The 57,671-nt window shown below is 69.8% G+C and carries 35 protein-coding genes (1 of these 35 running past the window's edge); 16 read left to right on the forward strand and 19 right to left on the reverse strand.

The genetic code is table 11. The annotated features are described in order from the left end of the window. Positions 1–3: 3 nt before the first annotated feature. Positions 4–1,167, reverse strand: coding sequence for a steroid 3-ketoacyl-CoA thiolase (locus tag BR31_RS0112755; protein WP_027501314.1), 1,164 nt, complete (start codon positions 1,165–1,167; stop codon positions 4–6). A gap of 166 nt (positions 1,168–1,333) precedes the next feature. Between BR31_RS0112755 and BR31_RS0112760 the strand changes: the two genes are divergently transcribed. The 5 genes from BR31_RS0112760 to BR31_RS0112780 all read left to right on the forward strand — a co-directional run bounded on the left by BR31_RS0112760 (position 1,334) and on the right by BR31_RS0112780 (position 7,120). Beyond that, positions 1,334–1,699, forward strand: a complete 366-nt coding sequence (locus BR31_RS0112760; RefSeq protein WP_027501315.1) for an ArsR/SmtB family transcription factor — start codon at positions 1,334–1,336, stop codon at positions 1,697–1,699. 328 nt (positions 1,700–2,027) lie between these two features. Next, positions 2,028–3,896, forward strand: coding sequence for a phosphoenolpyruvate carboxykinase (GTP) (locus tag BR31_RS28425; RefSeq protein ID WP_051637376.1), 1,869 nt, complete (start codon positions 2,028–2,030; stop codon positions 3,894–3,896). A 318-nt stretch (positions 3,897–4,214) separates the two neighbouring features. Beyond that, positions 4,215–5,957 (forward strand): SulP family inorganic anion transporter, encoded by a 1,743-nt coding sequence (locus tag BR31_RS0112770; protein ID WP_027501316.1) that lies wholly within the window; start codon positions 4,215–4,217, stop codon positions 5,955–5,957. Beyond that, a complete protein-coding gene (locus BR31_RS0112775; RefSeq protein WP_027501317.1) occupies positions 5,954–6,349 on the forward strand; it encodes a DUF5313 family protein in 396 nt (131 codons plus the stop codon). Before BR31_RS0112770 ends, BR31_RS0112775 begins: the two co-directional genes overlap by 4 nt. A gap of 240 nt (positions 6,350–6,589) precedes the next feature. Continuing rightward, on the forward strand, positions 6,590–7,120 hold the full coding sequence (locus BR31_RS0112780; protein ID WP_027501318.1) for a flavodoxin domain-containing protein: 531 nt from the start codon (positions 6,590–6,592) through the stop codon (positions 7,118–7,120). A gap of 38 nt (positions 7,121–7,158) precedes the next feature. Here BR31_RS0112780 and BR31_RS0112785 read toward each other — a convergent pair whose 3' ends face one another. Beyond that, positions 7,159–33,915: a non-ribosomal peptide synthetase gene (locus tag BR31_RS0112785; RefSeq protein WP_027501319.1), complete on the reverse strand. Its 26,757-nt coding sequence runs from the start codon at positions 33,913–33,915 to the stop codon at positions 7,159–7,161. 151 nt (positions 33,916–34,066) lie between these two features. After that, positions 34,067–34,588 (reverse strand): hypothetical protein, encoded by a 522-nt coding sequence (locus tag BR31_RS28430; RefSeq protein ID WP_051637361.1) that lies wholly within the window; start codon positions 34,586–34,588, stop codon positions 34,067–34,069. Between the two features lie 129 nt (positions 34,589–34,717). On the opposite strand from BR31_RS28430, the gene BR31_RS28435 reads away from it, so the two are divergent. After that, a complete protein-coding gene (locus tag BR31_RS28435) occupies positions 34,718–35,545 on the forward strand; it encodes an alpha/beta fold hydrolase (RefSeq protein WP_051637362.1) in 828 nt (275 codons plus the stop codon). Positions 35,546–35,614: 69 nt separating this feature from the next. On the opposite strand, the gene BR31_RS0112800 is transcribed toward BR31_RS28435, so the two are convergent. The 9 genes from BR31_RS0112800 to BR31_RS0112840 form a co-directional block, all read right to left on the reverse strand. Then, positions 35,615–38,005, reverse strand: a complete 2,391-nt coding sequence (locus BR31_RS0112800) for an ATP-binding cassette domain-containing protein (RefSeq protein WP_027501320.1) — start codon at positions 38,003–38,005, stop codon at positions 35,615–35,617. Positions 38,006–38,066: 61 nt separating this feature from the next. Beyond that, positions 38,067–38,696: a VOC family protein gene (locus BR31_RS0112805; RefSeq protein ID WP_197023607.1), complete on the reverse strand. Its 630-nt coding sequence runs from the start codon at positions 38,694–38,696 to the stop codon at positions 38,067–38,069. Between the two features lies 1 nt (position 38,697). Then, a complete protein-coding gene (locus tag BR31_RS0112810; RefSeq protein WP_037176547.1) occupies positions 38,698–39,108 on the reverse strand; it encodes a VOC family protein in 411 nt (136 codons plus the stop codon). A 5-nt stretch (positions 39,109–39,113) separates the two neighbouring features. Next, complete coding sequence (locus tag BR31_RS0112815) at positions 39,114–39,560, reverse strand: helix-turn-helix transcriptional regulator (protein ID WP_027501323.1); 447 nt, start codon at positions 39,558–39,560, stop codon at positions 39,114–39,116. A 100-nt stretch (positions 39,561–39,660) separates the two neighbouring features. Then, entirely contained in the window at positions 39,661–39,879 is a 219-nt protein-coding gene (locus tag BR31_RS0112820) for a hypothetical protein (protein ID WP_156042468.1), read from the reverse strand. A 365-nt stretch (positions 39,880–40,244) separates the two neighbouring features. Further along, positions 40,245–40,538, reverse strand: coding sequence for a putative quinol monooxygenase (locus tag BR31_RS28440; RefSeq protein WP_051637363.1), 294 nt, complete (start codon positions 40,536–40,538; stop codon positions 40,245–40,247). Between the two features lie 31 nt (positions 40,539–40,569). Further along, on the reverse strand, positions 40,570–41,427 hold the full coding sequence (locus BR31_RS30610) for a helix-turn-helix domain-containing protein (RefSeq protein ID WP_027501325.1): 858 nt from the start codon (positions 41,425–41,427) through the stop codon (positions 40,570–40,572). Next, a complete protein-coding gene (locus BR31_RS0112835; RefSeq protein ID WP_027501326.1) occupies positions 41,424–41,768 on the reverse strand; it encodes a DUF3703 domain-containing protein in 345 nt (114 codons plus the stop codon). Before BR31_RS0112835 ends, BR31_RS30610 begins: the two co-directional genes overlap by 4 nt. Before the next feature lie 51 nt (positions 41,769–41,819). Beyond that, positions 41,820–42,149: an ArsR/SmtB family transcription factor gene (locus BR31_RS0112840; protein WP_027501327.1), complete on the reverse strand. Its 330-nt coding sequence runs from the start codon at positions 42,147–42,149 to the stop codon at positions 41,820–41,822. A 112-nt stretch (positions 42,150–42,261) separates the two neighbouring features. On the opposite strand from BR31_RS0112840, the gene BR31_RS0112845 reads away from it, so the two are divergent. The 3 genes from BR31_RS0112845 to BR31_RS0112855 are packed head-to-tail and all read left to right on the forward strand — an operon-like array spanning position 42,262 to position 45,013. Beyond that, positions 42,262–43,386: a multicopper oxidase domain-containing protein gene (locus BR31_RS0112845; protein WP_442970211.1), complete on the forward strand. Its 1,125-nt coding sequence runs from the start codon at positions 42,262–42,264 to the stop codon at positions 43,384–43,386. Positions 43,387–43,439: 53 nt separating this feature from the next. After that, on the forward strand, positions 43,440–44,600 hold the full coding sequence (locus BR31_RS0112850) for a ZIP family metal transporter (RefSeq protein ID WP_051637377.1): 1,161 nt from the start codon (positions 43,440–43,442) through the stop codon (positions 44,598–44,600). Then, complete coding sequence (locus BR31_RS0112855) at positions 44,597–45,013, forward strand: Rieske (2Fe-2S) protein (protein ID WP_027501330.1); 417 nt, start codon at positions 44,597–44,599, stop codon at positions 45,011–45,013. The genes BR31_RS0112850 and BR31_RS0112855 overlap by 4 nt, the downstream gene beginning before the upstream one ends. A 10-nt stretch (positions 45,014–45,023) precedes the next feature. On the opposite strand, the gene BR31_RS28450 is transcribed toward BR31_RS0112855, so the two are convergent. Next, positions 45,024–45,389: a DUF6292 family protein gene (locus BR31_RS28450; protein WP_051637364.1), complete on the reverse strand. Its 366-nt coding sequence runs from the start codon at positions 45,387–45,389 to the stop codon at positions 45,024–45,026. 152 nt (positions 45,390–45,541) lie between these two features. Between BR31_RS28450 and ku the strand changes: the two genes are divergently transcribed. From ku to surE, 4 genes are read left to right on the forward strand one after another with little or no spacing between them, the layout of a single operon-like run. Further along, entirely contained in the window at positions 45,542–46,393 is an 852-nt protein-coding gene (ku, locus tag BR31_RS28455; protein WP_037176507.1) for a non-homologous end joining protein Ku, read from the forward strand. 58 nt (positions 46,394–46,451) lie between these two features. Further along, positions 46,452–46,838 carry a hypothetical protein gene (locus BR31_RS28460; RefSeq protein WP_051637365.1) on the forward strand — a complete coding sequence of 129 codons (387 nt, stop codon included), beginning with the start codon at positions 46,452–46,454 and terminating at the stop codon, positions 46,836–46,838. 37 nt (positions 46,839–46,875) lie between these two features. Then, entirely contained in the window at positions 46,876–47,832 is a 957-nt protein-coding gene (locus BR31_RS0112875) for a PfkB family carbohydrate kinase (RefSeq protein WP_027501331.1), read from the forward strand. After that, positions 47,829–48,671 (forward strand): 5'/3'-nucleotidase SurE, encoded by an 843-nt coding sequence (surE, locus tag BR31_RS28465; RefSeq protein ID WP_081830449.1) that lies wholly within the window; start codon positions 47,829–47,831, stop codon positions 48,669–48,671. Before BR31_RS0112875 ends, surE begins: the two co-directional genes overlap by 4 nt. A gap of 5 nt (positions 48,672–48,676) precedes the next feature. Here the strand turns inward: surE and BR31_RS32220 are convergent, their stop codons facing one another. Then, positions 48,677–49,018 (reverse strand): transglycosylase family protein, encoded by a 342-nt coding sequence (locus tag BR31_RS32220; RefSeq protein WP_037176510.1) that lies wholly within the window; start codon positions 49,016–49,018, stop codon positions 48,677–48,679. Between the two features lie 440 nt (positions 49,019–49,458). Here BR31_RS32220 and BR31_RS28470 point away from each other — a divergent pair, with 440 nt between their 5' ends. Further along, positions 49,459–49,842, forward strand: a complete 384-nt coding sequence (locus BR31_RS28470) for a DUF309 domain-containing protein (protein ID WP_051637366.1) — start codon at positions 49,459–49,461, stop codon at positions 49,840–49,842. A 23-nt stretch (positions 49,843–49,865) separates the two neighbouring features. Here BR31_RS28470 and BR31_RS28475 read toward each other — a convergent pair whose 3' ends face one another. Together BR31_RS28475 and BR31_RS0112900 are read right to left on the reverse strand one after the other, a co-directional pair. After that, positions 49,866–51,152, reverse strand: a complete 1,287-nt coding sequence (locus BR31_RS28475; RefSeq protein ID WP_156042469.1) for an MFS transporter — start codon at positions 51,150–51,152, stop codon at positions 49,866–49,868. An 81-nt stretch (positions 51,153–51,233) separates the two neighbouring features. Continuing rightward, positions 51,234–52,553, reverse strand: coding sequence for an NAD(P)/FAD-dependent oxidoreductase (locus BR31_RS0112900; RefSeq protein WP_027501333.1), 1,320 nt, complete (start codon positions 52,551–52,553; stop codon positions 51,234–51,236). A 137-nt stretch (positions 52,554–52,690) separates the two neighbouring features. Between BR31_RS0112900 and BR31_RS0112905 the strand changes: the two genes are divergently transcribed. Beyond that, positions 52,691–53,587, forward strand: coding sequence for a LysR family transcriptional regulator (locus BR31_RS0112905; RefSeq protein WP_027501334.1), 897 nt, complete (start codon positions 52,691–52,693; stop codon positions 53,585–53,587). A 143-nt stretch (positions 53,588–53,730) separates the two neighbouring features. On the opposite strand, the gene BR31_RS28480 is transcribed toward BR31_RS0112905, so the two are convergent. From BR31_RS28480 to BR31_RS0112920, 3 genes are all read right to left on the reverse strand, one after another. Continuing rightward, positions 53,731–54,072: a WhiB family transcriptional regulator gene (locus tag BR31_RS28480; protein WP_037176512.1), complete on the reverse strand. Its 342-nt coding sequence runs from the start codon at positions 54,070–54,072 to the stop codon at positions 53,731–53,733. Between the two features lie 121 nt (positions 54,073–54,193). Next, the gene (locus tag BR31_RS0112915) at positions 54,194–54,439 is read right to left on the reverse strand and encodes a hypothetical protein (protein ID WP_156042470.1); all 246 of its coding nucleotides are present in this window, start codon (positions 54,437–54,439) and stop codon (positions 54,194–54,196) included. Positions 54,440–54,633: 194 nt separating this feature from the next. Further along, on the reverse strand, positions 54,634–56,694 hold the full coding sequence (locus tag BR31_RS0112920; RefSeq protein WP_027501336.1) for a phage holin family protein: 2,061 nt from the start codon (positions 56,692–56,694) through the stop codon (positions 54,634–54,636). 105 nt (positions 56,695–56,799) lie between these two features. Between BR31_RS0112920 and BR31_RS0112925 the strand changes: the two genes are divergently transcribed. Continuing rightward, positions 56,800–57,671 carry the 5' portion of a flavin-containing monooxygenase gene (locus BR31_RS0112925; RefSeq protein ID WP_027501337.1) on the forward strand. The gene runs 619 nt beyond the window's last position, so 872 of the gene's 1,491 nt are visible here — the first part of the coding sequence; its start codon is at positions 56,800–56,802; its stop codon lies beyond the right edge, outside the window.

A 57,671-nucleotide genomic window follows, 5' to 3' on the forward strand; every position in this document is an offset into this window, starting at 1 on the left:
GGATCAGATCCGCTCGATGATGGTGCCGGTGGCGAGCGCGCCGCCCGCGCACATCGAGATCAGCGCGGTCGAGGCGTCGCGGCGCTCGAGCTCGTGCAGGGCGGTGGTGATCAGGCGCGAACCGGTGCTGCCGACGGGATGGCCGAGCGCGAGCGCGCCGCCGTTGACGTTGACCTTGTCCATGTCCGGTCCGTGCACCTGGGCCCAGGACAGCGCGACGGAGGCGAAGGCCTCGTTGACCTCGAACAGGTCGAGGTCGCCGATCTTCATGCCGGCCTTCTCGAGCACCTTGGCGGTCGCCTGGACCGGGCCGTCGAGGTGGAACTCGGGCTCGGCGCCGACCAGCACCTGGGAGACGATCCGGGCGCGGGGCTTGAGGCCGAGGGCCTTGGCACGGTCGGAGTCCATCAGCAGCACCGCGGCGGCGCCGTCGGAGATCTGCGACGAGGTGCCCGCGGTGTGGATGCCGCCCTCGATGACCGGCTTGAGCTTGGCGAGGGACTCCGCGGTGGTGTCGCGCAGGCCCTGGTCGCGGGAGACGACCGTGGTCTCGGAGGTCGGCAGCTTGTCCTCGCCGATGACCGGCGCGGTCACGGGCAGCACCTCGCGGTCGAAGCGGCCCTCGGCCCACGCCTGCTTGGCCAGCGCCTGCGACCGGACGCCGAGCGCCTCGATGTCCTCGCGGGTCAGGCCGCGACGCTTCGCGATCCGCTCCGCCGCCTCGAACTGGGCGGGCAGGTCGATGTCCCACGACGCCGGGCGCCGCGGGCCGGCCTCGGTGCCGACGTTGGCGCCGAGCGGGACCTGGCTCATCTGCTCGACGCCGCAGGCGATGCCGACGTCGATGGCACCGGTCGCGATGAGTCCGGCGATCAGATGGTTGGCCTGCTGCGCGGAGCCGCACTGGCAGTCGATGGTGGTGGCGCCGACCTGCCACGGCAGACCCGCCGCCAGCCAGGCGGTGCGGGTGACGTTGTTGGACTGCGCGCCGGCCTGGGTGACGCAGCCGCCGATGACCTGCTCGACGATGGCGGGGTCGACGCCCGCCCGCTCGAGGATTCCGACCTGGACCGCACCGAGGGTCTCCGCCGCATGCAGGCCGGACAGCCATCCGCCTCGCTTGCCGATCGGGGTACGGACTGCCTCGACGATAACTGGTGTGCCCACGGTGAATGACCTCTCAGACAGAACGACAATAGCTAGAACACGTTCTTCATATCAGTAGAGGTCATCAAATTGCTAAGATTCGCAAGTAGAACTCGGGGTGTGGGATGATCCCGGTGAGCCACGATGTCGTGGGCGATCCGTTCCGGCAGAAACGACAGGAGGCGCCATGGTTGCCAGCTCGCGCCAACCCCTCTATCGGATGAAGGCGGACTTCTTCAAGACGCTGGGGCATCCGGCGCGTATCCGGGTCCTGGAGCTGTTGAGCGAGCGTGAGCACGCTGTCTCGGAGATGCTGCCTGAGGTGGGGATCGAGCCCGCGAACTTGTCTCAGCAGCTGTCGATCCTGCGTCGGGCCGGGCTGGTCACGGCCAGGCGGGAGGGCCTGTCGGTCTCCTACGCGTTGACCTCACCGCAGATCGCGGATCTGTTGACGATCGCCCGCGGGATCCTCACCGGCGTCGTTGCGGGCCAAGCCGAGCTGCTCGAAGATCTGCCGGAGTCCGCAGCCCTGATCGGAGACTCTGCCGGCTGACGGGCCGAGCATCGGCGAGTGGCTTTCGCGCTATCAACTGATTGCATAATTTCTTAAATACATACTTGCACGAATGGATGACGAGGGTGACTGACCAGGGCGACAGGCGTGGACCCGCCGGCGGTGCGCCCCGGATGGGCAGATGCTGCCCGGACCGGACGACGGTCTGTCACCCGCGCGATGGCCCTCGAGGCCGGGCGCGTCTTCGCCCATCTCTCCGACAACAGCCAGCGCCAATAGCACTGCACACAGCCGCACCGCACTCGACGACTTTCACGAGGAGAACACCGTGACCACACCCGCAACCGGCATCGGGGCCGCCCCGACGATGCACGAGGAGATCGTGTCCTGGGTCGCGGAGGTTGCCGAACTCACCAGCCCCGACATCGTGGTCTGGTGTGACGGATCCGCCGGGGAATGGGATCGCCTGACCACGCAGTTGGTCGACAAGGGGACCTTCGTCCGGCTCGAAGGCAAGCCGAACTCCTTCTGGTGTGTCTCCGACCCCGAGGATGTCGCCCGTGTCGAGGATCGGACGTTCATCTGTTCCCGTTTCGAGTCCGATGCCGGGCCGACAAACAACTGGATGGATCCCGTCGACATGAAGACGGTGATGACCGAGCAGTACCGCGGTGCGATGTCCGGTCGCACGATGTACGTCATCGCGTTCTGCATGGGACCGCTCGATGCGGCCGAACCGAAGTTCGGTGTCCAGGTCACCGACTCGGAGTATGTCGCCGCGTCCATGCAGATCATGACTCGCTCCGGGACCTCGGTGTGGGACAAGCTCACTGCCGGAACCGAATTCGTCAAGTGCCTGCACTCGGTCGGGGCCCCGCTCTACCCGGGCCAGGCCGACTCCACCTGGCCATGCGATCACACCAAGTACATCTCCCACTTCCCGGAAGAGCGGATGATCTGGAGCTACGGCTCCGGATACGGCGGCAATGCCCTACTCGGCAAGAAGTGCTACTCGCTACGCATCGCATCGAAGATGGCCAAGGACGAGGGCTGGCTCGCCGAGCACATGCTCATCCTCAAACTGACCTCTCCCGAGCGGAAAGTGCACTACATCGCCGCGGCGTTCCCCTCTTCGTGCGGCAAGACGAACCTCGCGATGCTCGAACCCACCCTCGGCGGATGGACCGCCGAAACCGTCGGCGACGACATCGCATGGATGCGATTCGGGGACGACGGCCGCCTCTACGCGGTCAACCCCGAAGCGGGCTTCTTCGGGGTCGCACCCGGCACCGGCATGCACACGAACCCTCACGCGATGTCCACCATCGAGCGGGGCAACTCGATCTTCACCAACGTCGCGCTCACCGATGACGGCGACGTCTGGTGGGAAGGCATGACCGATCAGCCGCCGGCCCACCTTACCGACTGGCGGCGGCGGGACTGGACCCCGAACTCGGGCGAGCGTGCGGCGCACCCGAATTCGCGTTACTGCACCCCGATCGCACAGTGCCCCACGGTCGCGCCCGAATGGAACGACCCCGCCGGGGTGCCCATCTCGGCGATCTTCTTCGGTGGCCGCCGGGCCACCACCATTCCCCTGGTCGCGGAATCGTTGAGTTGGCAGCATGGCGTGTTCCTCGCCTCGACCCTGTCCTCGGAGACCACAGCCGCGGCGACTGGGCGGGTCGGCGTCGTGCGGCGTGACCCGATGGCGATGCTGCCGTTCCTCGGCTACCACGTCGGTGACTACTTCGCCCATTGGCTCGATGTCGGAGCCAAGGCCGATCCGGCCAAACTGCCGAAGATCTTCTATGTCAACTGGTTCCGCCGTGGTGACAACGACGAGTTCCTCTGGCCGGGATTCGGGGAGAACTCGCGGATCCTCAAATGGGCACTGTCACGGATCGAGGGCGAGGGGGCGGCGGAGTCGACTCCGATCGGGTACGTGCCCACGATCGACGCACTCGATCTTATGGGCCTGGAGTTCGATCACACCAAGATCGCAGCCGCCCTGAAGGTCAACGCCGCCGAGTGGATTGCCGAAACCCAATTGATCGACGAGTGGTACGCCACCATCGGCGGCAACACCCTGCCCGACGTCCTGCGCGAGGAACTCGGCGCCCTCAAGCTCCGTCTCAGCGCGCCCGGCCTAGCCGAGCCCCTGGTCGGTCAGGCCACGCCCGCACGGGATAGGGACTTCCGTCGGGTGCGGGTTCGCACCCGACGGAAAGACTGATGGCTGCCGCGAGCAGGACCCACAATCTAGACGCGGAGCGCATCACGTCGATCTACCCGCGCTCCGCGTCTTCCCTGGCCCGGTCCGAGGAGAGGGATCGCCCCTCGGACCGGGCCACTTCCACCGACCTGACCTTCCTCTCCGCAGGCCCGGCCGGTGGAACAGAACGGCTTGCCGGTGCTGACCACGACCAGTACCTCCACCCCGCAGCGCGGACAGGAGCTGTCGCCTCCCCGCAGTGTTGACGTCCGGCACAAGAACCCACAGTCCGCGCACCGCAATACCTGCCCACGAAGTCGGCTGCATCGAGGAACCTGAATGACCACACCGCGAGACCAGGACGGCAAAGCGGCGGCGCCAGAAGGCGGCCGACTCGCCACCGCCGTGCGATCGGCCAATGAACTGCTGCCACGCTGGAGCGAATGGCAGCCCGCCCTCCGAGCCCCCGGCGCGGATCTGCTCTCCGGGCTCGTCGTCGCACTGGTCGCGCTGCCGTTGGCGTTGGGTTTCGGGATCAGCTCGGGCCTCGGCGCCGCCGCGGGCCTGACGACGGCCGTCATCGCCGGCGCCGTGGCGGCGGTATTCGGCGGTTCCCGCTTTCAGGTGTCCGGACCGACAGGGGCGATGACCGTGGTCCTGGTGCCAATCGTCGGCCAGTACGGGCCGACGGGGGTGCTCGCGGTCGGACTGATCGCCGGCATCCTGCTGATGTGCCTGGCGTTCGCGGGTGTCGGGCGGGCGGTGCGATACATGCCCGCGTCGGTGATCGAAGGGTTCACAGCCGGAATCGCGGTCGTCATCGCGTTGCAGCAGATCCCGGCCGCCCTGGGCATCTCCGGTGCCCAGGGCGAAAAGGTATGGCAGACCGCGTTCGACGCTGTGCACCGATTCGTCGAGAGCCCATCTGTCCTCGCGCCCGCGGCCGCACTGATCGTCGCGGCGTCGATCTTGATCGGCGGCCGGTACCTACCGAAGATCCCATTCTCGCTCGTGGCGGTCGCCGTGGCCACGATCGTCGCCCAACTCTTCGACCTCGACCTCGCGCAGATCGGTGCCATTCCCTCCGGATTCGCCGCCCCGACGCTGAACTTCCTACATCTCGGCGACCTGACATCACTGGCTGCGCCAGCCCTTGCGGTCGCGGCGCTCGCCGCGCTCGAATCACTGCTGTCGGCGACGGCGGCGGACTCGATGGCCATCGGCACCCGTCACAACCCCGACCGGGAACTTTTCGGACAAGGCCTGGCGAACATCGCCGCCCCTCTGTTCGGGGGTGTCCCCGCCACCGGCGCCATCGCGCGGACTGCAGTCAATGTCCGCTCCGGAGCGCGCACGCGGCTCGCCGCCCTCACCCATGCGCTAGTCCTCGCTGCGATCGTGTACCTGGCATCCGGCCTCGTCGCCGCGATCCCCCTCGCCGCCGTCGCCGGCGTCCTCCTCGCCACCACATTCCGGATGGTCGAGACCGCCTCCATCCTTGCCATTGCCCGAGCCACCCGCGCCGACACACTCGTGATGATCGCGACCTTCCTCGTCACCGTCGTCTGCGACCTCGTGACGGCAGTGGCCGTCGGTGTCGGATTCGCCGCGATCCTCGCACTGCGGGCAGTCGCCAGATCGGCGCGGATCGAGCAGGTCCCGCTCGACGAGGCAGGTGACCACCTCGCCGAGGAACATGAGCTCCTACGCGGACACATCGTCGCCTACCGCATCGAAGGCGCCCTGTTCTTCGCCGCTGCGCACCGGTTCCTACTCGAACTGGCCGAGGTCTCGGACGTGAAGGTGGTAGTTCTCCGGATGTCGCGCATCACCGCACTCGATGCCACCGGCGCCATCGTCCTCAAGGACGCCATCACCAAGCTCGAGCACCAACACATCACAGTCCTGATCTCCGGCGCCAAACCCGAGCACCTGCGCCCCCTCGAATCGCTCGGGGTGTTCACCACCAATGACAGCAAGCGGCGCCACATGTTCGCGACCACGCCCGAGGCGATCGACTACGCCCGCACGATCGTCGTCTTCGATTCCCAACACTCGACCGCACCGAAGGACGCCCGATGACCAACGACATACCCAGCGCCATCGCACCCACCCGTGGCCAGCGCCTCACCTACGTCCTCGGCAAGACCCTGCCCGAGAGCTTGTCTCCCTGGGTCGTGCGCGACATCACCGGGCCAGGCGCAACCCGCCGATACGTCACCCGCTGCCTGATCCCACTCATCCCGATCCTGGTCGGACTGCTCCTGATCCCCGGGCCGTGGATCATCCGCATCGGCATGACACTGCTGCTGTTCCTGCCTTTCGTCTACTTCCTCTTCGCACTCAAGAACATCTACCAGCGCCACCGGCTCGTCAGCCACGGACTCGACCCCGAACTGCTCCACGCCCACAAGCAGGCACGACTCGACAAGGAGCGCCACGAGTACGAGATCCGCCACCGATCCTCCCCGTAGGGATGTGTCGCACGCCAGGTGCCCGATGGCTTGCTGTTCTGCCATCGTCCTCGTCGTGTCCCGCGTCCAGTTGCTCTCGGATGCTCAGTGGTTGGAGGGGTTACCACGCGCGACTGGCAGGAAGGAGTGTCCTTCCGATGGTGGAACTCTTATCGGGGAAGCGCTCGACGCGCCAGGAGTTGCTTGACCCGATTCGTCCTCGGGTGGATCGTAAGACCGAGCCGACGACAGGAGAACGACATGAGGGTTCTCGTTGCCTACGCGAGCCGGCACGGCGCCACCGAGGGCATCGCCGAGCGGATCGCCGACACCATCCGCGCTGACGGGCATGCCGTAGATGCGTTGAAGATCCCCGCACCGGCCGCGGATCCGAACGAGTACGACGCGGTCGTCATCGGTAGCTCGGTTTATCTGGGGCATTGGGAGAAGTCCGCGAGCGCGTACGTGCACGAGCACCGCGACGTACTCGTGGGTAAGCCGGTGTGGTTGTTCAGTAGCGGCCCCTTGGGCGACGAAGACCTCGACGAGCAGGGCCGCGACAAACGCGTCGCCGCGGAGCCGTCGGATCTGCCCGAACTGGTCGAGGCCGTCGACCCCCGCGAGCACCACGTGTTCTTCGGGGGCCTCGACCCCAAGCAGCTCGGCGTGGGGACGAAATTGATGCGCACGCTCCCCGCGGGTCGAAAGCTGCTCCCGGCCGGGGACTTTCGCAATTGGGCTGAAATCGACGAATGGTCCCACGGCATCGCTCACATGCTGGGCGCCCCGTGAGGGAGGTTGTGTCGATGTTCCTGCGTGCGCACTGACGTTCAACGTCCGAGGTGGGCGGCGAGCGTGGGGCCGATCACCGCGAGCGACGACGGTTCGATCATCTCGTTGTGCCCGCAGTCGACGGGGCACTCCTCGATGCGACCCGTGACGAGAGGCCGCCACTCCTGCGCCGACCGGTCGGCTCCCCCCTCCTGACCGCGCTGCGCCGGGAACACCAGCAGGTCGCCGTCGAACACACGTGGCACGAAGCGGTGCACCAGCAGCCGCGAGTTCGCGTACCCGTCGTTGATCCGCTCGAGGTGCGCAGCGGTGATCCCAGTACTGCCGAGGAACTCGCCCAGCATGCGTGCCGCGGAATCGTAGGTCAGATCCCGATGCTCCTCGGGCGCACCGATGTCCAGCCCGAGACCACGCAGCAGCTCCGCGATCTCGAGCCGTCCGAGCAGGGGGTCTGAGCCGTCATCCGGGTAACTGTCCATGACCGCCAGGGTCGAGACGGTCTCCCCCCGACTCTGTAGTTCGACGGCCATCGCGTGCGCGAGGACGCCCCCGAGCGACCAACCGAGCAGGTCGTACGGTCCCTCGGGGGCGATCGCGCGCATCTCGTCGACATACCGCCGCGCGAGCTCCTCGATCGATCCGTACCCCGGACCGCCGGTGATCGCGGGTAGCTGCAGGCCGAACACGGGTCGATCGGCGGGCAGGTATCGGACCAGACCGGTGTATCCCCACGACAAACCGATTCCGGGATGGACACAGAACATCGGGCGGCCGGTTCCGCTGGCGCGCAGCGGGATCACGACCCGGAGCGCGTCTTCCGCGCCGGCGGCGACCGGGGCACCGATCCGGCCGGCCATCCCGGCCGGTGTCGGATCCAGGAAGAGCATCTGAAGTGAGACGTCCCGTCCGAGCCGCTCACGGAGTTCGGTGACCACGCGGGTCGCCGACAGCGAGTTGCCACCGCGATCGAAGAAGCTGTCGTCGGCGCCGACCCGTTCCACCCCCAGCACCGAGGCGAAGGCGCCTGCGACCGCCGACTCCACCGGGCCGGCAGGCTCTCGGAACGCGGCCGAGGTGAAGGTCGGCATCGGCAGCGCGTCCCGGTCGAGTTTGCCCGTCGGGGTGGACGGGATCCGGTCGAGCACCGTGACCGAGGCCGGCACCATGTGGCTCGGAAGTCGCTGTGCCGCAGCGCGCCGGAGCTCGTCGGGCGCGAGCTGCTCGTCGCCGCTCGCGCGCACATACGAGCACAGCAGCGTGTCGCCCGCAGGCCCGGTGCGCGCGAGCGTCACCGCGAACCCGACGCCCGGCTGTGCGGTGAGCACGGCGTCGATCTCGGCGGGTTCGATGCGGAAGCCGCGGATCTTGACCTGGAAGTCGCTGCGCCCGACGTACTCGAGCGTGCCGTCGGTCCGTCGACGGACCAGGTCGCCGGTGCGGTAGATCCTCTCGCCGGGCCTGCCGAACGGGTCGGCGACGAAGCGGTCGGCGGTCAGCGCGGGCCGACGGTGGTAGCCACGGGCGAGGGCCGACCCCGCGACGTACAGCTCCCCCACCACACCGGGTGCCACCGGGTGCAGGCGCGCGTCGAGCACCAGCTCGGCCACGCCGCGGATCGGTCCGCCGAACGTGATCGGGGCACCCGCGGCCATCGGGTCGCTGATGTTCGACATGATCGTGGTCTCGGTGGGGCCGTATGCGTTGAGCATCGTGCGGCCCGGTGCCCACCGCGCCACCAGGTCCTTGGTGCATGGTTCACCGGCGACGACGAGGACCCGGAGCGCGTCGAGCCCGCCGGAATCCACCGACTCCAGCGCGGTCGGCGTGATGAATCCGTGTGTGACGCGCCCGGTTTCGAGGGCCGCGGCCAGCTCCGCGCCCCCGCGTACGTGCGGCGGGACGATCACCATGGTCGCGCCCGCGCTCAGCGCCATCACCATCTCGAACACCGATGCGTCGAAGCTCGGGGACGCGAAGTGCAGGGTGCGGGCAGCCGGGGTGACGTCGAGGCGGGTGCGTTCCTCGGCGGCGAGGTTCGCCAGGCCCCGGTGGGTGAGCACGACGCCCTTCGGAACGCCGGTCGACCCGGAGGTGTAGATCAGGTACGCGGGGTGGTCGACGCGTACGGGGCCGATTCGCTCGGCATCGACGATCGCGGCGTCCGACATCACCGCGACCACCCCCGTCGTGTCGGGATCGTCGAGCACCACCCAGTCGACGTCGTCGGGCAGGCGATTCCGCGCTGCGTTGACGGTCACCCCCAGCACCGCGCCGGAATCGCCCAACATGTGTTCGATCCGCTCGGCCGGGTTACCCGGGTCGACCGGCAGGAACGCCGCCCCGGTCTTCGCGACCGCCCACACCGCGAGCACCGACCCGAGCGACCGCGGCAGGGCGAGGGCGACGTAGCCCTCCGGACCGGCACCGCGTCCGATCAGCATCCGCGCCAGCCGGTTCGACCGCCGATCCAGCTCCCCGTACGAGATCAGGGTGCCGTCGCAGGCGACCGCGATCGCATCGGGATCGTGCCCGGCCCGGGCCAGCAGCTCGGGGAACAACAGCTCCTTGGCGTCGGGGCCGCCGTGCGCCGGGGCGAGGTCGCGCAGTTCGTCGTCGCGCAGGATCGCGATGTCGCCGACCGCGCCGTGCGGATCGGCGAGCGCGCTTTCGAGGACCAGGAGGAACCGTTCGGCGACACCGCGCACCGTCAGGGCGTCGAACAGGTCCGTCGCGTACTCGATGCTCCCGGCGATGCCGGCAGGCGCGCCCGAGTCGTCGAACTGTTCGGCGAGCACGAACTCGAGATCCTCCTTCACCACACCGGATGGCGTGGCGAGGCCCTCGACCGTCAGGCCCGGCAGGTCGAGGCGGGCCCGCGTGTCGTTCTGGAACTCCAACGCCACCTGGAAGATCGGCGAGTACGCCGTCGAGCGCGGCGGGTCGAGCGCCTCGACCACCCGCTCGAACGGGAGGTCGGCATGTGCGAAGGCGCCGAGGTCCACCTCCCGTACGGCGGCCAGAAGATCCGCGAACGACTGGGCGGGATCGATCCGGGTGCGCAGCGCCAGCGTTCCGACGAACATGCCGACCAGGTCGTCGAGCGCCGGTTCTCCCCGGCCCGCGACCGGCGTGCCGATCACGATGTCATCGGTGTCGCCCAGATGGCTCAGCAGCACCGCGAGCGCGGCGTGCACGGTCATGAACACGCTCGTCCCGTGCCTCCGGGCGAACTCCTCGAGCCTGCGGTGCAGCTGCGGTTCGATCGCGAAACCCGTTCGCGCCCCGCGGAACGACTGCTGGGACGGGCGCGGTCGATCCGTCGGCAGGCCCAGCAGATCCGGTGCCCCCGCCAGGGTCGACGTCCAGTGGTCGAGCTGCCGCGCGGCCACCGACCCCGGGTCGTCTGCGTCGCCGAGCAGCCGGTGCTGCCACAGGGTGTAGTCGACGTACTGGACCGCGAGCGGCGACCACTCGGGCGCGCGGCCCGCCGTCCGCGCCGCGTACGCGCGGACCAGGTCCCGGGACAGCGGACCCATCGAGAGACCGTCGACCGAGATGTGGTGCGCCACCAGTACCAGGACATGCTCCTCGGCGCCGAGCTCGAACAGCACACCGCGGATCGGTACGCGCGCGGTGACGTCGAACCCTGCCGACACCACGGCGTGGATCCGCCGGGCGAGCTCGTCCTCGCCGGCGACCGGCACCGGCCGCAGGAGGGGCGTCGCCTCGGCCGCCGGGCGAATCTGCTGTACCGGGCCGTCTGGTCCGGTCGGGAAGACGGTCCGCAGCGACTCGTGCCGGTCGACCACGTCGGCCAGTGCGGTGTCGAGGGCCGGGGCGTCGATGGCACCCGAAAGGCGCACCACCAGCGGGACGTTGTACGCGGGCGACGCGGGGTCGAACTGGTTGATGAACCACATCCGCTGCTGCGCCGCGGACAGCGGGATCTCGTCCGGGCGTTCGGTCGCCTCGAGCGCGGGACGACCGGACGGCCCCGCCTCCGCATGCTCGATGCGCTCGGCGAGTGCCGCCGCGGTCGGCGCCGCGAAGAGCGCGCGGACCCCCAGGTCGACGCCGAGGGTCTCCCGGAGCCGGGCGACAACCCGCGTTGCGGACAGCGAGTTGCCGCCGAGTTCGAAGAAGTCGTCGCCGGTCCCGACGCGGTCCACCCCGAGCACGGTCGCGAACACCTCGGTGACCGCCTCCTCCACGGGGTTGGTCGGCGCCAGGAACGCCGTCGGGGTGTGGCCGAACCCGGGGTCGGGCAGCGCGCGCCGGTCGAGCTTCCCGGTTGGGCCGAGCGGGATCTCGTCGAGCACGACGATCGATGCAGGCACCATGAAGTCGGGGACCCGCGCGGACAAGCGGGACCGGAGGTCGTCGACGGCGATGCCGCGGCCGTCGACCGGGGCCACATAGGACACCAGCACGGTGTCGCCGCCCGGCCCGGGGCGGCCGAGGGTGGCCGCGAACCGGACATCGGGATGCGCGGTGAGTACGGCGTCGATCTCGCCGAGTTCGATGCGGAAGCCCCTGACCTTCACCTGGAAGTCGCTGCGCCCGCGGTACTCGAGCTTCCCGTCCGCGGTCCACGCCCCGACGTCGCCGGTGCGGTACATCCGCTCGCCGGGCGCGCCGAACGGGTCGGCAACGAATCGTCCGGCGGTCGTGCCTGCCCGCCGGTGGTAGCCGCGGGCCAGGCCGGGACCGGCGATGTAGATCTCCCCCTCGACGCCGACAGGCACCGGCTGCAGTCGTGCGTCGAGCACCATCTCGGCGACGCCGCGGATCGGCCCGCCGAGGGGAATCGGCGCGACTCCCGGCACGCAGTCCTCGATGTTCACCACGATCGTGGTCTCCGTCGGCCCGTACCCGTTGACCATGCGCCGCTTCGGCATCCAGTCCGCGATCAGTTCCGGCGACCACGCCTCGCCGCCGACCATCACGCACTGCAGGTCGTCGAGCCCGGTCGGGTCGATCGAGGCGAGGGCGGCAGGCGTGATGAAGGCGTGGGTGACGCGCTGCTCCTTGAGCACCGCGGCCAGATCTGCGCCGCCGTAGACGGTGCGGGGCACGATCACCATGGTCGCGCCTGCGGCGAAGCACAGCAGGTACTCGAGCAGCGAGACGTCGAAACTGGGTGACGAGAAGTGCAACGTCCGGGAGTCCGCGGTCACCGCGCATCGATCCCGTTGCTCGTCGGCGTAGTTCCCCAGGCCCCGATGGGTCAGGGTGACCGCCTTGGGCAGGCCGGTGGAACCGGACGTGTAGATCAGGTAGGCCGGATGGTCGATCCGCAGTGCCGCCGTGCGCTCGGCGTCGGTCACAGCGGCCGCAGGTCGGGAGGCACAGTTCGCGGCGAATCCGGGGTCGTCGAGCGTCAGCCACGGCACCGCGTCGGGTAGCCGGTGCCGGTGCGCCGCGACGGTCAGCCCGACGCAGGCACCGGAGTCGGCGAGCATGTGTTCGACCCGCTCCTCGGGATAGTCCGGGTCCACCGGGACGAAGGCGGCCCCGGTCTTGGCCACGGCCCACATCGCGAGCACCGACTCGACCGAGCGTGGTATACCCAGCGCCACGGAGGTTTCCGGCCCCGCACCCCGATCGATCAGTGCGCGCGCCAGGCGATTGGACCGGGCGTCGAGGTCCGCGTAGGTGACCTCGAGTCCGCCGGCGACCAGCGCGACAGCCTTCGGATCGTGCGCGGCCGCCTCCGCCAGGATTTCCGGGAGCATCCGGGCGGCGCTGCGCTGGCCGCCCCGCACCGGCGCCAGCATCCGGCGTTCGTCGGTGGTCAGCAGGTCGAGTCCGGCCAGGCGCCGTTCCGGATCCTCAACGATCGCGCGCAGGACGTGTAGCAGCCGGCGGGCGGCAGCGTCGACCGCCCTCGGGTCGAGGAGGTCCGGGTGGAACTTCATCGTCAGGCGCAGTCGGTCGGTCGCGGACGCGACCACGCTCAGCGGGTAGTGGGCGGCGTCGCGGACCTCGACGCCCTGCAGTCGCATTCCCGCGATGTCGGCGTCCGCGGACGGGGCGCTGCGCACGGGATAGGACTCGAACACGGTGAGCGTGTCGAAGCCCGCGGCCGGTCCCGCGGCGCGCTGGACGTCGGTGAGCCCGACGTGGTGGTGATCGAGCAGCGCCGCCTGCTCCGCCTGCACCCGATCCAGCAACGCACCAAGGGTTTCCGCGGCATCGAGCCGGACCCGGACCGGCACGGTGTTGATGAACAGTCCGATCATCGATTCGATGCCCGGCACGTGCGGGGGTCGGCCGGACACGGTGGCGCCGAACACCACGTCGTCGCGCCCGGTGAGAAGGCCGAGGACGATCGCCCATCCGACCGAGACGACGGTGTTGAGCGTCAGCCCGCGCTCGTGCGCGAGGGCACGCAGGCGCTCGGTCGCCGGGCCGTCCAGCTCGTATCGCATGTCCCGCGACGCCGCGGACTGCGCTGTCGCGGTTGACCCGTCGCGGACCAGCAGGGTGGGCTCGTCCGTCCCGTCGAAGGCATCGGCCCACGCCCGCAGCGCCGTCGGCCGGTCCTGCGCCGCGAGCCAGTCGAGATAGTCGCGGTGGGGCCGCACCCGCGGAAGCCTGGAGGTGTCGCCGTCGGTCGCATAGAGGACGACGAGCTCCTCGAGCAGCAGCGGCGTCGACCACCCGTCGAGCAGGATGTGGTGGTTGGTCAGGATCAGCCGGTTCGTGCCATCGGGCATGCGCACCAGGCCGATCCGCAGCAGTGGCGGCGATGCCATGTCGAACGGGTGGGTGCGGTCATCGGTCAGGATCTCACCGAGCCGCTCCGATGCAGCCGGTTCGGCGAACCCGCGCAGGTCGGTCTCCGTCCACGGCGCGGCCACCTCGCCGGTGACGATCCGTACGGACTCCCCGTCCGGCGCGCGCACGAACGCCGTGCGCAGATTCGCGTGCCGATCCAGCAGACCCTGGACCGCACGGCGCAGACGCAGCGAGTCCACCTCGCCGCCCAGCGTGAGGATCAGCTGCACCAGGTACGCATCCACCGAGGCGCCTGCGAGCTCGGCATGGAAGAACATGCCGCGCTGCATCGGTGTCAGTGGCCACACGTCGGACAGCGACGGGAACCGGGCCTCGAACCGCTCGACGGCCGTCTGGTCCAGGTGCACCAGAGCGAGATCCGACGGGGTCCGCCCGCCCGCACCCGGCGCGCTCGCCCGCTCGACCACCGCTCGTGCGGCAACGATCCACCCCTGCGCCAGGCGTTCGACGTCCGCGGCATCGAGCACGCGGCGCGGGAAGGCCCACGTCGCCCTGATTCGCGGCCCGTCCGGACCGGCCACCGTCACCGCATTGACGTCGATCGCGAACGCCACCGGCAGGTCTGCCGCGACCGCATCGTGCAGTCCGGATTCCGTGACCGGGAGCCAGCTTCCGTCCCCGCGCGGTTCGGCGCCGCCCAGCCGACCGAGATAGTTGAAGCTGATCTCCGGCTCGGGCAACCCGCGCAGCTCGGCGCCGATCTCGTCGCCGAGGTACCGCAGCAGGCCGTACCCGATCCCGTGGTCGGGTACGGCGCGCAGCTGCTCCTTCACCGACTTCAGCGCCGCACCCGCTGCGGCTCCCCCGTCGCGGGCCTTGTCGATGTCGATGCCGGACAGATCCAGCCGCACCGGGTAGATCGAGGTGAACCACCCCACCGTGCGGGACAGGTCGGCGCCCGGCACTACCTGGGGCTCGCGGCCGTGCCCCTCGAGCGCGACCACGACGTCGTCGGTGCCCTGGCCGCGGTCGCGTCGCCAGGCCGCGAGCGCGAGGGCCAACGCGGCGAGGAGTCCGTCCTCGACGACGCCGTGGAACACCCGCGGCACCGTGGTCGTCAGGCCAAGGGTCACGTCGGCGGGCAGCTCCATCTCGACGCGCTCGAGGGTGCCTGCGACGTCGACCGCCGGGTCGAGTTCTCCCACAGCGCGTCCCACCGATGCCCGGGAGACCGTCGATCGCCACAGGTCCAGCTCGCCGGCGTGGTCCCGCGCCGCCCGGACGAGCCCGTCCGCCCATGTCCGCATCGAGGTGCCGATCGCCGGCAGGTCCGGCTGTGCGCCGTCCGCGGCCTGTGTGCAGGCGAGCGCGAGGTCGGGGATCAGGATCCGCCACGAGACCCCGTCGGTGACGAGGTGGTGGGCGACGACGAGCAACCGTGCCGCGTCTCCCCCGACGAGGTGCACGAACTGGATCATGCTGCCGGACTCCGGATCCAGCCGGTCGGCGGCCGCCTCGAGGACATCTTGGGTCGCGTGGCCCGTTCCGGCGACGCTGTCGATCGGGACCTGTCGCACGATCGTGTCGGCGGGCACCGCCCCCGGCGGTCGCACCTCGAGTCGCCACCCGGACTCGGCGCGGGCGTCCGGGCGGAGCCGGGACCGCAGCATGTCGTGCCGGTCTACGACCGCGCCCACCGCACGGGTGAGGGTGTCGCGGTCGATTCCGGCGGGCATCGCGAGCAGGACCGACTGCGAGTAGCGACGGAAGTCGCCACCACCGTGTGCTCTCGAACGCTCGACCAGCCACCGCATGATCGGGGTGAGTGGGACATCGCCGACGCCGCCGCCCGGTAGTTCGGGCAGCACGACGACGTCGTCGGTGCCGGTGAGGTCGGCGACCTCGGCGAGACCGGCGACGGTGCGCCGCTCGAACACGTCGCGCGGCGTGAACGTCACCCCCGCGGCCTTTGCCCGCGACACCAGCTGGATGGACATGATCGAGTCGCCGCCGAGCCCGAAGAAGGAGTCGTCGGTGCCGACCGTCTCGACACCGAGTAGCTCCGCGAACAGTCTCGCGAGCAGGCGTTCGGTCTCGGTGCGGGGTGCTCGCCCGCCCACGGTCTCTGGCCGCGGTTCGGGGAGTGCGGCGCGATCGAGCTTGCCGTGCGCGGTGATCGGGAACTCCGCGAGGACCGTCGTCACGGACGGCACCAGGTATCCGGGCAGCCGGCGGGCGACGGCCTCGGTGACCGAGGCCGGATCGAGCGCGGCACCGGACTCGGGGACCACGTAGGCCACCAGGCGCGCGGCGCCGTCGGCAGGCCCGGGTCGCGCGAGCACCACCGCGGACGCGACGCCAGGAACCGCGGTCAGCGCCGACTCGACCTCCCCCGGCTCCACCCGGAACCCGCGGATCTGGACCTGGGAGTCGCTGCGCCCCAGGAACTCGAGCTCGCCGTCCGAGGTCCAGCGGGCCCGATCACCGGTACGGTACATCCGCCCGTCGGGTCCGAACGGGTCGGCGACGAAGCGTCCCGCTGTCAGCCCTGCCCGTCCCCGGTATCCCCGTGCCACCTGCGTGCCCGACACATACAGCTCGCCCGCCACCCCGAGCGGCGCGGGGCGCAGGCGCTCGTCGAGCACCCACACCCGCACACCCGGTAGCCCGCGACCGATCACCGATCCGGTGGACCGCGGCCCGGTGACCGCCGCGACGTCGATCATCCGCCAGGTCACGTGCACGCAGGTCTCGGTGATACCGAACATGTTCACCAGAGCGGGCGCGGTGATGCCGTGCCGTTCGACCCAACCCGCAAGGCGGGCAACGTCCAGTGCCTCGCCGCCGAACACCACCCAGCGGAGCGCGAGGGCGCCGTCGTGGGCCGCGGTATCGGCCTGCGCGAACTGGTAGAACGACGACGGCGTCTGGCTCAGCATCGTCACCGACTCGGCCACCAGCAGACGACGCAGCTCGTCAGGGGAACGCGCGGTGTCGTGCCCGACGACGACCAACCGGCCGCCGAACCCCAAGGCGCCCCACAGTTCCCACACCGCGAAGTCGAACGCGAACGAGTGGAACATCGTCCACACATCGGTCGCACCGAAGCCGAGCACAGCGCGGGCTCCGGTCAGCAGCGTCACCGCGTTCCGGTGGGTCACCGCGACGCCCTTGGGTCTGCCGGTCGAACCCGACGTGTAGATCACGTAGGCAACGGAATCCGCGTGGAGCGGGCCCGTGCGATCGGCGTCGGTGACCGGCGCGGCGCTGCGGGAGTCGAGCTGTGCGCGCATGTCCGGGTCGTCGAGTCGCACCACGGGTGCACCGGACACCGGGTCCACCGGCACGCTCGCGTCGACCAGCACGCAGGCCGGTGCCGCGTCGCCGAGCAGGAACTCGATGCGCGCCGCCGGATACGACGGGTCCACCGGCAGGTAGGCCGCACCCGACCGCGCGACCCCGACGAGCGCGCCGACCAGGTCCGCGGAGCGCCCCATCATCACGGCGACCAGCGACTCCGGGCCGATGCCGCGGTCGATCAGCCAGCGCGCCAGCCGGTTCGAACGCGCGTCGAGCTCGCGGTAGGTCGTCTGCGTGTCCGCCGCGACCACGGCGACCGTATCCGGATCGGCGGCGACGGCCGCTGCGAACAGGTCCGGCAGCGTCCCATCCGCCGCTGCCGCCGACACCGGGCCGGACGCGCGCTCTGCGGCCTCCGCGCGCGCGAGGGGCCCGTCGACGTCGATGTCACCGACCGGGCCGGACGGATCGGCCGCGACGGCCGCGAGCACGCGGCCGAACATGTCCGCGAGCGCCGTCGCGGTGGATTCGTCGAACACGTCGGAGGCGAACAGCAGCTCGCCCGTCAGTCCCGCCGCGGCCCCGGCATCGTCGAACCGCTCGCCGATCCCGAACTGGAGGTCGAACTTCGCCTCGCCCATCTCGACGTCGAGAACCTCGGCCGTCAGTCCCGGCAGCCGGACGTGGGGGTGCTCGACGTTGCGGAACTCGAGCATCACCTGGAACAGCGGTGTGTGCGAAGTGGATCGCGCCGAAGCCGACCGCTCCACGAGCTGCTCGAACGGCACGTCGGCGTGCGCGAAGGCGTCCAGGTCCGCATCCCGCGTCCCCGAGAGCACCGCGGCGAAGGAGTCCGCCGGCTCGACCCTGGTGCGGAGCACCAGGGTGTTCACGAACATGCCGACCACATCGTCCAGCTCGGCCTCGCCGCGCCCGGCGACCGGGGTCCCGACCACGACGTCACGGCCGGCTCCCACGCGGGACAGCAGCACCGCGAGCGCGGCGTGCACCACCATGAACACCGTCGAATCGTGCCGGTGGGCGAGTTCGACGAGCCCGCGGTGGATGTCGGGATCGACCGAGAGCGCCACCCGCCCGCCGCGCGTCGAGCGCCGGACCCCGCGCGGGCGGTCGAGCGGCAACCCGGTCACCGGCGGTGCCCCAGCGAGTCGGCCCTCCCACCAGGCGAGTTCGCGGGCGACGAGCGAGTCCTTGTCGTCCCTGGAGCCCAGCATCGAGTGCTGCCACACGGCGAAGTCCGCGAACTGGACGGGCAGCGGCCCCCAGTTCGGTGCACCGCCGCCGGCCCGCGCCGCATACGCCGCCGCGACGTCCCTGGCCAGGGGTCCGATCGAGAATCCGTCGGCCACGATGTGATGGACCACCAGCACGAGGAGGTGGTCGTCCGCCGCGGTGCGCAGCAGCCGCAGCCGTACCGGAACCTCCTGCGCCACGTCGAATCCCTCGTGCACGATCTCGGCGACCCGGGCGGGCACCCGGGCCGCGGCAACCGGTTCCGGTGTCAGGTCGCCGATCACACCGGGCGCGGGCACCGTCACCTGGGACGGCCCGGCGGACGAGGACGGGAAGACCGTCCGCAGCGATTCCTGACGCTCCACCACGTCGACCAGCGCGCGCCGCAGGGCCTGCGCGTCGAGGCTGCCCGAGAGCCGCAGCACCATCGGCACGTTGTACGCGGCCGACGCCGGGTCGAACTGGTTGACGAACCACATGCGTTCCTGGGCCGGCGACAACGGGATGCGGTCGGGCCGGGTGACCGTGCGCAGCTGGTCCCCTGCCGGTGCGGTGGCGCGCACGCACCGGGGCGCGAGCGCCGCCGCGGTGCGGCACTCGAACAGGTCCCGCACCCCGATCCTGCTGCCGCACGCGCGGTTGATGCGGGCCACGGCCCGCGTCGCGCTGAGGGAGTTGCCACCCAGCGTGAAGAAATCGTCGTCGACTCCCACCCGGTCGACGCCGGTCACCTCGGCGAACGCGGTGACCAGACCGGCCTCGGTGGAGTTGCCCGGCTCCCGGAATCGCGGTGTCAGCGAGTCGAAGTCCGGGTCGGGCAGCGCGGCGCGGTCCAGCTTTCCCACCGGCGTCAGCGGTATCGCGTCGAGCACCATCACCGTCGTCGGCACCATGTGCACCGGCAGGAGCAGGCCCGCGTGGTCGGTCAGGGCGGCGACGTCGACGCCGTCCGCGGAGTTCGGTACGACATACGTCACCAGCATCGGGTCGCCTGCTTCCCGTTGCCGCGCGACCGTGACGGCGAACCCGACCGCCGGGTGTGCGGCGAAGACCGCGTCGATCTCCCCGAGCTCGGTGCGCAGTCCCCGCACCTTCACCTGGAAGTCGCTGCGGCCCAGGTAGTCGAGCGTTCCGTCCGGCCACCACCGGACGACGTCACCGGTGCGGTACATCCGGTCGCCCGGCGCACCGCGCGGGGCGGGCACGAATCGCGCCGCGGTCAACGCGGCCCGGCGATGGTATCCGCGGGCCAGCCCCGCTCCCGCGATGTACAGCTCTCCTGGCACACCGGCGGGGACCGGGCGCAGGAAGTCGTCGAGGACGAACACGTCGGTACCGTGCACCGGGATTCCGATCGGCACCTTCGCCCCGGGCACCAGGGGTGCGCTGATCGTCGTCAGGACCGTCGACTCGGTCGGGCCGTATCCGTTGAGCATCGTTCGTCCGGGTGCCCAGTCGGCCACCAGTTCCGGACCGACGGCGTCGCCCGCGACGACCAGCACGTCGAGGGCATCGAGACGATCGGGGTCGACGGTGGCGAGCGCGGCAGGTGTGATGCAGACGTGGGTTATCCGCTCCCGGCGCAGGAGTCCGGCCAGTTCGGCGCCGCCGTACACGCCCGGCGGCGCCACCACCAGCGCCGCGCCCGCGGTGGCGGCCTGCATCAACTCGAGCACCGAGACGTCGAAACTCGGTGAGCAGACGTGCAGGCAGCGCGCCGTCGCCGGAATCACGTAGCGGTCCCGCTGCGCGGTGATCAGGCTCGACAGCCCGCGGTGGGTGACGCTCACGCCCTTCGGCAGTCCCGTCGATCCCGACGTGTAGAGCAGGTACGCCGCGTCGTCGACACGCAGGACGCCCGGCCGCTCGGCCTCGTCGACGGCTCCCGCCGGAAGAGCGGCGAGGTCCGCCGCGCATCCAGGATCGTCGAGCACGAGCCAATGCACGGAGTCCGGCAGATTGCCGCGGTCGGAAGCGAGCGTCAGTCCCACTGCGGCGTCCGAGTCGGTGAGCATGTGCTGGACGCGGGCGCGCGGGTAGGTCGGATCCACCGGTACGAACGCAGCACCGGTCTTCGCCACCGCCCACACGGCCGTCACCGACCGCGCCGACCGCGGCAGGGCGATCACCACCGCCGCGCCAGGCCGGGCCCCCGCACCGATCAGATACCGCGCCAACCGATTCGACTCCGCGTCGAGGTCCCGGTACGACAGCCGCGCGTCTTCCGCGTCCACCGCGACACCGTCGGGCGCGAGCGCGGCCCCGGCGACGAGGATCTCCGGCAGCAGGCGTGGCTGGCTCGCCGGGCCGCCCCGGATCGGCGCGGCGGTCTCGTGCTCGGACATCAGATCGACCCGGGCGACGGGGCGCGCCGTCTCGTGCGTCACGGTCGCGAGCGCGCGCCGCAGCAGATCGGCGATCGAGTCCACCTCGGCCGGGTCGAGCCGGTCCTGCCGGTACTTCAGGAGCAGTCGCAGGCGGTCGCCCACGCTCGCGAGCACGGTCAGCGGGTAATGGGTGGCGTCGAAACCCTCGACGCCCGCCACCCGTAGGCCGGCGATGTCGGTGTCGCGCGCGAGCGCCGAGCGGTCGACGGGGTACGACTCGAATACCGTCAGGGTGTCGAACGTCGCCGCCGGACCCGCCTCTCGTTGAATCTCGGCGAGCCCGATGTGGTGGTGGTCGAGCATCTCCGCCTGCTCCGTCTGCACACGACGGAGCAGCTCGCCGACGCTTTCGCGGGGATCGAGCGAGATCCGTACCGGCACGGTGTTGATGAACAGTCCGATCATCGCCTCGATCCCGGGCACCTGCGGGGGACGCCCCGACACCGTCGCACCGAACACCACATCGGTGCGGCCGGTGAGTGCACCGAGCACCAGCGCCCAGGCGACCTGCACGGTGGTATTGACCGTGACCCCGTGCTTCCGGGCCGCCGTCACCAGCGCCGCGGTCTCCTCGGCGGGCACGGTCAGCGTCGCCTCCCCTGGTTCGGCCTCCGTCACGACGCCGTCATCGCCCGGTACCAGCAGCGTCGGCCCGTCGGCGCCTGCGAGGGCCCGGCGCCACTCCGCGAGCCCGGATGCGTGGTCCTGCGCGGTCAGCCATGTCAGGTAGTCGCGGTAGTCGCCCGCAGGCGCCGACGTCGGCTCCCGGTCGGCGGCGTACAGGGTGAGCAACTCCTCGAGCAGCAGCGGCGTCGACCAGCCGTCGAGCAGGATGTGGTGGTGGGTCAGCAGCAGCCGATGCTCCTCCGGTCCCGTCCTGACCAGTGTGAAGCGCAGTAGCGGTGCGCGGTCCATCACGAACGGCGTCGACCGATCCTCGGCGAGCAGCTCCCGCCAGCGTTCCCGACCTGCCGACCCTTCGAGGCCGGACAGGTCGATCTCACTCCACGGCAACGAAACACGACCCTCGACGACCTGGTTCACCTCGCCCGTGTCGTCCTCGACGAAGGACACCCGCAGGTTCGGGTGGCGATCGAGCAGGGTCCGCGCGGCCCGGCGCATCCGCTCCGACGACGGTCTGCCCTGCAGCTCGACGACGAGCTGGACCGTGTATGAGTCCACCGATCCCTCCGCGAGACGGGCGTGGAACAGCAGTCCCGACTGCAGCGGGGTCAGCGGCCACACGTCGGTCAACCCGGGTCGGCGGGCCTCGAGGGCGTCGATCGCCGCCTGGTCGAGCGGGACGAGATCGAGGTCAGATGGGGTGAGCCCGCCCGCGCCGGGAGTGCGGGCGTAGGCGGCGAGTGCACCAAGCGCCCGGTGCCACAGGTCTGTGAGCCGGTGCACGTCGGCGGCATCCAGAACTCCGGTCGGGAAGGTCCAGGACGACTGCAGGACAGCGCCTTCCGGCCGCGGCACGAACCCGGCCGCGATGTCGACCACGGCCGTCACGGGCATCTGCGGATCGTTGGCGCCGCCGAGTCCGTAACGCTGGGTGGGCAACCACGCTTGCGGATCGTCGCCTGCTCCCGCGGTGCCGGCTATCCGGCCAACGCCGGCGGTGCCGGCTATCCGGCCCAGGTAGTTGAAGACGATCTGGGGCTCGCGCCACCCGCGCACCCGCGCCCCCGGCTCCCCGGCAAGCCCACGGAGCAGCCCGTAGCCGATCCCCCGATCCGGGATCGCCCGCAGCTCCTCCTTCACGAGCTTGACCGCCGCACCTGCCGCCGCTTCCCCGGCGAACGCCTCGCCGAGGTCGATCGACGACAGATCCGGGCGCACCGGCGAGAGCGTCGTGAACCAGCCGACCGTGCGGGTCAGATCCGCGCCGGGCACCGCCTCCTCCTCCCGCCCGTGCCCCTCCACGCCGAGCAGGACGTCGGACCGTTCGATGCCCTTCTCGGCGCGCCAGCGGACCACAGCCATCGCGAGGGCCGTCAGCAGCCCGTCCAGCACGTCGGCACGGAGCGACGAAGGCAGCGCGCCGAGTACGGCCTCGGTGACCTCGGGGGATGCCTCGACGGTCAGCTCCTCGCACGTGCCAACGACATCGCGCACGGGATCCAGCGGTCGCGACCCGAGCGCCGGGTCGTCGCCGTCCAGTATCCGCTCCCACATCGGCAGTTCGGCGACCCGGTGCGGGGCAACATCTTCCAGCGCGAGCGCCCACCGGCGCATCGACGTGCCCACCGGCGCCAACTCGGGCATCCGCCCCTCCGAGGCCTGCGCCCACGCCGACGCCAGGTCCGGCACCAGCACGCGCCACGACACGCCGTCGACGACGGCGTGGTGGACGACAAGCAGCAGCCGCCCGGTGCCGGACGGTCCGTCGAACCAGACGACCTGCACCATCGTGCCTGCGGCCGGATCCAGGCGGTCGGCCGCGGCATCCGCCGCGGCGGCGGCGCGCTCGTCGAACGCCGCGTCGTCCACCGAATCCACCTCGATCCGCGTCAGCACGTCCCGGGCCGTGACGTTGCCGACGGCGGAAACCGTCATCCTCCAGCCACTCTCTGTACCGCCGTCGCGTCCGAGCCGGGCACGGAGCATGTCGTGGGTGTCGAGGACGGTCTGCACAGCCACCTCGAGCGTGGACCGGTCGACTCCGTCGGGCAGCACCAGCAGCACCGATTGGGAGAACCTGTCGACGCGGCCGGCACTGCGATTGAGCATCCACGCGAGAATCGGGGTGAGCGGCACCTCACCGACACCGCCGCCCGGCAACTCCTCGAGTGCCGCGGGCCGGATTGCCGCGCGCGAGTCCGCCACCGTCGCGAGCCCGGCGACGGTCGGGTGATCGAACACGTCACGGGGCGTAAGGGACAGGCCAGCCGCCTTCGCCCGCGCCACCAACTGGATGGACATGATGCTGTCGCCGCCAAGGGCGAAGAACGAGTCCTCCATCCCGACCGTGTCAAGGCCGAGTACCTCCGCGAACAGCAGGCCCAGGTTCTCCTCGGCCGCGCCGGACGGTGCCCGGCCGATCGACACCTCGGCCCCGAGATCGGGCGTGGGCAGTGCCGCCCGGTCCACCTTGCCGTGCACGGTCATCGGCATCTCGGGCAGCACCACGATGTGCGCGGGAACCATGTAGACGGGCAGCCGTGCCGCGAGGGTTTCGTGCAGACGCGCCGTGTCCACCTCCGCCCCCGCGGCAGCAACCACGTACGCGATCAGCAGGTCTCCGCGCTGCCCGACCGCGCGCACGTCGGCCACCGCCTGACCGACGGATCCGGCTGCCGTCAAGGACGATTCGACCTCGCCGAGCTCGATGCGATTGCCGCGCACCTTGACCTGCCGATCGCCGCGACGCAGGCAGACCAGCTGACCGTCTGCGGTCCACCGCACGAGATCCCCCGTGCGGTACATCCGCTCGCCGGGTGGCCCGCCGGGTTCGGCGACGAACCGGCCGGACGTCAGCCCCGGACGTCGGTGGTAGCCGCGGGCCAACGCCGGGCCCGCGAGGTACAGCTCGCCGAGCACCCCGACCGGCACCGGCTGCAGCCTGCGGTCGAGTACTCGCACGCGGAATCCCGGTGCCGGGCCTCCGATCGTGACGGTGTCGCCCGGGGTCAACGGGTCGCTGATGCTCGCCGCGATGGTCGCCTCCGTGGGGCCGTACCCGTTGTGCATCCGCCGTCCAGGGGCCCAGCGGGCCACCAGGTCCGGCGGGACGGCCTCGCCGCCGGCCACCACACACACCAGGTCGTCGAGTCCGGCCGGGTCCATCGCGGAGAGCGCCGTCGGGGTGATGAAGCAGTGGGTCACGTGTTCGGCCGCGAGCAGCTCCCTCAGCTCGTCACCGCCGTACACGGTGGGCGGAGCGATCACCAGAGTCCCTCCCGCACCGAACGCGAGGATGAAGTCGAGGATCGAGGCATCGAAGCTGGGCGACGTGAAGTGCAGTGCCCGGGAGTCGGGCGTGGTCCGGCAGCGCTTGTGCACGTGGTCGGCGAACGGTGCGAGACCGCGGTGAGTGATCGTGACGCCCTTCGGGATTCCCGTCGAGCCGGAGGTGTAGATCAGGTAGGCCGCCTGGTCGAGCCGTAGCCGGGCGGTCCGGTCGGTGTCACGGATCGGCGGGACGGCGGTGCGGTCGCCGGTGAGGCGGTCGGCGTCGATCGTCCACCAGCGCGGCACGTCGGGCAGGACGTCCCGGGACTGCGCGACCGTCAGCCCGAGGACCGCGCCCGAATCGTCGAGCATGAAGGCGATCCGGTCCGCCGGGTGCGCCGGGTCGACCGGGACGAAGGCGGCCCCGGTTTTCGCGACTGCCCACAGGCCGATGATGTACTCGACGCTGCGCGGCATGGCCAGCGCCACCACGGAACCGGGTCCGATACCCACGTCGATCAGGCTGCGGGCGAGCCTGGTCGACGCGCGGTCCAGGTCGCGGTAGGAGATCTCGTGGCCATCGAACCGGATCGCGGGCGCGTGCGGGTCGATCGCCGCGCCTGCCGCGAGCACGGCGGGCAGCGTGCGCGGCGGTGCGCCCGGTTCACCCCGCACGGCCGTGAGCGCGGTGCGCTCCGCACCATCGAGGATGTCGATGTCCGCCACCGGCATGTCCGGGGACCGGGTCACCGTCTCCAGGATCCGCACGAACCTGTCGGCGAAGTTCCGCGCCGTGGCCTCGTCGAACATGTCGGTGGCGTACACCAGACCGGCGGCCATTCCGGCGGCGCCGCCCGTGGCGTCGAACTCCTCGGCCACGGTGAGCTGCAGGTCGAAGATGGCGGCCACGTCGCCGGAATCGATGGCCTCCACCCGAAGGTCCGGCAGCGCGAGATCCGGCCGCGCGATGCTCCGGAACTCGAGCATCACCTGGAACAACGGCGTATGGGCGTGTGAGCGGGGCGGATCCAGCGCCTCCACAACCCGTTCGAACGGGATGTCCGCGTGCGTGAACGCGCCGAGGTCGGTCTCCCTGGCCCGGCGCAGCAGCTCATCGAACGAGCACGCCCCGCCGAGATCGCACCGCAGCACGAGGGTGCCGACGAACATCCCGACCATGTCGTCGAGAGCCGCGGCCCCGCGGCCCGCGATCGGGGTGCCGATCGCGATGTCATCGGTACAGGCGAGCCGGGACAGCAGGGTGGCCAGTGCCGCGTGCACCACCATGAACACGCTCGCATCGCGGCTGTGGGCGAGGGTGATCAGCCTCCGGTGCAGGTCTTCGTCGACCGTGAACGCGACGCGCCCACCGGACTGCGAGCGGACTTCGGGCCGGGGCCTGTCGCTCGGCAGATCCAGTACCTCGTCCAGGCCCGCAAGCGTGGTGGTCCAGTAGTCGAGCTGACGGGCGAGCGGGGACGACGCGTCGTCCTCACTGCCCAGCCATTCGCGCTGCCACAGTGTGTAGTCCGCGTACTGTGCGGTCAACGGCGGCCACTGCGGCGTGTCGCCGCACAGCCGTGCGACATACGCGGCGGCCATGTCCCGCGCCAGCGGGTTCAGCGAGAAGCCGTCCGCGAGGATGTGGTGCAGCACCACGGTGAGCACGTGGTCGGTCTCGTCGGCCCGGAACAGGATCGCCCGCAGCGGAATCTGATCCGCGACGTCGAAGCCCCGCGCAGCCGCGGCCCACATCCGCGCGCGCAGGTCGTCCGCATCACGTACCCGGACGACCTCGAGTCCGGGCTCGGCCAACTCGGCGGGCAGGATCTCCTGGCACGGTCCGTCGTCGGTGAGCGGGTAGACCGTGCGCAGGGATTCGTGTCGGGCGATGACGTCTCCGAGCGCGGCCCGCAGCGCGGGGACGTCGAGGTCGCCCGACAACCGCAGCGAGAACGAGATGTTGTAGGCCGGGGACTGCGTGTCGTACTGGTTGACGAACCACATCCGCTGCTGCGCAGGGGACAGCGGGATCCGTGCCGGCCGGGCCTGCGGGATCAGCGGCGCTCGGTGCACCCCGCTGCCCTCCCCGCCGACCCGCCGGGCGAGCTCGGCGACGGTGGGTCCGTCGAAGACGTCCCGGATGCCGAGCGCGGCGCCGGTCGCGTCGTTGATCCGGGCCACCAGCTGCGCCGACACCAGCGAATTGCCCCCGAGGACGAAGAATCCGTCGGCGACACCCACCCGGTCGACACCGAGCAGGTCGGTGATCACGCCGGCCACGATCTCCTCCACCGGGTTTCGTGGCGCGACGTAGGAACGCTCGGTGGCACCGGGGGCCGGCAGGCTCGCGCGGTCGAGTTTGCCGTGTGCGGTGACCGGGAAACGGTCCAGGATCAGCACCGTCGACGGCACCATGTAGCCAGGAAGGAACTGCGCGACGGACGCCCTCACCTCGTCTGGATCGAGGACCGCACCGCCGTAGGGCACCGCGTACCCCACCAGCCGGATCCCGACGGGTCCCTCGTCCGCGACCACCACCGCGGACGCAACCCCCGGCGCGGCCGCGATCGCGGCCTCCACCTCCCCCAGCTCCACCCGGTAGCCGCGCACCTGCACCTGGTGGTCCCTGCGGCCGGCGTACTCGAGCGTGCCGTCCACCCGCCACCGGCCCAGATCGCCGGTGCGGTACATCCGGGTGCCATCCCCGGACGGGTCGGCGACGAATCGCGCTGCGGTCTCCCCCGCGAGACGTGGATAGCCCCGCGCCAGCTGGGTGCCGGACACGTACAGCTCGCCGACCACACCTGGCGGAACGACGTGGAGCCGCTCATCGAGCACGCGCACCCGCAGCCCCGGTAGTGCGCTGCCGATCGACGCTCGACGACGGGCCCCCGACACCCCGGACAACGGGCCGTGGGTCACGTGCACGCACGTCTCGGTGATTCCGTACATGTTCACCAACTGCGGTGCCGAGTCCCCTCGGCGAGAGAGCCATTCGGTGAGCAGCCCCGGATCCAGCGCCTCCCCACCGAAGATCACGTACCGCAGGTGCAGCACTGCGGCGTCGCCGGCGTCGGCCCGTGTCCTCTCGGCGTGGGCCAGCTGGCGGAAGGCACTCGGGGTCTGGCACAGGACCGTGACCGCCTCGTCCTGCAACAACTGCAGCAGCTCGTGTGGCGAGCGGGCCGTGGTCTGGTCGACCAGCACCACGGTGCCGCCGTGGATCAGCGCACCCCACAACTCCCACACGGCGAAATCAAAGGCGTGCGAATGGAACATCGTCCACACGTCGTCACCGCCGAATCGGAACAACTCTGCCGTGTTGGCGAACAGCGTGGTCACGCTGCGGTGCGAGACCGCCACTCCCTTGGGCCGACCGGTCGACCCGGACGTGTAGATCACGTAGGCGAGCGAGTCCGGGTACAACGGCGCGGTCCGGTCGGCATCGGTCACCGGCGCTGACGACTGCTCGCCGATCGCGGTCGTCACACCGGGATCGTCGAGGTCGACAACCGGAATGCCGGTGCGACGCAGGGCCGAACCGCTCGCGCCGCCGTCGACCAGGACACACGCCGGCGCGGCGTCGGCGAGCACGTAGGCGATGCGATCCTCCGGATAGTCCACGTCCACGGGGACGTATGCGGCGCCTGCGGTGAGGACCGCGAGGAGGGCGACCGGTAGGTCGTCCGAACGCGTCATCGCGACCGCGACCAGTGACGCAGGCCCCACTCCCTGGCCGATCAGCAAGCGGGCCAACCGGTTCGCACGCGCAGCCAGCTCCGAATACCGGATGCGGGCGGTGCCTGCGACGACCGCGCACGCGCCGGGGCCGCGTGCCGCGGCGCTCGCGAACAGCTCCGGCAGTGTGGTCGGCGGCACCAAGCGGCCGGGCCGCTCCCACGCGACGAGTGATCTCTCCTGCTCGTCGGTGATCTCGATGTCGCCAACCACCGCGGTCGGATCGGCAGCCGCAGCGGCCAGGATCCGCACCAACCGGTCACCGATCCCGGCGACCGTGGCGCGGTCGAACAGGTCGGTCGCGAACCGAAGGGCCGCAGACAGTCCGGCGGCGCGACCGGAGTCGTCGAATCGTTCCCGCACGCCCAGCTGGAGGTCGAACTTGGCGACACCCGGATCCACCTCGACCGCCTCGGCGGACAGACCCGGCATCGCCACCGTGGTTGGCTCGCCGTGCTGGAACTCGAGCAGCACCTGCACCAACGGTGCGTGTGCGGGAGATCGGTCCGTGGCGAACTCGTCGACCAGCCGCTCGAACGGCAGATCGGCGTGGGCGATCGCTCCCAGGTCGGTCTCGCGCACCTGCGCGAGCAAATCGGCGAAGGTGGCCTCGGGCCGGACGGCGCTGCGCAGTACGAGCGTGTTGACGAACATGCCGACCAGCTCGTCCAGTTCGGGTTCACCGCGGCCGGCGACCGGTGTCCCCACGACGACGTCGGGCCCCGCGCCGAGCCGGGCGAGCAGCACCGCGAGCGCGGCGTGCAGGACCATGAACAACGTGCAGTCGTACCCGCGCGCGATCCGGAGGAGGTCACGGTGCATCCCGGCGTCGACGTCGAATTCGATCCGGTCGCCGGATGCGGTCGGGCGCGTCGACCGGGGGCGGTCGTGCGGCAGCGAGATCGCCACCGGGAGGTCGGCCAGCCGGTCACCCCAGTACGCCAGTTGCCGGGCGGCCAGCGACCCCGGATCGTCCTCCGCGCCGAGCAGTTCGCGCTGCCACAGGCCGTAGTCGGCGTACTGGACGGGCAGCGGGTCCCACTCGGGCGCGCTCCCGGCCACCCGCGCCGCATACGCCACCGCCACGTCACGGGCCAGCACCTCGGCGGACTGCCCGTCCGCCGAGATGTGGTGCAGTACGACGGCGAGGACGTGTCGGCGCGACCCGGTCCGGAACAGGACGATTCGCAGCGGAACCCGTTCGCGGACATCGAATCCGTCGGCGGCCGTCGCCGCGACCGCCTCCCACACCTGCTCCTGGTCGACGACGACGGGTGTCAGGTCCACTACCGCGTCCGCCGCAGGGACGATCACCTGGTGCGGTCCACGCGCGTCGGAGGGGAACACGGTCCGCAGGGACTCGTGCCGCGCGATCACGTCACCCAGCGCAGCCTGCAACGCCCCGCGGTCGAGCTCGCCCGTCAGTGTCACGGCGAACGGGATGTTGTAGGCGGGCGACGCGGTGTCGAACTGGTTCACCAGCCACATTCGTAGTTGCGCCGGGGACAGCGGCAGCCGGTCCGGGCGGTCCCTGGCAACCAGCGCGGGTCGGTCCTCCGCCCGCCGACCGGGATCCGCGCCCTCGAGAATCCGGTCGACGTGGTGCGCCAGTTCGGCGACGGTCGGTTCCGCGAACAGCTCGCGCACGCTCAGCTGCACGAGCAGGGCGGCATTCACCCGTCCGATCACCCGCGTGGCGACCAGGGAGTCGCCGCCGAGGTCGAAGAAGTTGTCGTCGGCGCCGACCCGCGCGCGACCGAGCAGGTCCGCGAACACCGCCGCGATCGCCTCCTCCGTCGCGGTGCGCGGCGCCCGGTAGTCGGCAGTGGTCCCGCCCTGGTGCGGTTCCGGCAGTGCCCTCCGGTCCAGCTTGCCCGCCGGGGTCAGCGGCACGCGGTCGAGGACGACGATCGTCGCGGGCACCATGTGCGCGGGCAGCGACACGGCGGCGTGAGCGAGGATCTCGGCCTCGTCGATCTCGGCGCCTGCCTCGGGCAGCACGTAGCCGACCAGCACGACGTCGCCGGAGGGACGGGTGTGCCCTGCGGTCGCCGCGAACGCGACACTCGGATGCGCCAGGAGCACACTGTCGATCTCGCCGAGCTCGATCCGGAAGCCGCGGATCTTGATCTGGAAGTCGCTGCGGCCGAGGTACTCGAGTTCGAGCGCTGCCGTGTCGGGTGTCCCGTCGCGCGTTCGAGCAATCCACCGCACCAGGTCGCCGGTCCGGTACATCCGTCCGCCGCGGGCGCTGTACGGGTCCGCCACGAAACGTTCCGCGGTCTGCCCCGGCCGGTGTCGGTAGCCGCGGGCCAGCCCGTCGCCCGTCACGTACAGCTCCCCGACCGCACCAACCGGCACCGGCTGCAGTCGCCGGTCCAGCACCATTTCACCGCACCCGCGGGACGGTCCACCGACCGTGACGGGGGCATCTGGCCGCAGCTCGGCGCTGATGCCGGCGACCACGGTGGCCTCGGTGGGCCCGTACGCGTTGAACATCCGACGGCCCGCTGAGGCCCACTGCCGGACCAGCGCGGGCGGGCACACGTCACCACCGGTGACCACGCACTCGAGATGATCGAGCCCGGTGGGGTCGACGGACGCCAGCGCCGCGGGGGTGACGAATGCGTGTGTGACCCGCTCGCGGCGTAGGACGTCCGCCAGTTCCACGCCGCCGTATACGTCCGGCGGCGCCACGAGCATCGTCGCGCCGGACCCAACCGCCATCAGCAGCTCGAGCACGGACGCGTCGAAGCTGGGCGAGGAGAAGGACAGGGTGCGGGAGTCCGCGGTGATCGCGAACCGTTCGCGTTCCTCCGCGGCGAGGTTCGCCAGCCCACGATGGGTCACCACCACTCCCTTGGGCAGGCCCGTCGACCCGGAGGTGTAGATCAGGTAGGCGACGTCGTCGAGGTGAGCCGGCGGGGTCGCCGCGGCGAGGGAGATCGTGGGGCTGGGCGTCTCGATCAGGTCGTCGAGGACCAACCACGTGGTGGTCTCGGGTACCTGGCCGCGGTGCGCCCGGACGGTCAGACCGAGCGCGGCGCCGGAGTCGGAGAGCATGTACTCGATCCGGTCCGCCGGGTAGTTCGGGTCGACGGGAAGGAACGCGGCCCCGATACGAGCCACCGCCCAGACCGCGGTCACCGCTTCGACCGAACGCGCGATCGCCAGGGCCACAACGGAATCCGGACCGATACCGTGATCGAGTAGACGCCTCGACAACCGGTCGGCGAGTTCGTCGAGTTCGCGGTAGGAGAGCCTGCGCCCGTCGGCGACGAGCGCCTCGTGGTCCGGATCTGCGGCCACCGCGTCGGCGAGGATCCGGGCGAGTGTCCGCGGGGCGACATCGGCCGGACCCACCACCGGGGTCAGTCCGGCGGTCTCCGTAGCGGTCAGGAGGGGTACGTCCCCCACCGGCCGGTCGGGATCCGCGGCGACCCCTGCGAGCAACCGTTCGAACCGATCGATCAAGGAGGTCACGGTCTGCTCGTCGAGCGCGGTGTTGTCGTAGGTCAGTCGCGCGTCGATACCGGCGGGCGCGCCCTGCGCGGTGAAACGTTCGGTGAGGTCGACCGTGAGTTCGGTGGTCTCCGGGGCGATCGCGGCGGACTCGGCGGTGTGGACGTCGATTGTCACCCGCGGACGGGGCGCGCCGAGCGTCTGGATGACCCGCTCGAACGGGATCTCCTGGTGTTCGAAGGCGCGGTGCTCACGTCTGCCCGTCTCGCGCGCCAGGTCGGTGAAGGCGGCGGAGGTGTCGATCGGGGTGCGCAGGGCCACGGTGTTGCAGGTGGGGGCGGTGGCGGGCCGGTCCGGTACCGGAGCGGCGACGACGATGTCGTCGGTGTCGGTGAGCCGGCTCAGGACCGCGGCCAGTGCGGTGTGCAGCATCGTGAACGGCTCGATGCCGAGGCCGTGGGCGAGCGCCGCGGCCGCGGTGTGCAGGTCGCGGTCGAGCACGCGCGTGACCGAGCCCCGTCCGGTCCCGACGGGTCGTGCCGGGCCTGCGCGCGGCAACGCGGCCGAATCTGCCGGCTGTCCGGCCAGCTCCTGCGTCCAGAACGCCAGTTCGTCGTTCTCGCGCAGCGTGCGCGCCCCGATCCGGGCGGACTCGGCATGGATGTCCGCCAGCACGACGGTGGGCTCGGCGGCGAGCAGTGCCTCGACGAGTTCGACGAAGCGCCGGTGATGGGTGCGCAGCTCCGCCTCGCCGTATCTGTTGGGGTTGCCGCGGAAGTCGACGAGGGCCCGGGCGGGCGAGCCGCTCTGGTAGATGTTGATCAGCAGGTCGTACACGGGTCCCGAGGTCACGATGTGGTACTCGCCGACGATCGGCCCGAGGGTGATCTCCTGGCGGAAGAGCATCACGTTGACCATCGGCCCGGACAGTCCCTCCCGCGCGCCGGTCAGCCCGGCGTCGCGCCGGATGTCCTCGACGCTGCACCGCTGGTGGCGCAGGGCGCCCATCAGTTCCAGCTGCACCCGTCGCACCAGGTCGGCGACGGTGTCGTCGGGGTTGACGGTGATCCGGAGCGGCGCGACGTTGACGAGCATGCCACCGGAATGCTGCAGCGACGCGGTGGTGCGCGCGGACACCGGCATGGTCACCAGGACGTCGCGGCTGCCCGTCATTCTCGAGAGGTAGCAGGCGAACCCCGCGATCAGAAGCGCCGCAGGTGTGGCGCCGATCCGGGCGTCCGAGGAATTCAGCCGGTCGAGTGCCGCATCCGTCAGCTGCGCGCTCTCCAGCCGGCTACGGGCCGCTGCCGGGCCGTCCCGGCGCGCGAGCGTGGAACCCGCCTCGATCCCCCGCACGTGCTCGGCCCAGTACTCGCGGTCGGCCTCGAACCGGCTCGACGAGCGGTACTTCTGATCCAGCTCGTAGAGCGCGTGCAGATCGAGGGCCCGGCTCGGTTCCGGTTCGACTCCTGTGGACGCGGCGGTGTAGAGGGCGGCGACTCGGTTCAGCATCGTCATCCCGCTGTAGCCGTCGAGCGCGACGTGGTGGATTCGCGTGTACCAGAGAAAGTCACTGTCGCCGAACTGGAGGATGGTCATCTCCACCAGTCGGTCCCGCGTCAAGTCGATCGGGGTGACGTAGTCGTGGTCGATCCACGCGTGCGCCGCACCGAGCGGGTCCTGCTCCTGCCGGAAGTCGAACAACTCGATCGAGGTGTCGGTCGAGTGATCGACCACCTGGTTCGGCTCCCCGCCGGTGTCCACCAGACGCAGGAACGGCGATTCGAACTCACGAGCCGCGGTCACCGCAGCCGATCGCAACAGGTCGAGGTCGATGTCGCCGTGCAGCTCCACGTACTGCGCAATGAAGATGGGCGCCGCCGGATTGAGTTGCTGACCGAACCACACACCCCGCTGGACCGCCGACAGCGGGAACGCATCCGACGAAGTACCGCGAGCGGCGGTCTGCAGCCGCTCGACGCCTTGATCTAGATCATCCGATGATCGATCTTTCATCATCAACCTCATGCAGAGGGCTGCATCGCTTCGCCGTCGGCGCATCGCCAACTTTCTGTTCAGAGTATCCCTCGGGTCACGCGGCTGAGGTGTCCCCGGCTACACACCCCATTGCGTCACGGTGATGGAATGACCTCGAGGCGTCGTGGCCCTAGGCGCGATTCCTGCGGGCGGCCGCGGCGATCTCGCGGTACTCGTCCCGGTGGGACAGCAGGTGCGCGTCGAGTCGCGCGTAGTCCTCGAGCCCCGGGATGGTGCAGTCGGTCTCGTGGGGGTATCCGTTGCGGCCGAGCCAGGAATTGACCTCGGCCCACGCCCAGGTCTCCCCCGGGATCAGCGTGACGGGCAGGGGGAACGGATCATGTTGGTGCCGCTGCCCTGTCACCCAGAGTGCCACGGCCTGCCTGGTGCAGCGGGCACGCTCGGCGATCATCCGGCGATTCACGAGGTCGGGCTGCGTTCGTTCTGCGGCGACGCCCCGTTCGGCGAGGGCTTCGGCGAGCCTCATGCCCGCCACTGCGCGCCTGTATGCGGAGCCGATCACGGTGACGACATTGAGGTGTCCGTGAACGGTCACCGTGGCGCCGAGATCATCGCGGATCCGTTTCTCCACGGTGGTCGGAAGTAGCGGAGTGATGAACGAGTATCGATAGCTGCTCTCCTCGTGGTCCACGGGGCGAGCGTATCCGCCCTCCATCCCAATGTTGACGAATGTCAACACGCAGGGTCGGAGCGCGGCGGTCGGCGTCTCGTCCGCGGGGTGGAAGTAACCTACTAATCACTTGGTAATTAAGGAGCCCGCATGACCGTCAATCTGTCCCGCATCACGATCTCGCGCGGCCAGCTGTCCTACTTCGAGGCGACGCCCGAGGTGGGTGTGGAGGCCAAGGGGACCGTCGTCATGGTCCCGGGCTTCACCGGCTCCCGGGAGGACTTCCTCCCGATGGCGCCGTTCGTCACCGCAGCGGGCTACCGCCTGATCTCGTACTCGCAGCTCGGCCAGTACGACTCGGACGGGCCGGACGGCAGGGATGCGGTCGGCGAGTACACGATCGCCAAGTTCGCTCTCGACCTCGCCGAGGTGCTCGACCAGGTCGCGCCCGGTGAGAAGGTTCACCTCCTCGGACACAGCTTCGGCGGCCTCGTCACCAGGGCCGCCGTGCTGAACGACCCGAAACGATTCCTGGACTACGTGATCCTCGACTCGCCGCCGAACGGCCGGGACATCGGAACGGGCGTCGACATGGCCCAGATCCCGGAGTTGCTGTGGGCGGGCGGCAACGAGGCGCTGTGGAAGGCCATGTTCGGAGCATTCGAGGAGATCTTCCCGGCGCCGGTCAAGGAGTTCCTCTACAACCGCATCATGGCCACCAGGACCGCGAACATCGCCGGCATCGCCCTCACCATGAGCGCCGAGCCGGACCGAGTCGAGGAACTGGCCGCGACCGGCCTGCCGATCCTCGTCGTCGCGGGCGAGAACGACATCATCCCGCTGGACATGCAGGCCGACGCGGCCTCCCGTCTCGGCGTGCGGTTCGAGGTGATCGCGGGGGCCGCGCACACGCCGAACGAGGAGAAGCCCGAGGAGCTGACGCAGGTGCTCGCCGACTTCTGGGGCGGGGCTGTCTGACGGCGATCGCCGACCCGACACCGCGCGGAGATAGCGTTCGCGCGGTGTCGGGTCGGCGGGCGGCCCCGGTCAGGCGCCGACGTAGGCCGCGAGATGCTCGCCGGTGAGCGTGGAGCGGGCGGCGACGAGGTCGGCGGGAGTGCCCTCGAAGACGATCCGGCCGCCGTCGTGGCCCGCGCCGGGGCCGAGGTCGACGATCCAGTCGGCGTGCGCCATCACCGCCTGGTGGTGTTCGATGACGATGACCGACTTGCCGGAGTCGACGAGCCGGTCCAGCAGGCCGAGCAACTGCTCGACATCGGCGAGGTGCAGGCCGGTGGTCGGCTCGTCGAGGACATAGACCTCGCCCTTCTCGGCCATGGCGGTGGCCAGCTTGAGCCGCTGCCGCTCGCCGCCGGACAGCGTGGTGAGGGGCTGTCCGAGGCTGAGGTAGCCGAGCCCGACGTCGGCGAGCCGCTGCAGGATCTTGTGCGCCGCCGGGATCCGCGCCTCGCCGGCACCGAAGAACTCCTCGGCCTCCGCCACCGGCATGGCAAGCACCTCGGCGATGTTCCTGCCGCCGAGCGTGTACTCGAGCACCGCCGCCTGGAACCGCTTCCCCTCGCACTCCTCGCAGGGGGATTCGACGGTCGCCATGACGCCCAGATCGGTGTAGATGATGCCCGCACCGTTGCAGGTGGGGCAGGCGCCCTCGGAGTTGGAACTGAAGAGCGCCGGCTTCACACCGTTGGCCTTCGCGAACGCCTTGCGGATCGGATCGAGCAGACCGGTGTAGGTCGCGGGGTTGCTGCGCCGGGAGCCCTTGATGGCGCCCTGGTCGATCGACACCACCCCGTCCCGTCGGGACACCGAGCCGTCGATCAGTGAGCTCTTGCCGGAGCCCGCGACGCCTGTGACCACGCAGAGCACCCCGAGCGGGATGTCGACGTCCACGCCCTGGAGGTTGTGCGACGATGCGCCGCGGATCTCCAGCGCACCGGACGAGGAGCGCACCGATTCCTTGACTGCCGCCCGGTCGTCGAGGTGACGGCCGGTCGTGGTGTCACTCCCCCGCAACCCCTCCACGGTGCCCTCGAAGCAGACGGTGCCGCCCGCCGTGCCCGCGCCGGGGCCGAGGTCGACGACATGGTCGGCGATCACGATGGTCTCCGGCTTGTGCTCCACCACGAGCACGGTGTTGCCCTTGTCGCGCAGCTGCAGGAGCAGGGCGTTCATCCGCTCGATGTCGTGCGGGTGCAGGCCGATGGTCGGCTCGTCGAACACATAGGTGACGTCGGTGAGCGACGAGCCGAGGTGGCGGATCATCTTGGTGCGCTGCGCCTCGCCGCCCGACAGCGTGCCCGCCGGTCGGTCCAGCGACAGGTACCCCAGCCCGATGTCCGCGAACGAGTCGAGCAGGTGCCGCAGCGCCGTCAGCAGCGGCGCCACCGACGGTTCGTCGAGGCCCCTGACCCAGTCGGCCAGATCGCTGATCTGCATCGAGCAGGCGTCGGCGATGCTGATGCCCGCGACCTTCGAGGATCGAGCCGCCTCGGTGAGCCGGGTGCCGTCGCACTCGGGGCAGATGGTGAACGTGATCGCGCGCTCGACGAAGGCGCGGATGTGCGGCTGCATCGCGTCGACGTCCTTGGACAGGAACGACTTCTGGATCTTCGGGATCAGGCCCTCGTACGTCACGTTGACGCCCTCGACCTTGATTCGGGTCGGTTCCTTGTAGAGCAGATCGTTCAACTGCTTCTTGGTGAACTTCGCGATCGGCTTGTCGGGGTCGAAGTATCCGCAGCCGCGGAAGATGCGACCGTACCAACCGTCCATGCTGTATCCGGGGATCGTCAGCGCACCCTCGTTGAGCGACTTGCCGTCGTCATACAGCGCGGTCAGGTCGAAGTCGGAGACGTTGCCCCTGCCCTCGCAGCGCAGACACATGCCGCCGGTGATGCTGAAGCTGCGACGCTCCTTCACCTCCCGGCCGCCCTTTTCCATGGTGACCGCGCCAGCGCCGCTGATGGAGGCGACATTGAAGGAGAACGCCTGGGGCGAGCCGATGTGCGGCTGCCCGAGCCGGCTGAAGAGGATGCGCAGCATCGCGTTGGCGTCGGTGGCGGTGCCGACCGTGGAGCGGGGATTCGATCCCATCCGTTCCTGGTCGACGATGATCGCCGTCGTCAGACCCTCCAGTACGTCGACCTCAGGCCGTGCCTGGCTGGGCATGAAACCCTGCACGAAGGAGCTGTAGGTCTCGTTGATCATCCGCTGTGACTCCGCGGCGATCGTGCTGAACACCAGCGAACTCTTGCCCGAGCCGGAGACACCGGTGAACACCGTCAGCCGCCGCTTCGGGAGCTCGACGCTGATGTCCTTGAGGTTGTTCTCGCGCGCGCCGGTCACGCGGATCAGATCGTGGCTGTCGGCGGCGTGCAGCTCGGGCGACTGCGCGGCGGTCCTGGTGGTGGTGCTCATCGTGCCTCTCTCTGTCGGGCCGCCGTCGCGGCCGTGGTCCTTGCGCCCACCCGATCAAGCCTCACGCGGAGGCGGTCTCCCACGCGAACCCGTCCGGGTCGGTGAAGGGGCCGGCATCGCTGCCGAGGATGATTCGGTGCGATCCGTTTCCGTCCGGGGACACCCCTGCGTCCTTCGCGAGGGCACGGCGCCCGTAGAGCGCCAGCTTGATCGTCGACGGCGCGGTGGCGAACTCGACGTACTTGCGGCCGAAGCTCTTTCCCACCTCCAGCCCGCGGTCGACGTAGAACTGCTTGCTCGCCTTGACGTCCTCGACGCCGAGCAACAACACGATGTCATCGATCTGCCGGGTGGCCGGTCCGTCGTTCTTCTTCGACGACGTCGCAACCTTCCAGATCGCGCCGTCCGGGGCCTGCACGACGCCGCCGTAGCCCCAGAACCCCTTCTTGGCCGGCTTCAGTGGGGTGGCGCCGCCGTCGAGCGCGGCCCCGATGAAAGCGTCGACGATGTTCGGCCGGGACACCACGAGCGAGAGTGTGTAGGCGCGGAATCCGGTCGTCGGCGCCTCCGCGGCGCGCACGCCGATGTGTTCGCCGACGCCGAAGGCGGCGTAGAAGGCCTCGGCGGCCGTGGGATCCGGTACTTCGAGGGTGAGGGATTCGATCGTGGTCAGCGGCTTGATGGACGTCATGTCAGCGCACCTCGTTGATTCGGAGGAGGTTTCCTGCGGGGTCTCGCACGGCGCAGTCGCGTATGCCGTACGGCTGATCGATCGGTTCCTGGACGATGTCCGCGCCGTTCGCCACCAGCTTCGCGAAGGTGTCGTCCAGGTCGGGAGTGGCCAGCGTGAGGATCGCGTAGGTTCCCTTTGCCATCATCTCGGTGATCATGCGGCGCTCGTCGTCGGTGACGCCTGGATCGGCGGCGGGCGGGTGCAGGACGAGGGAGGTGTCGGGCTGGTCCGGGTGGCCGACCGTGATCCAGTACATCCCGTTGTAGCCGACCTCCTTGCGGACCTCGAAGCCGAGGGTGTCGCGGTAGAAGGTGATGGCGGCGTCGCGGTCGTTGTGTGGGAGGAAAGCCGAATGAATTCTGATGTCCATGGCACTCACGCTAATTGGGGTGTCACCGCCTGCGCTTCTCGATTCCTGATCGGTCTGGTCACCTGCTTCGCGACGCACGACGGCATCTCCCCTTCGGGTCGCGTCTGGTCCCGGTAGGCGCTCGGCGGCATACCGACCAATTCGGTGAATCGTGTACTGAAGGTGCCCAGTGACGAGCAGCCGACCGCGAAGCAGACCTCGGTGACGCTCAGGTCGCCGAGACGCAACATCGCCATCGCGCGCTCGATGCGCCGGGTCATCAGGTAGGAATACGGCGACTCGCCGTACGCGAGCCGGAACTGACGGCTGAGATGCCCGGCCGACATGTGCGCGTCGCGGGCGAGCGCCTCGACATTCAGCGGCTGCGCGTACTCCCGGTCGATCCGGTCGCGGACACCGCGCAGCCGGGCGAGGTCACGAAGACGCTGTGGCTCGGCGGGTCTGCTGGTCACCTCACGATGGTGGCACGTCGGGCCGGAGTTGCCTAGCACCGCAGGCGTTCGCCCAGCGTCGCGTCCGAGCGCCCCCCTGCGGTCGCCGTGACGGGACGGATCAGGCGACGGTCTCGAGACGGCGTGGGTCGATCGTGCTGTGATCGAGCTGCACAGGGTCCGTGCCGACCAGTCGCCACTCGGCCCGCAGCTCGTACTCGTCGGCCGTGATGTTGCCGGTCAGATAGCGGGCCAGATCCGCGACCTCCTCGCGGCTCACGTCCTCGGACGCGTCGTCGGCCAGCGTCTGCGACAGCACCCACCGATCCGATTCGCTCAACGGCTCCCACAACTCAGGCCAACGCCTCGCGTATGCGCAGGGGCTCCACATCATCGTGACCTCCCTGCCTCGGAGGCGTGGAGCCGGCGGTGTTCCTCGGACACCTCACCTCGCACGACGCGAGCGCCTCGCCGGTCGATCTCGCCGGACAGATACGCGACGCGAGGGGGTCGCTGTTGGTGTTGGTGCATCGTGGAAACCTCACCTTCGTAGCCTTCGCCCCGTGCACGTCACAGTGCCCGCCGGTATGGGTACGCGACAACGGTCGGACTACCTGGATACATGCCTGCTTTTCGTGTGAGTCACATCACATCGGCTGATCCGGGGCGCCCCGTCGGGCGCCCCGGGCCGGGTCGGGCGAGGTATCAGGAGACGAACGAGGAGACGGTCTCCGCGAACTCGACCTGGGGATCGCCGTCCAGTAGTTCGGGGAACCGGGCCAGCAGGCCGCTCACGTACGGCGCCGCGAAGTGCACGTCGCAGGCATCGCGGTCGATGTACTGCTCGGCGACGACGAGGCTCCCGTCCTCGCGCCTGCCGATCGCGTACGCGAGCACCCCCGCCTCGCGGCGGGTGTGCTCGGCCACCTCGTGCAGCGCGGCGATGAGCGCGTCGGCGTGGCCGGGCTTGGGGTTCAGGATCGCGGTGACCATGGTCATGTAGTCGCCTTTCGGTCGGGGTCGTGACAGGTCAACCCTGGCTCGGTATGGCGGCCGACTCATAGTAGAAATGCGACATCCCGCGCCCGAGGACCGCGGCGGGCGTGCGCCCGGTGAACTGGCGGAACTCGCGGATGAAGTGATTCTGGTCGTAGAACCCGCCGTCGAGCGCCGTGGCCAGGTAGCGCGGTTCGTCCTGCAGCAGCAGTGTCCGCGCGGCGTGCTGAATTCGGGTCAGTCGTTGGAACTCCTTGGGACCGACTCCGACGGCAGGCGGGAAGCGTCTCTGCAGCTGCCGCGCGCTCATGCCGGTCTCGGCCGCCAGGTGATCGATGCGCACGGCCCCTCGGCGCCTATAGACGAGGTCTGCCGCGGCGATGACGCCGGCCTCGCCCGCACGCTCGCGCGGGCGGTTGGCGACCAGGGCGCGCAGCGCCCGGTCCATGGCCGCGATGCGCATCGGTCCCGTCGGCGCCGAACGGACCGTGTCGGCCAGCCGCCGTCCGGCGTTCTGCCACGCGTCTTCGGCGGACACCGCCGCGTCGGCCACCTCCTCGACACCCGCAGGTAGCAGTCGCCGCAGCGACCCGGCCCGGAAACGAACCGCGAGAATGGCCGCTCCGCCCGGGGGCGGTGTGAGCGACCAGTGGGTGCGCCGCAGGCAGACCAGGTGCGCGGCGGGCAGCCGGATCGGCGTGACAGGGCCCGAGGAGCGCGCGGTGACCTGGCCGCGCAGATGGATCCACAGTTCGGCGCCGGTGCCCGGCCAGACGTCGGGCAACGACCCGCCCCCCGTGGTTGTGCACCACCAATAGCGCTCGACGTACTCGGCAAGGGCGCCGCTCGGCGGCGCGTGCCCGATGCGCGGCGAGCCCGGCTGGTCGTTCACTCTGATGCGACGATCTCGGCCAGGTCGTCAGGGACGCGCATGGGGGTCGTGAGTCCCACGGATGCGCGCCCGGTGTTCCCCTCCGGGTAGCGCCCGGACAGCGAGCCAGGGGCGGCCACGATGATTCTGACGACCTGGCCGAGTGCCTCGCTCCGGTCCCGCTGGGTCAGCGCGAGTGCGAGCATCGCGGCATGATTTCGGGTGTGCAACCAGGGGTACGGCTGCGAAATGATGTGTGCGCGTTCGAGGTGTCGCCACCGGTCCAGCGTGGTGGGCGCGGTCCGGCCCGCGGTCATCTCGAGGTCGTACAGTGCCCGCGTGGGTGGGGTGATGGCGCACATCGGGGGTCTCCTGTTCACTCGGTGTGGTCAGTCACAGCAATCGCAGCCGCGCTAGCAGCTGTCCTCGATCGCGGCATCGGGGCAGCAGGTCGGATCGACCGCGAGTGCGAGACCGACCAGGTCCTCGAGCGCCCTTGCGATCCGCGGATCCGCCAGTTCATACCGGCTGCGGCGGCCCTCTCGGACCGCGACCACGAGGCCGCAGCCGCGCAGACATGCGAGATGGTTGGACAGGATCTGTCGCGAGACGCCGATCTTGTCGGCGAGATCGGACGGGTATCCGGGCGCATCGCGCAGGCTCAGGAGGATCTGCGACCGCGTCGAGTCCGACAGTGCATATCCGAACCGCGACAGCGCGTCACTGTTCATCAGCGTGTCCATGCGGAAATGATACAGAAAGATCTGTATTCATAACAGCCTGTATCGATCGCCCGCGGAACACAATGAGGAGCGTATGAACACTTAAGTTCGGTATGACAAACTTTGTGATGTGATCAAGCGAAGTATTGCGCGCACAACCCCGGTCGCCCCGATCGAGGGCGGCTCGGTGAGCGCGCCGTCGCGGCGTCAGCTGCTGCTCGGAGGGGCGCTGGCGGGTTCGGCTGGGCTGTTGCTGGGAGCGGGTAGGCAGCAGGAGGCGTCCGCGTCGCCGCATCCCGGCGGCCACGGATCCGGGGTCGCAGGCGGGCATGCGCACGGCACGGCGGTCGCCGGTCACGGGGGCGGAGAGAGTGGGGCCACGTTCCGTCTCGGCCAACAGGTCGACCACGCGGCGAACGGGTTCGACCCGACCGCGGTGTTGCGCGATTTCGACTACGGCACGACCTCGGTATTGCCGGACGGGCGCACGCTGCGCGAGTGGGAGGTGTTCGCCAGCGACGAGGAGATCGAGATCGCGCCGGGGGTGTACTTCCCGGCGTGGACCTTCAACTCGCGGGTGCCCGGGCCAGCGCTGCGGTGCCGGGAGGGAGACCGGCTCCGGGTGCGCTTCACCAACGGGTCCGAGCACCCGCACACGATGCACTTCCACGGCATCCACCCGGCAGAGATGGACGGGATCCCCGGAGTGGGGCGAGGCATCATCGAACCCGGCGCCTCCTTCACCTACGAGTTCGACGCCACCCCGTTCGGGGTGCACCTCTACCACTGTCACGTCAGCCCGCTGGCCGAGCACATCGCGCGCGGCATGTACGGCACCTTCATCATCGATCCCGCGCAGGGGCGCCCGCCCGCCGACGAGATGGTGATGGTCATGCACGGGTACAACACCACCTTCGACGGCGAGGGCAATCAGCTCTACGCCGTGAACGGCATCCCGTTCCACTACATGCACGAGCCGGTGCAGGTGAAACGGGGCGAGCTGGTGCGCATCTACCTGGTCAACGTCCTCGAGTACGACCCGATCAACAGCTTCCACGTGCACGGCAACTTCTTCGACTACTTCCCCACCGGGACGCGGCTCGAGCCGGCCGAGTTCACGGACACGATCGTCCAGGGGCAGGGCCAGCGCGGGATCTGCGAGATGCGCTTCCCGCATCCGGGTCGGTACATGTTCCACGCCCACAAGACCGAGTTCGCCGACCTGGGCTGGATGGGATTCTTCGAGGTGACCGAGTGACGAACACACCACCGCGACCGGCGCCGGACGAGACCGGCGTCGACGGCACCGAGATGACCCGCGCGGGCGCGTGGAGCCGGGGCGCGGGTGTCGTCGCGATCATCGCGGTGGCCCTCGCGGCGCTGGCACTGCTGGCCGGGCAGAGCCTGCCGGAGCGCGCGGGCCCTCCGATCGAGGACATCGCGGTCGAACGGACCGTTCTCGAACCGGGACAGATCGTCCTGACCGTGCGCAATGTCGGGCCGGACCCGGTGACCATCGCACAGGCCTTCGTCAACGATGCCTACGTCAACCTCGCCGGGGCCGAGGAGTCGATCGGACGGCTGCAGTCCGAGACGATCACCTTCGACTACCCGTGGATCACCGGTCAGCCCTACCTGGTCTCGATGCTGACGAACACCGGGCTGGTCATCGAGCACGAGATCCCAGCCGCCGTACCCACTCCGGAACCCGGGATGGCGTTCTTCGGCACGATGGCGCTGCTGGGCACCTACGTGGGGGTCATCCCGGTCCTGCTCGGCATGCTGTTGCTGCCGGTGCTGCGTCGGGCAGGCGCCCGCGCGGTCCGGTTCGTGCTCGCTCTCACGGTCGGCCTGCTCGCCTTCCTCGCCTTCGACGGCGCAGGCGAGGGGTTCGAGCTGGCGGCGGCTGCTGGTGGGGCGTTCGGTGGCGTCACCCTCGTCGTCCTCGGGGCGGCGGTCGCCTTCCTGGCCTTGATGGGAATCGACCGGTTCCTGCGTGCCAGGCAGGCTGGCGCGGGAGCGTCCGGGCTGCGCCTGTCTGCGATGATCGCGGCCGGCATCGGGCTGCACAATCTCGGCGAGGGCCTTGCCATCGGATCCGCCTATGCGGTCGGTGAGCTCGCGCTCGGCGCGTTCCTGGTGATCGGGTTCACCCTGCACAACACCACCGAGGGACTGGCCATCGTCGCCCCGCTGACCGGACGGCGCACTCCCCTGCTTATCCTGCTGGGACTCGGGTTCCTCGCCGGGGCGCCCGCGATCCTCGGGGCCGTCCTCGGCGCGGGGGTCAGCAACGGCGAGGTCTCCGCGCTGTTGCTCGGTGTCGGTGTCGGCGCGATCATCCAGGTGATCGTCCAGATCGCGCCGTCCCTGCGCGGTCCGGATCGAGCGGCCGTCGACCCGGTGGTCCTGGCCGGAATCGGCGCAGGAATCCTGCTGATGTACCTGACCGGATTGGTGGTTCCCGCATGAGCGATGTCGATCAGGCGGTGGCGATGCCCCGTCGGGCCTTCCTGGCCGCAACCTGCGCCACGGGATGCCTTGCCGTCGCCGGCTGCAGCACCGGGGTGGCCGCCGTCGGCAAGGGCACGAGCTCCGAGCCCGCGCGGATCGCAGTTTCCGAGGTCCCGGTCGGTGGCGGGATCGTCCTGGCCGAGCATCAGCTGGTCCTCACCCAGCCCGAACCGGGCGTCTTTCGGGCGTTCGCGGCGGTGTGCACGCACCAGGGCTGCATCGTGTCCGAGGTCAGCGACGGCACCATCAACTGCGCCTGCCACGGCAGCCGCTTCTCGATCGCCGACGGCTCGGTGGTCAGGACTCCGGCCCGCGAGGCCCTGGCCGGCTACGCGGTCACCCGCGCCGGCGACATGCTCACCGTCGAGTGACGTCGGCCGGTCATCGCGGCCCCGGGTGCAGGTAGTCCTCGCACAGCGCCCGCACCGCACTCGGCTGAGGAACCGGACTTCCTGTAGTGCTACCGAGGATGATCATGTCCTCGGTCGAGGAGGTCTCGACGGCGAGCTGCCATCCGCCCGATGGCACCCAGAGCAACGCGACCTCGCGCCCACGGAAGGCATCGGGCTGTCTGGGCACCGCGATGTACGCCTCTGACTCCGGTCCCTCTGCGCAGAACGTGAAGTGCACCTGCTCCAGATCTGCCCCGACCGCGGCGGAAACCGCCTCGATGTAGCGCCGGAACCCGGGTTCGTTGCTCACATCGAAGTCCGCACTGTCGTGCGCCAGTCGTTTCCGGCTGCTCATGACTCGAGTATTCCCCTCCGGGCGGATGCCGAAACCGATTCGGATCCAGACCGTCGCGTGCCGTCCTGCGTGTTTCGGCGGGGCCACGACGGGCAATCCTGGGATCGAGGGCGGGCAGGCGTGGGCGATGACTGTGTGGAGAGGATGACGGTGTGCGCTCCATCTGGAAGGGCACGGTGACGTTCGGGCTCGTCGCGATCCCGGTCAGCCTCTACGCGGCGACCGGGGACAAGGATGTCCCCCTGCACCAGGTGCATGCGGCCGACGGCGGGAGGATCCGTTATCAACGGGTCTGCACCCTCGAGGACGTCGAGGTGCCCTATGAGGAGATCGCGCGAGGCTTCGAGACCGACGACGGCGTCGTGATCCTCACCGATGAGGATTTCGGCGCACTCCCGCTGTCCGGCGCCAAGACCGTCGAGGTGGTGGAGTTCGTGCCACTCGAGTCGATCGATCCGATTTACTTCGACAAGAGCTACTTCCTCGAGCCGCAACAATCTGCCGTCAAGCCGTACGTCACGCTGCGCGATGCGTTGCACAAGTCCGGCCAGGTCGCGGTGTCGAAGATCGCGATCCGGCAGCGCGAATCCCTCGCGGTGCTCCGTGTCTACGGCGACGTCATCATGGTGAACACCATGCGGTGGCCCGACGAGGTCCGCATGCCTGACTTCGCTTTCCTGGAAAAGGATGCGCCGCAGGTGAAGCCGAAGGAAAGGGCGATGGCAGGCTCGCTGATCGAGGCGAAGGTCGCAGGCGACGAGGTGACCGAGCCGCCGACGACGGCTACGGAGACCGACGAGGACGTTTCCTCGCTCATCGACGCCCTGACCGCCAGCGTGGATGCGAGGAAGTCTCGCGGGACGAAGTCGGCCTCGGGCGCCAAGGCGAAGACTTCCAAACGCACACGGGCCGGTGGCGGAAGGTCGCGAGGAGGGTCCGCGAAGGCCGCCACCAAGGGTGGGCGACAGCGGAAGACGCGCTCGACGAAGAAGGCGGCGTCATAGTGAGGCCGTTTCGGCTCCCGCCCAGGCCGCGGGAGCGAGTAAGAGGAGGAGAACCGACATGGACAACGATGTGGTCGTCTGGATCATCGTGATCGCGGTGGTCGTCGTGCTGTTGGCGGCCGCGCTCTGGTTCGCTCGAAGGGCACGGACACAACATCGGCGCACCGAGGCGGCGGAGATCCGCGACCGGGCCGCCGAGCAGTCCCACGAGGTCGGACAGCAGGAGGCACTCGCCGCGGAGACCGCTGCCCGTGCCCGGATGGCGGAGGCCGAAGCCGACGCGAAGCGGGCAGAGTCCGCGCGACTGAAGGAACGCGCCCAGGCGCGAGGGGGCGAAGCCGCGAAGTCGCGCGAGGAACTCGATGCACGGGTCGAACGGGCCGACGCCATCGATCCCGATGCCACGCAGAAGTTCTCGCCACCCGACCGGGACGAAAGATCCTGATCGTCGGGGCGTCCGCGTGGATTCGTGAGGGTCGCCCATGGCTGCCGGTGAAGAAGGCCAGGGCGAGGAACGTCCGGTGTTCGTTTTCGCTCCAGACCCCCTGCTGACGATCACGATCGAGTCCCGTCCCGATGGTGGGGCTGAGCTGCACGTTCATGCGGGCGGCCAGGGCTTCTGGATCGGCCGGATGGCGCTGATCCTTGGGTTCGCCGTGCGGTTGTGCGGCCCGTTCGGTGGCGAAACGGGCGCAATACTGGCCGATCTGATCGCCAGGGAGGGCATCGGTGTCTGTGGCGTGCCGGTCGCCGGTCAGAACGGCGCATACATCCACGATCGTCGCGGTGGGACGAGGGTGGTCGTGACCGAGATCGATCCGACCGGTCTGTCCCGACACGAGGCGGACGACCTGTACGGCACCGCCCTCGGAGAGGGCATGTCGTCGAACGTCGCCGTGCTCGCCGGTAGCCGGTCGGGCAGCGTGGTGCCCGACGAGGTCTACACCCGGCTGGTCGGTGATCTGAGGGCGCTCGGGATTCCGGTGATCGCCGATCTGTCAGGGGCCACCCTGTCCGCCGCGCTGCGCGGCGGGTTGACGGTACTGAAGGTCAGTCACGAGGACCTGATCGAGGGCGGGTTCGCGGCGTCCGGGGACATCGGCTCGCTCGCCGCCGCGATGGAACGACTGTCCGATGAGGGCGCCGAGACCGTCGTCGTGTCCCGTGCGGGCGACGCCGCTCTCGCCCTGACCGGCGGTCAGTTGTGGGAGGTGGCGCCTCCACCCCTGCGAACGGTGGACCACCGGGGCGCGGGAGATTCGATGACCGCCGGAATCGCCGTTGCCCTGGCGGCCGGGGCAGACATGCGCGACGCGCTAACACTCGGTGCCGCAGCGGGCGCACTGAACGTGACCCGGCGGGGTCTCGGGTCCGGGCAGCGAGAGGTGATCACGAGGTTCGCGGCCACCGTCGAGGTCAGGCGGGTCTCCCAACGATGAGAGCGCTGGTCGTGAACGACGACGGTGTCGACAGCGTCGGGATCGAGGTGCTCACCCGCGTCGCGGTCGCCGCGGGACTCGATGTGGTCGTTGCCGCCCCGAATGTCGACCGGAGCGGTTCCAGCGCCGCGCTCACCGCGCTGGAAACGGGCGGGCGGCTGGTGGTGGCCCCGAGACGGTTCGACTCCATCCGCGAGGTCGAGGTGACCGCGGTCGAGGCCTCACCGGCGTTGATCGTGTTCGTCGCGTCGTCCGGCGCGTTCGGACCGCCACCGGATCTGGTGCTCTCCGGTATCAATCACGGTCCCAACACCGGCCATGCGATCCTGCACTCCGGCACGGTCGGTGCTGCGCTCACCGGCGCAGGTCAGGGAGCGCTGGCGATGGCCGTGTCTGTCGACAGTGTCCAACCGGAGCACTGGGAAACGGCCTCCGCGATCGCCCGGCGTGCGATCGATTGGGTGATGACGCGCGGCGAGCCGGGCACCGTGCTCAACGTGAACATGCCCGATGTCCCGCTGTCATCGGTTCGCGGCCTGCGCCCGGCCCGTCTCGCTGCCTTCGGCGCGGTCCAGGCTGAGCTCGATCGCCACGATCGGCACCACATCATGGTGACCTTCAGTCAGGACCGCCGCGACGAATCGGAGAGCACCGACGCGGGTCTCTTGCGTCGAGGCTGGGCCACGGCCACGGCGTTGCGTGTGCCGTTCGAGGCCACGGAGGTCGATCTGGGTGCCTTGAGTTGTGCGGGCGAGGCCCTCGTCGAGGCGGGATCAGGACTGCAATCGGAGCTTCGATCCCCCCGCGGGCCCGCCACCGGGAATGCGGGCCCGCGGTGAAACGGTCAGAGGTACTGGCCGCACACGGGCCACGCGCCGGGACCCTGGCTCGCGAGCACGTTCTCGCCGACGCGGATCTGCTCCTCGCGGGAGGCGTTCGCGGCGTGGCCCTTGCCGCCGTATGCGGCCCAGGTGCTCGGGGTGAACTGCAGGCCGCCGGAGAATCCGTTGCTCGTATCGGTGGCCCAGTTGCCGCTGGCCTCGCACTGGGCGACCGCGTCCCAATTGTGACCTGCCGCGTTGGCGGTACCGCCGGCCAGTCCCATCGGGATGGCGACGAGGGCGCCGGTGGCGGCGATCCAGCCGAGGGTCTTGGTGGCGGTGCTGCGTGCACGGTTGATCGACATGTGATTGGTCCTCTCTGCATCCGAGGCACGGCGGCGGGGTCTCGCCCCGCGGCGGTGTTGGCCTCGTCACTGCCCTGATGTGTTGCGTCGGACCGGATCCCGCTGGGCAGTTCGCGAAGATGGGCGAGCCGGTGGTGGTTCTCGTTTGTGAACCGGAAGCGACGGTAGACGCAGTTCGGGGGGCATCGCACCCCTCGGATGGCGGGCCCGACGTACGGACGCCCGTCCAGATCCGGGGGTCGTCGGCGCCTCCCCCGCAGGTCACGACCGAGATCTAAACATCTCGAAACGTATCCGTTTCGTTACCTGAATGTGACGAAGGTCACTTGCAATGTCCCGCCTGTCGGGTTGCGCAGGACCCTTTCGTGACACTCTGGATCCGGCATATGACGCCGCCGCGGCCCCTGGTCGCCGCGTGCCGGAGGGATTAGATTCGGTACATGGCCGACGTTTCCTGGGGGCCACGGCTCGACCTCGGCGCCGCGATCACCGAATCGCAGCGGCTGATGGATCACGGCGATCCCGCGCGGGCACGGGACCTGCTGGAGGCCGAATCGACGCTCGCGCCGCCGGAGGAGCTGGAGCTCTGGCAGGGCCTGTGGCAGCTGGCGGACGGCCTGGAGCGGGCGCTCCGGGGCGAACCGGCGGCGGCCCTGTCGCTGCGGCGGGGGCGGGACCTGGTCGGGTCGTACGAGGACCGGCCGCCCCACGCGCTCGACATCGCGGGGCTCCTGGCCTGGTCCACCCACCTGATCGACGAGCTCGCGGTCACGACCCGCGATCCCGGCTGGGTCCCGCCGGTGCCGCGGCTGCGGATGCCATGAGGGCGGCGGCGGTCAGCCCGAGGTCATGACGCGGTGCCGGTCCGCATGGGTTCCGGCGTCGCCTGCGTCTGTCTGCGGTTCAGCGCGAGTACGGGGATCAGCGCCAGCGCGATCAGTCCCCCGCCCAACGAGAGGACGGCGAAGCTGCTCGATGCGACCACCATCCCGCTGACGATGCCGCCGCCCGCGCCCGCGAGCGCGATGCACAGGTCGACCGAACCCTGGGTTCGCGCCCGCGTCGCGAGCGGGGTCGAGTCGGTGAGAATGGCTGTGCCACTGATCAGTCCGAAGTTCCAGCCGAGCCCGAGCAGGGCAAGGGCGACGGAGAGCAGCACCACGGAATCGGCGGGTGCGAGGGCCGCGAGGATGCCGGCGGCGAGCAGGGTGACGCCGGCCGCGACCACAACCGGGATCCGCCCGTATCGGTCGGCGAGCATGCCGGTCAGTGGCGACGGCAGGAACATGGCGGCGACGTGGATCGCGATGACCATCCCGGTCTGTCCGAGGCCGTGTCCGTGATCGATCATGTGGATCGGGGTCATGGTCATGATCGCGACCATCACGATCTGCGTCACCACCATCACCGTCGCGCCGACGAGGATGCCCCGGCGCTGCATGTCGCGGTCTGGCTCGAGCGGTGCTTCCTCGCCCATTACGACCGGCTCGGACTGCAGCTGTCGCGCGACGCGCAGCGGATCGGGTCGCAGGAACGCCCAGAGGAAGATGCCCGCGGCGGCGAAGGCGGCCGAGGACAGGATGAAGGGGCCCGCCAGCACGGGGATGCCCCACCCGTCCGCGAGGTCGCCCGTGACCTCCACCAGGTTCGGCCCCGCCACCGCGCCGAAGGTCGTCGCGACCATGATCGTGCTGACCGCCCGGCCCCGATGCGAGGGCTCGGCCAGGTCGGTGCCCGCGTACCGGGCCTGGAGGTTGGTCGCGGTCCCGGATCCGTAGACGAACATGGACACGAACAGCAGCGGGAGGCTGTCGGTGACGGCCGCGAGCACCACCCCGGCACCGCCCGCCGCGCCCGCGAGGTATCCGATGCTCAGTCCGGTCCGGCGGCCGAGCCGGTGCGAGACCCGCCCGACGATCAGCGCCGCGGCCGCGGACCCGAGGGTGAACAGGGCCGAGGACAGGCCGGCGAAGCGGCTCGACCCGAGCATCTCCTTGGTGAGCAGGGCGCCGACGGTGACGCCTGCGGCCAGCCCGGCGCCGCCGAGGATCTGCGAGGCCACCACCACGATCAGTGTGCGGCGCTGCGTGCTCGTCCGGAGATCGCCGAGGCGGGCGGGAGACGTGGTGTCCATCACTGTCTTTCGTCGGTCGGGACGCGCGGGCGCATTCAGCCTATTGCGCCGCGCGTCCGACCCCGACGGTCGCGCCCCCGGTCAGGCGGCGACCGACACCTTGTCATCCTCGTCGTCGGCGTCGACGGCCCCCACGGGCGACGGCTCCTGCGCGTAGTGGAAGTGCGGGCGCCGGTGGCCGAGGAACGAGCCGAACCAGGACATCACCGCGATGTACCGGTTGCGGAACCCGACCAGGTAGACCATGTGCACGGCCAGCCACAGCACCCAGGCGATGAACCCGGTGAGCTCGATGCTCTTGACCTTCGTCACCGCACGGAAGCGGTTGATGATCGCCATCGAGCCCTTGTCGCGGAACTTGAAGGCGGTACCGCGCGGGGTCTTGCCGAGCACGGTCCTGGCGACGTGGCGTCCGCCCTGCATCGCCACCGGGGACTGCCCCGGCAGGTTGTTCAGCGAGGTCATGTCGCCGACGGCGAAGATGTCCGCGCGGCCACCGACCGTCAGATCCGGGTTCACCAGCAGTCGGCCAGCCCGATCCGTGTCGCAGCCGGTGCGCTCGGCGAGCACACCCGCGAAGTCGTTGGCCTGCACGCCAGCGGACCACACGATGGTCTCGGCGGTGCGCCGCACCCCGGCCTCGCTGCCGTGCGCCTTGAAGGTGGCGCCGTGTTCGTCGATGTCGGTGACCAGCGTGTTCAGCACCACCTCGACGCCCGACTTCTCCAGCGAGGCCTTCGTGTACTCGCTGAGCTTGCCGCCGTACGCGGGCATCGCGACACCGGCGCCCTCGACCAGGGTGACGGTGACGTCGTCGGCGGTGATGCCGCGGATCGACTGCTCGAAGTAGCGGCCGGCGAGCTCCTTGATCTGACCGGCGAGCTCGACGCCGGTCGCGCCCGCGCCGATCACGATGAAGCTGAGCAGGTTCTTGGCGCGCTCCGGATCGGTGGTGGTGTGCGCCTCCTCGAAGCAACGCACGATCTGGTCACGCAGCCGCTTCGCGTCGTTGACGGTCTTGAGCGCGTAGGTGACCTTCGCGAACTCGTCGCGGCCGAAGTACGACTGGCGCGCACCCGTTGCGGCGATCAGGAAGTTGTAGCCGAGGGTGTGCCGCTCGCCCGCGGCCTCGTAGACGAGTTCCTTCGCGTCGGGATGCACATCCACGACCCGGCCGAGCCGGACGTCGGCGTTCGGGTACTTCGCGAGGATCGCGCGGATGGACGGTGCGATCTCGCCCGCCGAGAGCACGCCGGTCGCCACCTGGTAGAGCAGCGGCTGGAACAGGTGCTCGGTGGTCTCGGAAATGAGGACGAACGGCGTGCCGGCCTTCGCCAGCTTCTTCGCCGCCGCGAGCGCGCCGAACCCCGAGCCCACGATGACGACCTCGGTCCGGTCCATCCCTGCGTCCGCCACGACAACCTCCAGCTCGATCTGATGTATGAGTTACACCGTAGGGATGCAATCCGGTGTTTCGCCAGCTAGCTCCGGGTATCCAGAATTCTCTTATCTGGATTGCTAATGAATAGAATGTGAGCATGGACTTTCGGCAACTGCGCTACTTCCTGGCGGTCAGCGAGGAGCTGAGCTTCAGCCGGGCCGCGAAGCGGTGCTTCATCTCGCAATCCGCCGTCAGCCACCAGGTCACCCGGCTCGAGCAGGAGCTCGGCGCCCCGCTGTTCGAGCGGTCGACCCGGGTGGTGCGGCTGACCCCGGCCGGGTCCCGGCTGATCCCCATCGCCCAGCAGGTGCTGAGCCTGGAGACCAAGGCGTACTCCGTCGTGCGCGAACCGAGGAACCGGATCCGGATCACTGCGAACATGAGCTTCGCGGCGCAGAGCCTCGACGCGATCGCCCGCGTGCGGGAGTCGCATCCGGACGTGGACATCGAGTTCGTGATCAAGAGCTTCACCGAGCGTATCGACGCGGTCGCCTCGGGCGACGCGGACATCGCCCTGATCCGCGGGCGGGCGGATCGTCCCGGCCTGGAGACGGTGCCGCTCGGCGTCGACGACCTGGTGATCGTGACGTCGCGCCGACACCCGCTGTCCGCGTTCTCGACGGTCGAGCTGGGCGAGCTCGCTCCGTATCAGTTGCTGCTCCCGCCGCGCAGCAGTCAGGTGCTGCTGCACACCGTCGTCGAGGACGCCTTCCGTGAGATCGGGCGCCGGGTCTCCCTCGGGCCCTCGATCGCCAGCGACCACGCGGCGACCCTCGAGGTCATCACCAACCCGAGGGCCTGGACCGTGCTGTACGCCAGCACGGCCGCCGAGACACCTCGAACCGGACTCTGCTTCATGCGCGAGGCCAACAACCGGCTGCGCATCCCGGTGTGCGGGGTGGTGCGCACCGGCGGTGCGGACTCCCCGGCGTTGGCCAGTGTCATGCACGCGCTCCGTCAGTCGATGGACGGTGCAACCCCTGAGTCGACCTGATCCCGTCGAGGGTCAGCGTGCCGCTGTTCAATCGCCTCTGCCACCAACCGTCGAGGATCACACGGGTGATGATCGCAGCGATATCGGATCGGTGGGTACTGCACCCCCGATCCGTAGCGTCACGCGCAATCGGCTGACACCAGTCACCCGGCCACCGCGTCGAGGAAGTTCCGGAAGCGCGTGCGTCGGTTCTTTGCGATGAAGTCGGCCCACGACGCGACGTGCGGGTGACGTTGGATGAGGTGTCGCCGTTCGCGTTCCGGCATTCCTCCCCAGACTCCGAATTCGACGCGGTTGTCCAGGGCATCTGCGCCGCACTGCAGGACCACAGGGCAGCGCTCGCAGAGCGCAGCGACCTCTCGTTGTTTCCTCATGCCCCGTACGAACATCCTGTCTGGGTCACCGAGGCGGCAACGAGCCCACCTGACCCAGCTACCGGGTGCGTCGATGAGGGCGGCGTGGGAGAAGTCAAGATTATTGATCATGTCTCTGGATGCTCTTCACTAGACCGAACTGACGGGCAACGTGGTCGTCACGAAGCTGGGCTGGTTCCACGGGACGGGATGGGGCCGTTCCTGACCGGGTGCGTGGGAATATCCGGCGTCGCTACCCCGTCGGCAGCGGCAGGTCCTCGATCCCTGACCGCTCGAGCTGCGAGGCGGGTGCCTCCTCGGTGTCTCCGCGTGCTTTCTCGGCATCCCATAGTGGTGGCCGCTCAGGACCGATGGCGCCCATCGAGCACATGACGGTTCGTGTCATTGCACCGACAGCCCGGATCTGGAGTTCGAGGGCCGAGTCGGCAGCCGAGAGCGCAAGCATCGTGGGGACGCCGATCCACAGCGGAATCTTCATCTGTACTCCTCGGATCAGGCGGTTCGCCAGTGCACTGCGCACCTGTCGGCGAATGTGTCGCACCCCATACTTCGTCGAGACCGAGCTGATTACACCCGGAAGATGACGGGGGGAGGTACCTGTATTTGGATCAGAGGTGCCGATCCCGGGAATCAGAAGTCGAAGAGCAGCACCGCATGAAGATCGGCAGCGGGCTATCGACCGCCGACAGTGCGCCCGGCCCTAGCCTCTGCCGCCGGGAGGTCGCGCCAGCCGCTCAGCACCCGGTGGACCTGCTCCGCACCGTGCAACTCGTCGGGCGGCTCGGGCAGGTGCGCGGGATAGAGCAGGAACGGCCGGGTCTGCGGACCGCCGAGTCCCCCGTGCGAGCCGACCTGTTCCTCGAACGCCGCGATCTCGCCGGTGTCGGGCCAGTACCGGCCGTTGATCATGATGTCGGCGACGTTGTCGAAGCCGTCGGTCCTGCGGATCCGCTCGAGGGTGCCGGGGCCGAAGTCCGCCAACGGGTTCCGGCCCGCCACGGATCCGGTGTCGACCTCGATGCTGCCGTGGGCGCCCAGCACGATCGATCCCTTGCCCTCGCGGGCCACGAGGATGAACCCCACCCCGGGATGAGTGGTGAGGGCGGGCAACAGGGACGGATGGTGCTCGGTGATCCAGCGCATCGTCGCGCGGCCTGCTGCGAGCGGGAAGCTCACCAGCCCGACGTTGCCGGACGCGAGCACCACCGGCCGCTCGGGCGGCGCAGTGACCCGGTCCGGCGGCGGCGTGGCCCGCAGGCTCGCGGTGGCGTACCCGAGGCCCTCCGCGCCGCGTCCCTGCGCGCCTGTGTCCGGGATGTCCTTGTCGTGGTGCAGCCACCGCCTGTGCTGCGGCTGCGGCCGGTTCGCCTCGCATTCGCGCAGTACCAGGGCCTCGAGGTTCTCGCCGAAGCGGTCGCTGAACGTCTCGCCCTGGCTCTGGCCGTGGTCCGAGAGGACGACGATGTTGTACGGCCGGTCGGCCTGCGCCGCGACGGCGGCGATCATGCCTATCTCCGCATCGAGCTTGCGCAGCACCGCGAGGGTCTCCGGCCGCTCCACCCCGGAATGGTGCGAGACCTCGTCATAGCCGACGAGGTCTACGTAGATCACGTTGCGGCCCTTGATGATGTCGCCGATCACGGCGGCCACCACGACATCGGTCTCGACGACGGTGGTGAAGGCCCGCACCAGCGGATAGATGCCGCCGCGGCGTACCCGCGGACGGATGTCCCGTCTGCGCTGGTGCCAGGCCTGGCGAATCTCGCGCAACACCTCGGCGACCAGCCTGATGAAGGTGCGGACGGCGCTCGCCGGATCGATGAAGTAGTCCGCGTACCCGGTGCCACCGCCGCCCATCCGGGCGCCCTTCATCCTGCTGACCACCAGAACGTTGTCCTCGGCGCCACCGGAGAACAGGTTGCCGCGGCTCGCTCCCCCGTCGGCGAGCAGCCCCGGTATCGACGCGCGCTCCCGTTCGCGCTCGGCGTTGTCGCTCGGATTGCTGAACACCGCAACCTTCTTCGTGGCCTTGTCATACCACCGGAATGCCGGCACGTTGTGGTTGCTGCCGTGCAGGATCCCCAACTGGCTGGCGCCGGTCTGACTGCTCCAGTCGGTGTGCCATGGCATCAGGCGGTGGGACTCGTCGTGGACCATCGCGGCGAGGTGGGGGACCACCCCCGATCGCATCGCGCGCTGCAACACCTTGTAGCCCAGCCCGTCGATCTGGATGCACAACAGCCCCGGGCGATCCGAGACACCGTCGGGCAACCTCTTGCGACGCAGGCGAAAACGCTGACGGCGCACCAGCATCATGCGATACGTGTCGTCACGCCGCGAAGCTATCGCACCGGACACCGTCGAGCTCACCAGCGACAACAGCACCGCGAGAATGACGATGTCGGTCGCGCTCTCCGCCGTGGCGACCGGCAGGATGCGCACCGAGAGCAGCATGATCAGGCCGCTCCCGACGAAGGCGAACAGGAACAGCAGCGCCGGTCCGACCCACAGCATGGCGCGCAGCAACAGTGGCCAGAGCACCGTGCTGAGCAGACCGAACACCAGGGCCAGCGCGAGCGCGCTCGGAGCCGATCCGAGCGGACCGGGGGCTCCGGTACTGGCCAGCTCGACGCCGGGCAGTACCGCGTCGATCACCATCAGCGCCACGGCCGATATCAGCCACAGCACGAGGAATTCGGTGACGGTACGGGCCGCCGATCCCAGAGTGCGCATGCACACCTCCATCCACCTGGATCGTAGGTGGCCAACGGTCCGGGATGCAGTGCGGCGCGGTGCTAGGTTCGAGGTGGAACACTCCCCACGACGGCGGTGGCAGACATGGCGATCGACCATTTCGACGTCCTGATAGTGGGTGCCGGCCTGTCCGGGATCGGTGCCGGGTACCACCTGAAGACGAGATGCCCGGACAAGACGTACGCGATCCTCGAGGCGCGCGGCGCGATCGGCGGGACCTGGGATCTGTTCCGCTATCCCGGTGTTCGCTCGGACTCCGACATGTACACCCTCGGGTACTCCTTCCGGCCGTGGACGGACGCGAAGGCCATCGCCGACGGCCCGTCGATCCTGAGCTACGTCCGCGCCACGGCACGCGACGAGGGGATCGATCGGAACATCCGGTTCGACCACCGGGTGACCCGCGCGGAATGGTCCAGCGAGGACGCCAGGTGGACCGTCGAGGCCCAGCACGGCCCCGACGCCGAGATCGTGCGCCTGACGTGCAACTTCCTGTTCATGTGCAGTGGCTACTACGACTACCGGGAGGGCTACACGCCGGAGTTCGAGGGGGTCGACCGGTTCACCGGCCGGGTGGTGCACCCACAGCACTGGCCCGACGACATCGACTGGGCAGGCAAACGCGTCGTCGTGATCGGCAGTGGTGCGACCGCGGTGACGCTGGTCCCGGCGATCGCGGAGTCAGCCGCGCACGTCACGATGCTGCAGCGATCGCCCAGCTACGTCTTGTCCGTGCCGGACGAGGACGTGATGGCGAACCGGTTGCGCGCGCTGCTGCCACCGAAGCTGGCCTACGGCATCGTTCGATGGAAGAACGTGCTGCGCTTCATGCTCTTCTTCACGCTGAGCCGGCGTGCACCCGGTGTCGTCAAGAGGATGCTCCGCAAGCAGGTACAGGCACAACTGCCTGCCGGGTTCGACGTCGACGCCCACTTCACGCCCCGCTACGACCCGTG

The sequence above is a fragment of the Rhodococcus sp. UNC363MFTsu5.1 genome (genome assembly GCF_000686785.1).
GTDB lineage: Bacteria > Actinomycetota > Actinomycetes > Mycobacteriales > Mycobacteriaceae > Rhodococcus_G > Rhodococcus_G maanshanensis.

Excerpts from the sequence above, each read along its gene's own strand:
- BR31_RS0112800 (WP_027501320.1), bottom strand. The coding sequence starts at position 38,005 with ATGAGCACCACCACCAGGACCGCCGCGCAGTCGCCCGAGCTGCACGCC.
- BR31_RS0112780 (WP_027501318.1), top strand. The coding sequence starts at position 6,590 with ATGAGGGTTCTCGTTGCCTACGCGAGCCGGCACGGCGCCACCGAGGGC.
- BR31_RS28475 (WP_156042469.1), bottom strand. The coding sequence starts at position 51,152 with ATGGACACCACGTCTCCCGCCCGCCTCGGCGATCTCCGGACGAGCACG.
- BR31_RS28435 (WP_051637362.1), top strand. The coding sequence starts at position 34,718 with ATGACCGTCAATCTGTCCCGCATCACGATCTCGCGCGGCCAGCTGTCC.
- BR31_RS0112770 (WP_027501316.1), top strand. The coding sequence starts at position 4,215 with ATGACCACACCGCGAGACCAGGACGGCAAAGCGGCGGCGCCAGAAGGC.
- BR31_RS0112775 (WP_027501317.1), top strand. The coding sequence starts at position 5,954 with ATGACCAACGACATACCCAGCGCCATCGCACCCACCCGTGGCCAGCGC.
- BR31_RS0112785 (WP_027501319.1), bottom strand. The coding sequence starts at position 33,915 with ATGAAAGATCGATCATCGGATGATCTAGATCAAGGCGTCGAGCGGCTG.
- BR31_RS0112915 (WP_156042470.1), bottom strand. The coding sequence starts at position 54,439 with ATGAAGATTCCGCTGTGGATCGGCGTCCCCACGATGCTTGCGCTCTCG.
- BR31_RS0112840 (WP_027501327.1), bottom strand. The coding sequence starts at position 42,149 with ATGGACACGCTGATGAACAGTGACGCGCTGTCGCGGTTCGGATATGCA.
- BR31_RS28480 (WP_037176512.1), bottom strand. The coding sequence starts at position 54,072 with ATGATCAATAATCTTGACTTCTCCCACGCCGCCCTCATCGACGCACCC.
- BR31_RS28425 (WP_051637376.1), top strand. The coding sequence starts at position 2,028 with ATGCACGAGGAGATCGTGTCCTGGGTCGCGGAGGTTGCCGAACTCACC.
- BR31_RS28460 (WP_051637365.1), top strand. The coding sequence starts at position 46,452 with ATGGACAACGATGTGGTCGTCTGGATCATCGTGATCGCGGTGGTCGTC.
- BR31_RS28440 (WP_051637363.1), bottom strand. The coding sequence starts at position 40,538 with ATGACCATGGTCACCGCGATCCTGAACCCCAAGCCCGGCCACGCCGAC.
- BR31_RS0112900 (WP_027501333.1), bottom strand. The coding sequence starts at position 52,553 with ATGGACCGGACCGAGGTCGTCATCGTGGGCTCGGGGTTCGGCGCGCTC.
- BR31_RS0112760 (WP_027501315.1), top strand. The coding sequence starts at position 1,334 with ATGGTTGCCAGCTCGCGCCAACCCCTCTATCGGATGAAGGCGGACTTC.
- BR31_RS0112905 (WP_027501334.1), top strand. The coding sequence starts at position 52,691 with ATGGACTTTCGGCAACTGCGCTACTTCCTGGCGGTCAGCGAGGAGCTG.
- BR31_RS0112810 (WP_037176547.1), bottom strand. The coding sequence starts at position 39,108 with ATGGACATCAGAATTCATTCGGCTTTCCTCCCACACAACGACCGCGAC.
- BR31_RS0112920 (WP_027501336.1), bottom strand. The coding sequence starts at position 56,694 with ATGCGCACTCTGGGATCGGCGGCCCGTACCGTCACCGAATTCCTCGTG.
- BR31_RS32220 (WP_037176510.1), bottom strand. The coding sequence starts at position 49,018 with ATGTCGATCAACCGTGCACGCAGCACCGCCACCAAGACCCTCGGCTGG.
- surE (WP_081830449.1), top strand. The coding sequence starts at position 47,829 with ATGAGAGCGCTGGTCGTGAACGACGACGGTGTCGACAGCGTCGGGATC.
- BR31_RS0112805 (WP_197023607.1), bottom strand. The coding sequence starts at position 38,696 with ATGACGTCCATCAAGCCGCTGACCACGATCGAATCCCTCACCCTCGAA.
- BR31_RS0112850 (WP_051637377.1), top strand. The coding sequence starts at position 43,440 with ATGACCCGCGCGGGCGCGTGGAGCCGGGGCGCGGGTGTCGTCGCGATC.
- BR31_RS28450 (WP_051637364.1), bottom strand. The coding sequence starts at position 45,389 with ATGAGCAGCCGGAAACGACTGGCGCACGACAGTGCGGACTTCGATGTG.
- BR31_RS0112835 (WP_027501326.1), bottom strand. The coding sequence starts at position 41,768 with ATGTGCGCCATCACCCCACCCACGCGGGCACTGTACGACCTCGAGATG.
- BR31_RS0112855 (WP_027501330.1), top strand. The coding sequence starts at position 44,597 with ATGAGCGATGTCGATCAGGCGGTGGCGATGCCCCGTCGGGCCTTCCTG.
- BR31_RS0112875 (WP_027501331.1), top strand. The coding sequence starts at position 46,876 with ATGGCTGCCGGTGAAGAAGGCCAGGGCGAGGAACGTCCGGTGTTCGTT.
- BR31_RS28470 (WP_051637366.1), top strand. The coding sequence starts at position 49,459 with ATGGCCGACGTTTCCTGGGGGCCACGGCTCGACCTCGGCGCCGCGATC.